Source organism: Shewanella carassii, from assembly GCF_002777975.1.
In the GTDB taxonomy this organism is placed as follows: Bacteria; Pseudomonadota; Gammaproteobacteria; order Enterobacterales; family Shewanellaceae; genus Shewanella; species Shewanella carassii.
Genome location: NZ_NGVS01000007.1, coordinates 173,014 through 230,684 on the forward strand (window position 1 = coordinate 173,014; position 57,671 = coordinate 230,684).

A 57,671-nucleotide genomic window follows, 5' to 3' on the forward strand; every position below is an offset into this window, starting at 1 on the left:
AAGGTGGTGAGGATGTTTTTGCGCACTATTCAACCATTGAAATGGAAGGCTATAGAACTCTAAAAGCAGGCCAACCTGTTGAATTTCAAGTTGAGAAGGGCCCAAAGGGTATGCATGCCTCGGCTATCTCTCCAGTTAAATGACCGGGTGAACAGAGATGAAAAAAGGCGGGGTCATCCCCGCCTTTTTAATGCTTACTTGGCAATTGAATGAGGGATAACTCCCTCATTCAACTTTTAACATCAAGCGCTCAGAAGGCGATTCAGGCTGGCACTTGGGCGCATAGCCTGCTCGGCTTTAACAGGATCCAGCTTATAGTAACCACCCAGTTCAACGGCGGCTCCCTGAGCACCATTGAGTTCAGCCACTATCTGCTCTTCTGCAGCCACCAGGCCTTCGGCCAGAGGCGCAAAATAAGCTTTCAGCTCGGCATCCTTGTCCTGCTTGGCCAACGCGCTGGCCCAGTATTGCGCCAGGAAGTAATGACTGCCGCGGTTATCCAACTGCCCCACTTTACGAGATGGTGACTTGTTGTTATCCAGGAACTGCCCTATTGCCTGATCCAGGCAATCAGCCATCACCTGAGCCTTGGCATTGGCCGTCGTCTGGCTTAGGTGCTCGAGTGAGGCTCCCAACGCCAGAAACTCGCCCAGAGAATCCCAACGCAGGTGGTTTTCCTCTTCAAACTGCTGTACATGCTTGGGTGCACTGCCGCCGGCACCTGTCTCGAACAGACCGCCACCATTCATCAGCGGGACGATTGACAGCATCTTGGCACTGGTACCCAGCTCAAGAATAGGGAACAAGTCGGTGAGGTAGTCACGCAGCACGTTACCTGTTACCGAAATCGTGTCCTTACCGGCTTTAATACGTTCAAGGGAGAAACGGGCCGCCTTTTCAGGTGACATGATGTGCAACTCAAGCCCATCGGTATCATGCTCAGGCAGGTAGGCATTCACCTTGGCGATCACCTGGGCATCGTGGGCACGATTTTCATCCAGCCAGAATACCGCCGGGGTGTTGCTCAGTCTGGCGCGGCGTACGGCCAGCTTGACCCAGTCGCGAATTGGTGCATCTTTTACTTGGCACATGCGCCAGATATCACCGGCTTCAACGGCGTGGGACATAAGCAGGTTGCCGTCCTTGTCCAGTACTTTGACGGTACCGGCCGCAGGGATTTCAAAGGTCTTGTCATGGCTACCGTACTCTTCGGCCTTCTGGGCCATCAGTCCCACGTTTGGCACACTACCCATGGTCGCAGGATCGAAGGCGCCATGTTCTTTACAGAAACTGATGGTTTCCTGGTAAACACCGGCATAGCAACGATCCGGGATCAGCGCCTTGGTATCTTTCAACTGACCATCCGGGCCCCACATCTGACCACTGGAGCGGATAGCAGCAGGCATGGAAGCATCGATAATCACATCGCTTGGCACGTGAAGGTTGGTGATGCCCTTGTCTGAGTTCACCATCGCCAGCTCAGGGCGGCTCTGGTAGACGGCGGCGATATCGGCTTCAATGGCCGCTTTCTGCTCGGCCGGCAACTTAGCTATCTTGGCATAGACATCACCCAGACCATTGTTGACGTCCACACCCAGCTCACGCAAAGTTTCACCGTGTTTGGCGAATACATCTTTGTAGAACACCTTCACCGCATGGCCGAACATAATCGGATCGGACACTTTCATCATGGTGGCTTTCAGATGCAGCGACAGCAGTACATCTTCTTGGCGGGCGGCTTCAATTTCGCGCTCGAAGAAGGCGGTCAGTTCGCGCTTGCTCATAACGGCCGCATCTATGATTTCACCTGCCAGCAACTCAAGCCCCTGCTTGAGCACCAGTTGGCCGCCATCGTTTTGTTCCAGCACTATGCTGACAGTATCGGCATCTTTGAGGGTAACGGACTGCTCGCTGCCGTAGAAATCCCCTTGTTGCATATGAGCCACATGAGACTTGGAGTCCTTGCTCCAGGCACCCATTGAATGCGGGTGCTTACGGGCATAGTTCTTGACCGAAGTTGGGGCGCGGCGGTCTGAGTTCCCTTCACGCAGCACAGGGTTTACCGCACTGCCCTTGATCTTGTCATAACGGGCCTTGATTTCCCGCTCTTCATCGCTTTTGGCTTCGGCCGGATAATCGGGCAGATCATAACCTTTGGCCTGCAACTCTTTGATACAAGCCTGCAGCTGAGGAATGGAGGCGCTGATATTGGGCAGTTTGATAATATTGGCTTCGGGCTGAGTCGCCAGTTCACCAAGCTCCGCCAGATGATCACCGATACGCTGCGCTTCGGTCAGACGCTCGGGGAAAGCGGCAATCACACGGCCGGAAAGAGAAATATCGCGGGTTTCGACATTGATGCCGGCTGCCTGGGTAAAAGTTTTGATGATAGGCAGTAGAGATAAGGTCGCCAAAGCCGGCGCTTCATCTGTCTGCGTATAGATGATAGTGGGGTTTTTATCAGTCATTTTCAGTCCTACGCTTTTTATAAAAATAAGTTGTTATAAGTGTTGTTATTTTTTGGGTTTTCCTAACCTTTTCTGGCCCAAGGTAGCACCTTTGCTCACCGTTGATATAGATCCGGTCGAGGGGCGCGAAAATTGGTTGTAGATCACAATTTGGCGAACATCATAGAGCATTCCGGCCAAGATTCAAATTCCACTATAGGCGAGTGCCGGGTACACTCTGTTAAAAGTTCCAAACCTGCGCTGCCGTCAGGCGGGGCATAGGTGTTACACTCTGGCATATCGCTTTTAAATGGTCAGAGCACATAGCTCAAGCAGCCAGGATATCTCAATGAATTCGCCAGTCTCTCACTCAAAATCCAAACGCCAGCCAAGCACAGATAAACCCCATGGTTGTAAAAAAGCTGGCAGCGAAAAGGAAGCGCATTCAAGCAGCGGGAATAAAAACAAACCAGCGTCATCTTCCAGGGGCCCACGAATGGATAAGACAACCAAGGGAGCGGGCCTTAGTCGTAACCGTAAAAGACAGAGTCCATATAACCAGAGCCAAGGTTCCAAACACCTGCGGCCAAAGACACAATCTCTCTCGATTGCAGAAACCCAGGTGGTACTGCTGAATAAACCCTTCGATGTGTTATGCCAGTTTACCGACGAAGGCGGACGGCGCACGCTCAAAGATCTGCTGCCCATTGCCGGTGTTTATGCCGCAGGCCGTCTGGACAGAGACAGCGAGGGCCTGCTACTGCTCACCAATAACGGTCAACTGCAGGCCAAGCTGACCCAACCCAATAAACACACTTACAAGACCTACTGGGTACAGGTGGAAGGCGATGTTGATGACACCGCGATTCAAGCCTTGCGTCAGGGCGTTGAGTTGAAAGATGGCCCCACCCTGCCTGCCAAGGTGCGCCGTTTGCAGTCACCCGAATCTTTGTGGCCACGCAATCCCCCTATACGTGAGCGGCGCAATATCCCCACCACTTGGCTGGAGATCTGTATCCGTGAGGGGCGCAATCGTCAGGTGCGACGGATGACAGCTCATGTCGGGTTTCCCACTTTAAGATTGATACGTTATGCCATAGGCGCTCTCAGCCTGGGTAGCGAGCAAGGGCAATGCCTGCAGCCCGGTGAATATCGTACTCTTTCCGACGTGGCGATTAAGGAGCTTCTCCATGACTAACCGTTATCGCCCCAATGTGACAGTAGCCTGTATTATTGAGGCCGAGAATCGTTTTCTGCTGGTCGAAGAGTTGATAGACGGCCAGCAAAAATTCAACCAACCGGCCGGTCACTTAGAAGCAAGCGAAAGCCTTATCGATGCCTGTCGCCGCGAGGTGCTCGAAGAAACCGGCCTGACAGTCACCCCTGAAGCTCTGGTGCGGATAGATCAGTTCAGCGTTTCCAAGGAGCTGGCCTTTTTACGTTTCACCTTCTGTGCCCGCTTGGCTGAGTGTCAGAGTACCAAGCCTTTGGACGTCGCCATCAAGGCCGCCCATTGGTTGAGTATGGATGAAATCACCGCTCTGGGCCCCAAGCTTCGTAGCCCCTTGGTCAGCGCCACGCTGGAGAGCTATTTGCAGGGACAACGGCTGCCGTTATCTTTGCTCAATAGCGAGCTGTTGTGATTAGCTCTGGGCACCAAGGCATGATAGAATACGCCCCCGCAGAAACTGGGCGCCTTATGGCTGTTTACCTGCCCTCGCTTCACGCCGATAACAGGCGGCAAGAACCGGGCTCAAACAGCAGTTTTCTTTTCGAGCGTCCATGAATGAATTCAACGGTTTTAGGATCTATGACAGCTAACACTCCCAATGCATCAGGAAAAAAAGTCATTGTCGGCATGTCCGGCGGTGTCGACTCATCTGTTTCAGCCTATCTGCTGCTCCAGCAGGGCTATCAGGTAGAAGGCCTGTTCATGAAGAACTGGGAAGAAGATGACACCGACGAATATTGCTCTGCCGCCGAAGATTTAAAAGATGCCCAGGCTGTCTGTGACAAGCTGGGGATCAAGTTGCACACGGTCAACTTTGCCGCCGAATACTGGGACAATGTATTCGAGTACTTTCTGGCCGAATACAAGGCGGGACGCACGCCTAACCCGGACATCATGTGCAACAAGGAGATTAAGTTCAAAGCCTTCCTTGAATTTGCCGATGACATTCTCGATGCCGACTATATCGCCATGGGGCACTATGTGCGCCGCCGTGATACCGACGGTAAGACCCAGTTACTTCGCGGCATAGATGGCAACAAGGATCAGAGCTACTTCCTCTATACCTTGAGTCATCAACAGGTGGCGCGTAGCCTGTTCCCGGTCGGAGAACTGGAAAAACCCGAAGTTCGCCGCATCGCTGAAGAGCAAGGACTGGTCACCTTCAACAAGAAAGACAGCACAGGTATCTGTTTTATCGGTGAGCGCAAGTTCACTGAATTCCTTGGCACTTACCTGCCCGCCCAACCGGGCAAAATCGAAAATGTCGACGGTGAAGTCATAGGCGAGCACCAAGGGCTGATGTACCACACTCTGGGCCAACGTAAGGGGCTTGGGATTGGCGGCATGAAAAACAGCAATGACAATCCCTGGTATGTGGTCGACAAAGATCTGAAACGTAATGTATTGGTTGTCGCCCAAGGCGGCCAGCATCCGAGACTCATGTCGGTTGGCCTCACCGCTAGACAGCTGCACTGGGTCGACAGACAGGGCCCGGCCGATGGCGCCAAGATCACGGTCAAGACCCGTTATCGCCAGCAGGATATCCCCTGCACTGTTTATATCCAGGGTGATGATGAGCTGAGAGTGATCTTCGATGAGCCGGTAGCGGCAGTCACGCCCGGGCAGTCGGCAGTATTCTACGACGGTGAAGTCTGCCTGGGTGGCGGTATCATAGAAACCCTGATTAGGGAGTAATCATTGAGCGAGCAATTGCATGACCGCACCATGGCATTTGCCGGCATTTTGCAGGCTATCGCCCAGGTGCAATATATCGCCCGCCACGGGGAAAGCGATCCGCAGCAGTTGGCGGCGGCACTCGATGGCATCATGGTGACAGATCCCGAGAATATCGATGAGATCTATCCCGATAAGTTAGTACTGGCCAACGGCTATAAGTGGATTATCAATCAACTGGGTGACAGTGCCCAGAAAGATGTGGAAATCACCCGTTATCTGGTCGGCATTCTGGCGCTTGAGCGTAAACTGAGTCGCAACCGGGCAGCGCTCGGAATGCTGTCTGAGCGCATCAATCAGGTGCATCGCCAACTGAGCCACTTTGCCATAACCGACGAGCAGGTTATCGCCAACCTAGCCAGTATCTATAGCGATATCATCAGTAGTTTGGGACCTAAGATCCAAATATCGGGCAACCCCAACATACTGCAGCGGCCACTGGTTCAACATAAAATACGCGCCTTGTTGCTGGCAGCAATGCGCAGTGCCGTACTCTGGCGTCAACTGGGCGGTAAACGCAGACATCTGGTGTTTGCTCGCAAGGCGATCGTCGATACAGCTAAGAAAAGCCTCACCCTATAATAAAGCCAAGTTCATCAAGGAGCTTATAATGGATCTTTCCGCACTGACTGCTATCTCACCGGTAGACGGGCGTTATGGTAGTAAAACCGCCGAACTTCGGGGGATATTCAGCGAGTACGGTCTTACCAAGTATCGTGTTCAGGTCGAAATCAACTGGCTGAAGCTGCTTTCCAGCTGCCCTGAAATCGAAGAAGTCCCCCCCTTCAGTGAAGAGGCTCTGGCATTACTGGACAATATTCGCGACAACTTCAGCGAAGCCGATGCCCTGAGAGTCAAAACCATCGAAGCCACCACCAACCATGACGTCAAGGCGGTGGAATACTTCATCAAGGAAAAAATCGCCGACAATGCCGAGCTGGCCGCCATAGGCGAGTTCGTGCACTTTGCCTGCACCAGTGAAGACATCAACAACCTGTCCCACGGCCTGATGCTGACCGAAGCCCGTGAACAGGTACTGCTGCCATACTGCCAGAAGCTGGTAGAGGCTGTTAAAGAGCTGGCCAGACGTTACAAGACTGTGCCTCTGATGTCCCGTACTCACGGCCAACCCGCCTCGCCTTCGACTCTGGGTAAAGAGATGGCCAACGTGGCCGTACGTCTCGAGCGCCAACTCAAGCAAATTGAAGCGGTTGAGATCATGGGTAAGATCAACGGCGCCGTGGGTAACTACAACGCCCACCTGTCGGCCTACCCAGAAGTTAACTGGCACGAACTGTCACAGCGCTTTGTCACCAGCCTGGGGCTGAACTGGAACCCCTACACCACTCAGATTGAACCGCACGACTATATTGCCGAGCTGTTCGATGCCGTGGCCCGTTTCAATACCGTGCTGATTGATTTTGACCGTGATATCTGGGGTTATATCGCCCTGGGTCACTTCAAGCAGAAGACAGTGGCCGGTGAAATCGGCTCATCCACCATGCCGCACAAGGTTAACCCTATCGACTTTGAAAACTCGGAAGGTAACCTGGGCATAGCCAACGCCCTGATGCAGCATCTGGCCAGCAAACTGCCGGTTTCTCGCTGGCAGCGCGATCTGACCGACTCCACAGTACTGCGTAACCTGGGTGTGGGTATAGCCCACTCGCTGATCGCCTACCAGGCCACACTCAAGGGTGTCAGTAAACTGGAAGTCAACGAGGCGCATCTGCGCGATGAACTGGATCACAACTGGGAAGTGCTGGCCGAGCCGGTACAGACAGTCATGCGCCGCTATGGCATCGAAAAGCCTTACGAGAAGCTCAAGGAGCTGACCCGTGGCAAGCGTATCGATGGTCAGCAGCTGGCGGCCTTTATCGACGGTTTGGAACTGCCAGAGCAAGTGAAACACGAACTCAAGCAAATGACACCGGCCAACTACATAGGCCGCGCCGAAGCCTTTGTCGATGATTTGAACTAATAGCCTCTTGACTGTCACGGGCGGTACTGGTTTCCAGTACCGCCTTTTTTCTCCCGGGGTTTATGCCATTGCAAGCGGGATAACTGACTGGCCATTGAAACGGTTTAAGGATTGGATAACAGACTGGCCATTGAAACGGTTTAAGGATTGGATAACAGATGACGAACACTTACCAGCTGACTCTAGACAGCGATGCCTTTGTTAAAGAGGTGTGGCAGCAACAACCCAAGGTGATCAGACAAGCCTTCAAGGACTTTGTCGATCCTATCGCCGCCGATGAGCTGGCGGGCCTCGCCTGTGAAGAGGAGATCTCCTCACGGGTAGTACTCACCAAGGGGCAGGACTGGGAAGTGATCTCAGGCCCATTTGAAGACTATGACAAGTTCGGTGAAGAAAACTGGCAACTGCTGGTGCAGTCCGTCAACCACTGGTATCCGGACTCACAGGCCCTGGTGGAAGCCTTCCGCTTCCTGCCGGACTGGCGCTTCGATGACCTGATGGTGTCCTTTGCCACGCCCGGTGGCGGTGTCGGCCCCCATATCGATAACTATGATGTCTTTATCATTCAAGGTGAGGGACGCAGACGCTGGACCGTCGGTGCCAAGGGCCAATACGCCAAGCGCGGCAATAACCCCAATACCCCTTTGATTGAAGACTTTGAGCCTATTATAGATACAGTGCTGGAACCCGGCGACATGCTGTATATTCCGCCCGGTTTTCCTCACAGGGGCGAGACCTTGACCCTGGCACTGTCTTACTCGGTAGGCTTCCGGGCACCGAGTCAGCAAGAACTTATCAGCGAAATGGCCGACTTTATGCTTGATCAGGATCTCGGCCACAAACGCTTCACTTCGGGTGAAGAAGCCGGGCAACCTGCGCTGATCGCCAAGAGCCAGCAACAGGGGATGATGGCGCTGCTGAAAGAGCTGACTGAAAACCCTGACTATTACCAGGGCATGCTGGGCAAGTTGCTGAGTCAGAACCGCTTTGAGCTGGATATTTGCCAGGGTGAGCCTATAAGTACCGAGGAGCTCAGAGAAGCCGCGGCCGAAGGCGCTGTATTCAAGCGCATCGGTGGGCTTAAAATTCTCATGCTGGAAGAGGACCCCAACTGCCGACTGTTTATCAATGGGGAAGCCTTTGAATTGCCGCAAGGCAGTGAAGAGCAGGCGCAATTTATTGCCCATCGCACCAGCATCAGCGGCGAAGATCTCAAATCATTGCTGCACTATGAGGCGATAGCTGCGCTGCTGTGCAACCTGCTTGAAAAAGGATACTTCTACCTCAGTGATGAAGAATAAATCCTTTCATTACTCCCTTATATAAGCCAGCAAGTAAGGATGGGGCGTTTAGCGTCAAGCCCCTTCTCTGCTTGCGTGGTTTCACGCCAGCCCGATACCAAGACAGCTTAAACTCGGAAAAATGACAAGGTCTAAACCGCGATAACCAGATGTTGGCGGTATGCCAACTCCAAACACTAGCCTTCTTTCTTCATTAAACATTGCCGTCTTGGCTGCACCTTCAACAAAATGGGCAAGGCGCTAACGACCAATGACAGAACCCAAAGGAGTTATCGCGGCAACAAACGGCTATGCTTAACTCCTGGGCTTAGAAATCATCAGCGGCTTATGGCCTCAGTTTGTGGGTTACCAAGCTTAAGGTTCTCGGAGAACAATCTTATCAGTTGCTCCCAAGGAGAAGGTATGAAGCACTATCGAGGCAGTTGCCTTTGCGGCAAAGTTCGTTTTGAAATCAGCGCTGAGCTGCAGCAATTCTTTTTGTGTCACTGCAGTCGCTGCCGCAAGGATTCAGGTTCGGCCCATAGTGCCAATCTGTTTTCAGACAGCGCCGAGTTAACCTGGCTCAGTGGCCAGGACGCCATTACTGCGTTTACCCTGCCCGGTACCCGCCACAGCCGCCACTTTTGCGCCGTTTGCGGCTCGGCGCTGCCCAAAGCGGTCGAAGGTGGCCACCTGCTGCAAATACCCGCAGGTAGCCTGGACGATGAGCCGGGGCTGACTCCCCAGGCGCACATTTTTTGTCAAACGCGCGCCGCTTGGGATCAGGCTTTGGAGCAAGTGCCCTGCCTGGAGCAGGGCCCGGTTTAAGAGTATAGGGCTCCGCCTGTGATGATGGCGCCTACTGTCAGTCCGCGTAGCGGTGCCTGACTCGGAAGCGGTTATCTCAGCAGCGATTACCTCGGAAGCTGAGACTTATGATCCCGGATTTACCGCCAACTCCACCATGGCGGCGGTGTACATCTTAAGGTTCAGCTGCAACTGCTCGCGGGTGATGAACTCATGTTCGCTGTGGCCTGTATACTCGACACCCGGCATGGCCGGACCAAAACTGAGGGCATTGGGAAACAGTTTACTGTTGGTGGAACCGCCAATAGCGACAGGTTTAGGGTCGGCAATACCAGTAAACTCGGCAAACACATTGAGCAGAGTTTGCAGATGCGGCGCCTTATCCATCACCTTGGGCTCGCCCCAATAACTGCTGACATCGACCAGAGTCACACCGTGGGATTGCTGCCAACCGCCCAGCGCCGCAGACAGCTGTTTATCCAAGGTTTTCGGGCTCTTGCCTATGGGGCGCCTTAGGTTAAGCGTAATGCTGGTACCCCCCTGCCCCCACTCCACCACAGTCGGCGCCAGCGACATAGGCCCCATAAAATCATCGCTATAGCCCAGCTCACCAAAGCGCTCGGCATAGAGGTCCAAGCCTATCATTTCATTGATAAATGCCAGGGTTAATGCCGACTGGCTCGGCGCGAATGCCTCAGACTCCAACAGCGCAGCCAGATGCGTTACTGCATTGACACCATCTTCAGGGGTTGAGGAATGGGCCGATTTGCCATTGGCGGCGATCTCCAGGCTGTCGAAATCCAGGGTAAAATCATAGCGCATCCCCTGCTGGGACTCTGCGGCGCGTTGCAAACGGCTGACCATGGCGCTGTCGGCTCCGCGGATCAGGGCCAAGGCCTGCTGAGGGATCTGACTGGCAAATGAGCCACCGCTGAAATGCTGCAGCTGCGGTTTATCGAAATTAGGCGCCTTTACTTTGGGTTCAGGTATGGTGAGTTTTATCTGACTCCAGCCCTTCTCGGCGGTGACTACAGGATATTCGGCGTCTATGGTGATATTCATATCGGCCGCTTGATAGTCCTTGAGAAACACTTTCAGCGGCTCCCAGTCCGACTCCTCGGCCAGATATACCATGAGTTCAATGCGGCGATTCAGTTTTACCGACTTGTCCTTGAGCGCCTTCATGGCGTACATGGCGGTGACTATCGGCCCCTTATCATCTTCGGTGCCGCGGCCTATCAGCTTGCCCGGTTGCGATTGAGTATCCAGTTGATAGGGACTCTGGTGCCAAAGGGTTGAATTGGCCGGCTGCACATCCCCGTGGGTAATGATGCCTAGCTTGTTAGCGCCGCCGCCCCTGTCTTCGCCAAGGCCTATCAAGATCACATAACCGTGATCGGCATAATCCAACCCCAACTGCTCAGCTTGGGCCTTGAGCGCCTGCTTGAAGCCGATGAATTCCGGATTGGTGTCGGGCGTCAACCCTGGGATAGCCTCGGTATTGAAGTACACCAACTCGGCGAGGCTCTGTTCCATCTCGCTGCCATAGCGGTCAAGGCTGTACTGGGCCAAGGTTTTCGACAGTGGCGAGACTTGACTCAATGCAGACTCTGTACCTTGGGCAGCACTTACGCTTGAAATATGGCTTGAAACCTGGCTCGAGGGCTGAGCCGTAAGGCCGCTCTCTGCACTTACAAAAGGAGCAAACAAGCACAGGGACAGCGACAGGGATAAACGGGAAACTGTTCTAATCATCATGGCAGGGTGGCTTTTGTTATCTTTTATTTTCAATGGCCTGAGAGTGTGCCACAGATACAGTTTCGATACTGCATTCGCTAAATTTTGTTACAAACTAAACAGGACAAAATTGGCCTTTTTCAATACGGCATGTTACTAAGGACGGCTTCGGCGCGGCCCGCCGCGCCATATGGGAGATAAACACCAGCATAGAGGAATAACAATGAAGGGAATGACCCTCTCTCCAGTGGCTCTGGCCCTGGGACTGGCGCTGACACTGAGCGCCTGCGACAACCAGCCTGTATCCCAGAGCGACACATCTGCCCAAACCCAAGCGCCTGCGCTGCAGAATGGCACAGGCACAAACCCAGCCTCTGCCAAGGCCGAACAAACCCGGGACAACCCTTTCTTCCAGCCCTGGAATACTTACCTTGAAATCCCCGCCTTTGATCGCATCAAGTCCGAGCATTACCTGCCGGCCTTCAAACAAGGGATTGCTGAGCGCAAGGCAGAGATTCAGGCCATCATAGATAATCCGGCCGCCGCTGACTTTGCCAACACCATAGAAGCCATGGAGCGCAGTGGCGCCTTGTTGACCAAGGTGTCAGGGGTATTTTATAACCTCACCAGCGCCGACACCTCTGCCGAGCTGCAGAAGATCTCCAAGGAAGTATCCCCGCTGTTGTCTTCCAGCCGCGATGATATTTACCTGAACAACGCCTTGTTTCAGCGGGTTAAGGCTGTCTATCAGCAAAAAGATCAGCTGGTACTGAACCCGGCGCAGCAGAAACTGCTCGAAGATACCTACAAACGCTTCAGCCGCGGCGGTGCCAACCTGGATGACGCCGGTAAGGCGGAGCTTAGAAAGCTCAATGAAGCGATTGGCAAGCTGAGCCTGGAGTTCGGCGATAATGTGCTGGCAGAAACCAACGACTTTGAACTTGTGATAGACAAACAGGCCGATCTGGCCGGTCTGCCGCAGGATGTGATTGACGTTGCCGCCCAGGCGGCCATCAAGCGCGGCCATCCCGGCAAGTGGGTATTTACCACCCAACGCCCCTCCGTCACCCCATTTTTGACCTATGCCGATAACCGAGAGCTGAGAGAAAAACTCTACAAGGGTTATATCGAGCGCGGTAACAACGACAACGCCCACGACAACAAGAAGGTGCTGGCAGAGCTGGCGGCTCTTAGAGCCAAACGAGCCCAGCTTCTGGGCTATCCGAGCCACGCCCACTATGTGCTGGAAGAGCGTACCGCCAAGACTCCGGAAAATGTCTACGCCCTGCTGGATAAAATTTGGCCCGCCGCCCTGGCCCAGGCAGAAGCCGAAAAGGCCGAGATGCAAAAGCTTATCGACAGCGAAGGCAAGGACTTCAAACTGGCCGCCTGGGACTGGTGGTACTATGCCGACAAGATACGTGTCGCCAAGTACAGCTTCAACGAACAGCAGACCAAGCCATACTTCTCGCTGGAAAACACCCTCAAGGGCGTGTTCTACACCGCCAACCGCCTCTATGGCATCAGTGTCACCGAGCGTGACGATCTGCCCAAGTATCACCCGGATGTACGCACCTTCGAGGTGAAAGACAAAGACGGCAGCGTTATCGGTATCTTCTTTGGCGATTACTATGTCCGTGACAGCAAACGCGGCGGCGCCTGGTCCAATGCCTATCGCCGTCAGGCGGTGGTCGATGGCGTCAACGAGCAGCCCATCATAGTCAACGTACTCAACTACCCTCGTCCCAGTGGCGATGAGCCGACGCTGCTGACCTTCGATGAAGCCGGTACCCTGTTCCATGAATTCGGCCATGCGCTGCACGCCTTGCTGTCCAAGGTGGAGTATCGTTCCCAGTCCGGCACTTCCGTGCCCCGCGACTATGTGGAGTTCCCGTCACAGGTGATGGAAAACTGGATGACTCAACCGGATGTGCTGGCGCATTTTGCCAAGCACTATCAAACCGGTGAGGTGATCCCCCAGAGTTTGGTAGACAAGATCCGCGCCGCCAGCAAGTTCAACCAGGGTTTCGCTACGGTGGAATACATGGCAGCCACCAAGCTGGATCTGGACTGGCACAGCAGCAGCGTTACCGAACCTCAGGATGCGGCCGCCTTCGAGCAGCAATCGCTGAGCAAGATGGGGCTGCTCCCCGAGATAGCGCCGCGCTATCGCTCCACCTACTTCAGCCACATCTTCTCCGGAGGATATTCGGCCGGTTATTACTCCTATATCTGGTCTGACATTCTCGGCGCCGATGCCTTTGAGGCCTTCAAGGAAAACGGTATTTTTGACCCGGCTACCGCCAAGGCGTTCCGCAGTAACATCCTTGAGCGCGGTGGCAGTGAAGATCCTATGGCTCTTTACAGGGCGTTCCGTGGTCAGGAAGCCGCCATTGAGCCACTACTGCGCAGTCGCGGCCTGCTGGCGGAATAAACGCTCGCCGGATTGGTAATGTCCAGCCACGCAAACAAAAAAGCCGTTCGCTGAGTGAACGGCTTTTTATTTCTTTCTCTGGGCTGGGCTTTCTCAAGGCTGGACTTTCTCAAGGCTGACTGGTGTATTGCTTGACTCCGGGCGGGATAACAAACCAGTCCTGCTTTTCACTGACCCAGGCATGGGCGCTCGGCTCAATGATACGGGTATCTTCCAGGTTGCTGGGCTTGAGCTTGATGCTCTGCGGCTCCGCCGGGTTATAGTGATAGATACGATTGCCGCAACGACCACAAAACTTGGCGGCGCTGATATTGCCGCTGGCCGAACCACGCTGCCAATGGCTCAGTTCGCCACTGAATTCTATATCTTCGGCTCTGACAATCGCCGTGATGCTGAAGGCACTGGTGGACAGCTTCTGGCATTCCTTACAGTGGCAGGCCACCACCATCTGCGGCGGCGCCAACAAGCGATAACTGACTGCGCCGCACTGGCAACTGCCCTTGATGGGATAACGAATAGCTTCCATAGCTTTTATCACCTTCTCTTAGAAAAACACCCGCCATTTGGCGGGTGTTATCAAAGGGTTCAGTCTACCAGACCTCGGCGCTTGAGCAGCGCATCCACTGTGGGTTTCTGGCCGCGGAACTGGATGTAGTCTTGCATCAGATCCTCACTGTTCCCCTTGGAGAGAATTGCCTGACGATACTTGTCACCATTGGCTCGTTTGAGGCCGCCTTCTGCCATGGTATGGGCAAAGGCGTCGGCTGCGAACACTTCGGTCCACAGGTAAGCGTAATATCCGGCCGAGTAACCGCCGCCGAATACATGACTGAAATAAGTCGACTGGTAACGCGGCAACACAGGCGCATAATCCAGGCCGTGCTTGGCGCGGGCCTTGGCTTCGAAGGATTTAACGTCCGCCACTGGTTCACCGGCCTTTAAGGAATGCCACTCCATATCAAGCAGCGCCGCGGCCAGGTACTCTACCGTGTCATAACCCTGGTTGAAGCTGGCCGCTGCACGCACCTTTTCCAGCAAGGCTTGCGGAATCGGCTCGCCGGTTTTGTAATGTTTGGCATAGTGAGCCAAAACATCCGGATCTGTGGCCCAATCCTCGTTGGCCTGGGAGGGGAACTCAACAAAGTCCCTCGGGGTAGCGGTACCAGCCAGGCTTGGGTATTTCACCTGCGAGAACAAACCGTGAATGCCGTGACCAAACTCATGGAACATGGTGGTCACTTCATCAAAGGTCATCAGCGTAGGCTGACCTTCGGCTGGTTTGGGAATATTGAGCGCGTTGTAGACCACAGGTTTGTTATCCAAAAGGAAACTCTGGGTCACCAACTCATCCATCCAGGCGCCACCGCTCTTGCCCACTCTGGCGTAAGGGTCCAGATAGAAAAGCCCGATGGAGCTGCCGTCTTCATTGAATACTTCCCAGGCGCGGACATCCTCCTGCCATACCGGCAGATCCTTGCGCTCTTTCATCGTGATGCCGTAGAACTTCTGCATGGCGTAGAACATGCCGTCATTCAGCACTGTATTGAATTCGAAGTAGGGCTTGATCTGGCTCTCATCCAGATCGTATTTGGCCTTGCGAACCTGCTCGGCATAGAAGGCCCAGTCCCATGGCTGCAGCTCAAAGTCGGCACCACTAGCCTTGATTTGCGCCTGGATATCCTTGCCTTCAGCCTTAGCCTTGGCAACGGCCTTGGGTGCCAGGTCATCCAAAATGGCAAATACCGCATCCGGATTAGCGGCCATCTGATCGGCCAGTACATAGTCAGCCCAGGTTTCATAACCCAGCAGTTTGGCCTTTTCGGCGCGCAACTGTGCCTGCTTGAGTACGATAGGACCATTGCTGGCCATGGCACGATTGGCCGAAGTCTGCCAAATTTTCTCTCTCAGGCCTCTGTCCTCCAGGCTCGACAGCAGTGGTTGGCGGGTAGTATTCACCAGGCTTATCAGGTAGCCCTCTTTACCCGCTTCCTTGGCAGCGTTGGCCAGGGCGCCTATCTCGTCCTCACTCAAGCCTTTGAGCTGCGCCTTATCGGTCACCAGGATCACATCATCCTTGAACGACTTGAGAATGTTTTGCGAAAACTCGGTCGACAATGTAGCCAGCTCACCGTTGAGCTCACGCATTTGGGTCTTGTCGGCTTCGCTCAATTTGGCGCCGGCACGAACGAATTGATTGTAATAGAAGTCCACCAGGCGTTGATCTTGCGCGCTCAGGCTATCTTTATGGTGGTAGACGGCTTCAACCCGGGCAAACAACTTGGGATTGAGGAAAATATTGTCGCTGTGCTCGGTAAGCTTGGGAACGATTTCCCCTTGAATGGCTTGAAGCTCATCATTGGAAAGCAAGCTCACCATACTGAAAAACACTCTTGTTGTGCGGTTGAGAAGAGCGCCGCTCTTTTCCATCGCCACTATAGTGTTATCAAACGAAGCGGCTTCGCTGTTGTTAATTATGCTGGCGATCTGCTGCTTGTGTTCCTTGAGCCCGACTTCAAAGGCCGGCAGATAGTCTGCTGTCTTTATCTTGTCGAACTGCGGGGCATGATACTGCAGCGGACTTGGGCTGAGCAGCACATTGCTTGCGGTTTGCTCGGCACTTTTTGCCTCTGGCATACTTTGACTCACTTGTTTTACCTGGGTATTGCTGACGGTTTCATTGGTTTGCTGTTCGGCACAGGCACTCAGCACCAGTGCAGCGCCTATGGCGGTGGCGATTAATGTCTTACGCATCTTGACTCCATTAACGGCAGGCTATTGCTTAGGGAGGGTACGAATCAGTCCTCATGGCATTCTGCATAGGACTTGTTCGCACCTTCCATTGTTATAATTTGCTACCCGGGACACCTGTCTCGGCGGGGCAACAGCCCTGTTGATTCCCGCCATTACCATAACAACTCTTCCGCTGTTTGGACAATGACTTAACTGTAAGAAATTCTGCCCTGGGCCTGATTGAACAAAGATCCTGCTTCAAGGCTGTGCAAACACACCGGAATAGACACTAATGCCACTATCCGACAAGGCATTAACTTGCTACGCGTCACAAATTGTCACCGAATCATGACGTCAGATGTCACACAAGTGTCTTCAGCTTTGGCTATACTGCGCCGCGTTAACCAGATTAATCACATGGTTAACAGTGATCTAACCAGATGATGGGCGGGATAATCTCCCGGGGTCAATAATAAAAACCAAGAGTAGTAAACAATGCAAACCAAGACATTAATCACACTGGCGATTGCCGCCGCACTGGGACTCAGTGCCTGTAACAGCGACGACAAGGATGAACCAACGGTGAGCGTAGATCTGCGGGTATTGGAAACCACAGATCTGCATACCAACATCATGGATTACAACTATTACAGCGGCAAGGAAGACCCCACTATAGGTCTGGCCCGTACCGCCAGCCTGATCCACGCCGCCCGCAAAGAAGTCACCAACACTGTATTGGTCGATAACGGCGATCTGCTGCAGGGCAGCCCCATGGGCGACTATATGGCCAAAGTGGGCATCGCCGATGGCGAAGTGCACCCCGCCTACAAGGCGATGAACCTGCTCGATTATGCCGTGGGTAACATAGGCAACCACGAATTCAACTACGGCCTGGATTTTCTGGAAAAATCCCTCGCCGGCGCCCAGTTCCCCTATGTCAACGCCAACGTCTATTGTGATGCCGATGATTGCTGGAACGGGGTCAAAAAAGGTGACAACCTGTTTACCCCTTACCTCATCAAGGAAACCGAGGTTAAGGACACTGACGGCAACAGCCACAAGCTCAAGATTGGCTATATAGGATTTGTGCCTCCGCAAATTATGCTGTGGGACAAGCAGAACCTCACCGGCAAGGTACGCGCCGAGAGCATAGTGGAGAGCGCCAAGAAATTTGTGCCGCAAATGAAGGCTGAAGGCGCCGATATCATTATCGCCATTCCACACTCAGGCATTGGCTCCACCGAAAACCCAGGCGATCCTGCTGCCGAAAACGCCACCTATGCCCTCACCTATGTCGACGGTATTGATGCCATCATGTTCGGCCACAGCCACTCCGTCTTCCCCGATGCCCGCTATGGCGACTTGCCCAACACAGATGTGGAAAAAGGCCTGCTTAACGGTGTCCCCGCCGTGATGCCGGGTCGCTGGGGCGACAACATGGGCCTGGTCGACTTCAAACTGCAACGTAAAGACGGCAAATGGACTGTGCTCTCGGCCCGCACCGAGGCACGCCCCATCTATGACGGCACCAACAAGACACCGCTGGTGGAAGCCGATAAGGACATTCACGACGCGGTTGAGCTGGAACACCAGGGCACTATGGCCTTTGTCGAGCAGCCAATCGGGGTCGCCGCCGCCGACATGTTCAGTTTCCTGACGCTGGTGCAGGACGACCCGACGGTGCAGATTGTCTCCGACGCCCAGATAACCAACGTCAAGGCCAAACTGCCGGAAGCACTCAAGTCATTGCCGGTGCTCTCTGCAGCCGCGCCGTTCAAGGCCGGTGGCCGTCACAGTACCACCAGTGATGCCGATCAGTATGTGATGGTGGACAAAGGGCCGCTGACCTTCAAGAACGCCGCCGATCTCTACCTCTACCCCAACACTATGGTGGCGGTTAAGCTAAACGGCGCTGAGCTGAAAGACTGGCTCGAGTGTTCGGCCAACCAGTTTAACCAAATAGATCCAGCCAGCACTGAGCCGCAAGAGCTGGTGAACTATAACCACCCCACCTATAACTTTGATGTTATCGATGGCGTGACCTACAAGATAGACGTGACTCAACCGAGCAAATTCGACGCCGATTGTGCTCTGGTCAATGCCGATGCCTCGCGAATTGTGGATCTGGCCTTCACCGACAGCGAAGGCACTGTCTATACAGGTGAAACCCTGGCGGCCAAGGAGTTTATCGTCGCCTCCAACAACTACCGCGCCTTTGGCGGAAAGTTTGCCGGCACCGGCAGCGAGCACGTGGTACTGGAACTGCCGGACACCAACCGTGAAGCTCTGGCGGCTTACATCACAGAGCAATCCAAGTACAATCCTGAAACCGACAAGTATGACGCCATGGTTAACCCCACGGCCGACTATAACTGGGACTTCAGGAATATAGATACGAATGTTGCTCTGGACATCCGCTTTGTCACCCAGGACAGTGACAAGGCCGCCAACTTCATCCAGGCCAACCAGCAAAGGACCATGACCAAGCTGAGTACCGATGAACTGGGCTTTGCCGTCTACCGCATAGATCTCAAGCCTGCCCAATAAGGCTGTCAGCTGAGACATAAAACGAACCAAGCGCCCTCAGGGGCGCTTTTTATGTTTCTTCACAGATTAAACTTGCCATGATTTAAGCCTTTGACAATGTTATAAAGTAAGTACAGTAAAACACCAGACTCACTCAGCCGTCACGACGGCAAGATTGCAGGAAATCTTTTATGTCTTCGATACCCGCGCCCTTCTCCCAAGCCTGTGAAAACAACCGCGAACCGATACTCAGGATTCTCAAACAGGCATTCTCAGGCTGCCGCAGGGTATTGGAGATAGGCAGTGGTACCGGTCAGCACTCGGTCTACTTTGCCCCAGAGTTACCGCACCTGGTGTGGCAATGCAGCGATCAACCCCAGTATCTGGATGGGATCCGCGCCTGGCATAGCAAACTCCCGGCGAGTAATCTGGCCGAGGTGATCACTCTGGAGGTGTGTTCCCCCTGGCCGCAGGCGGCAACTGAGCCGGCACCGGATGCCATCTATAGCGCCAATACTGCGCATATCATGAGCCAGCCCATGGTGGAAGCAATGTTTACCGGCATAGGCAAAGTATTGCAAAGCGGCGGCCGTTTCTGCCTCTATGGCCCTTTCAACTACCGAGGCGATTACAGCAGCGACTCCAACCGGGTGTTCGATGCCATGTTAAGGCAGCGCGATCCGCAAAGCGGCATTCGCGATCAGGAGTGGATCCTGATGCTGGCCGCAGCCCAGGGGCTTGAGCTTTGTCAGGATCATGCCATGCCCGCCAACAACCGCCTGCTGGAGTTTATTCGTAAAACGGTTCGCTAACGGAGGCAAAGTGATGGGCAAAACAAATGTTTTGCCTGAAAAGTCTAGGCGCTATCTGCCTCTGAAACGCCTTTGTTTTTACACGGCTTTGGCGTAGAGAAACAGATCTGTGGCCTTGACTTCACCCTGCTCCAGATAGGGTTTACGCAGACTATCGATGAGCTCAAACCCGGCCGCGGCCAACTCACTGACGAAAAACACTTCGGGATAATAGTGGATAAAGACCCTGTCTCCAGCGCTGGAGCTTTGATAGCCGGACGCTTGATAGTCGTCCTCCATCGAGGCCAGATACAGGAGCCCGCCGTCATTCAGTAGCGCACGGCAGTCTTGCAGTAAGGCCATCACATCCTGACGTTCAAGATAAGGCGTGACGAAGAGCAGAAGTATTGCATCAAAACCCTCTGGCGAGTCTAAGCCTTCTAGGGCATTAAAGCCATCAAGGGTATTAGAGCCATCAAAAGCCCCAAGGCTTACGGGCGTTGCTGCACTTTCAGACACATCGAGGGGAGCGATAGCCTGCACGGCATCAGTTTCAAGCAGCGACGTCAGACAACCAAGCTTGCGGCTATCCAGCCGATAAAAACGTCCCTCGGGTAACAATTCACCGGCAAGTGCCACCATGGCGGGCGCCGCATCTATACCCACTATCTCGAGCTCAGGCACCCTTTTTGCCAACATGCCGCTGACATGCCCAGGGCCACAGCCGATATCCAGTAACCGCAGGCGCCGCCCGGCACAGGCCTGATACTGCTTCAGCAAGGAGGCGAATCGGTTATGGGCCGAGTCATAACAATCGTTGCCGGCAAACTTATCCCGATAGGGAAGCGCCATTTTGTCAAAGGTGGCCACGGTTTCCCGGTACTTATCCATTGTGCTTCTCTCCCTGCACCATCAAGAGTCGAGGCTCAGCATACTGACTGGCACAGAAAAAAGCCAACCTCAAGGGTTGGCTTTATCAGAGAGGACTTATTCGCACCTTCCCTTATCAAGGATGGCAGACGTTATGCAGCTCCAGGTTGGTACCTATATCCTTGTTGCGGTTGGCCTTGGCATCGTCGTTACGCAGCTGGGTCAGATGATCCAGATAGGCCTGATCCACATCCTTGGTGATGTAGTGACCATCAAACACTGAGGTTTCGAAGCGCTTGATATCTGGGTTTTCCATTCGCACCGCTTCCACCAGATCGCTCAGATCCTGGAAGATGATGCCATCTGCGCCAATGATACGGGCGATTTCATCGGCATCACGGCCATGGGCAATCAGCTCATTGGAGGTTGGCATGTCTATGCCGTAAACGTTGGGGAAGCGGATTTCGGGCGCGGCCGAGGCGAAATACACCTTCTTGGCACCGGCTTCACGGGCCATCTCGATGATCTGCTCTGAAGTGGTACCACGCACTATGGAGTCGTCCACCAGCAGCACATTCTTGTCCTTGAACTCGGCGTTGATGGCATTGAGCTTGCGTCTGACCGACTTCTTGCGCTCCTGCTGCCCAGGCATGATAAAGGTACGGCCGATATAGCGGTTCTTCACGAATCCCTGACGGTAAGGCAGATCCATGCCACGGGCAATTTCCAGGGCGATATCACAGGAGGTTTCCGGAATAGGGATCACCACATCGATATCATGGTCATACCATTCCTTACGGATCTTCTCACCCAGCTTGGCGCCCATGTTGACCCGGCTGGCATAGACTGACACCTTGTCTATGGTGGAGTCCGGACGGGCAAAGTAAACGAATTCGAAGATACAGGGGGCATAACTTGGCGCTTCGGCGCACTGACGGGTAAACAACTCACCTTCCGTGGTGATATACACGGCTTCGCCGGGAGCCACATCGCGCATCACTTCGAAACCAACGGCATCCAGTGCCACGCTTTCTGAAGCCACCATATACTCGGTACCAGAGGCTGTCTCATGCTTGCCGAGCACCAGAGGGCGAATACCGAAAGGATCGCGAAATGCCACCAGGCCCTGACCAATAATCATGGCCACCACGGCGTAGGCACCGCGGGTATCGGCGTGCACCCGGGAGACGGCATCGAACACTTCATCCGGGCTCAAGGTCAGGCTGTCGGTCTTGTCCAGCTCATCGGCCAACAGGTTGAGCAGCACTTCAGAGTCGGACGTGGTGTTCACATGGCGGCGCTTGTTACGCAGTCCTTCGGCCAGTTGCAGTGTGTTAGTCAGGTTGCCGTTGTGCGCCAGAGAGATCCCGAAAGGAGAGTTCACATAAAACGGTTGGGCTTCAGAGGCACTGGAGCTGCCGGCTGTGGGATAACGCACATGGCCTAAGCCGGCGTTGCCCTGCAGCCGCTGCATATGCTTGGGTTCAAATACGTCCTTGACCAGACCATTGGCCTTACGCAGGCGAAAGGCATTCTGATCGATAGTCACTATGCCTGCAGCATCTTGGCCACGGTGTTGAAGCACTGTCAGTGCATCATAGATGGTCTGATTGACCGCCGAGCGGCCAACGATTCCGACGATACCACACATGGGTAAGCTTCCTCATTGTAAGATGTTCTGATAATTGTATTTTTTATATTTTGGGTACAAAGCTTGAGGTATTTTCCAAGTAGTCAAAAAACCACTGGATAACCACCCCGAATTCGGGCACCAGTTGCGAACCCTGCCACCAATCGGTTTTGGGCGCGCCGGTAAAGGCATCCATAAAAAAGAGTATGGCACTGACTATCAATGCGCCGCGCAGCGCACCGAAACACAGGCCAAGAATTCTGTCCGTTCCTGAGAGTCCTGTCTTGGAGACCAACTGGCCTATCAAATAGTTCACCAAGGCCCCCACTATCAGGGTGACAATAAACAGGATGGCGATGGCGACCCCGTTTCGCAGCACCTCATCATTAATTTGGGTGATATGAACGGCAAGGTCCTGATAAAACTGACTGGCGATGAAAAAGGCGGCGAACCAAACCACCAGCGACATGGCTTCTTTGGCAAAACCACGGATCAGACTGATAAGAGTCGATAATCCGATAACTATGATGATGGCGTAATCTATCCAAACCATGGGTAGAAGTATCCGGTGAAGATTTAAGTCGGCGGGATTCTACCAGAGAAGGCAAGCATTCTCACCCCCGGGGGCGTAAATAATTGCTTGCCGACTCGGGGCAAACTGTCATCTTTCCTGTGGGTTATAGCGAACCACTTTACCCTTGAGTTTGGTCAACTCTTCAACCTTCTTCTGTTGCTGTTTGATGCGATCACTGGAGACATCCGGACCGACAAACACCCGGGTCAGTTTGCCGTCCACAGGCTTGTCCGGCAAGGTATAGGCGCTGAATCCGGCCTTGCGCAATTTGGCTACCAGGGCTTTAACATTGGCCGCGTTACTGAAGGCGCCGAGCTGTAAAGTCCAGGCTGCATCACTGGGTTTAGCCTTGGGTTCGGGAGTCTTTTTGACCTCCTGTGGCTTGGATTGGGCGGTGTTGGAAACACTGTTTTCGATAGCCTTCACCTCGGGAGCGGGTTCGACTTCAACCTGAGGCTCGTCTGTCTCCTGTGCCAAGTCTAGGGTCTCGGCCAGATCTAGGGTTTCAAACTCTCCCGGCTCCGCCAATTGCGATTCGGTATCCGGCCGCAGCGGAATTTCGGTGAACTGCTCCTGCTGGCGCTCTTTCTTGCCATCGAGAATGTCCGGTAAAAAGATCACCCCCAAGGCGACCAACACTACGGTACCTACCAGACGGTTATGAAACTGAGTCGACAAAATATCTTCCTTCCAGTCTTAGATAAGCGCTTTAAAGCCCGAAACAGTGTAAAAGGAGCCAAAGACAATTACCACATCTTCGGCGCCGAGTTTGGGTTTGAGGTATTGCCAGCAATCTTGCATCTGTTCAAATTCCCGGGCGTCACAGCCATCCGGCAGGGCTTTTCGCAAACGGCCAGCATCGGCACCACGCTCATTATGCAAGGTCACCGCCAACCAGCTGTCTATGCTAGGTGCCAGCGCCTGCATCACGCCTTCGATATCCTTGTCCTTGAGCATACCGCAAACACCATAGACTCGTCCCTTGGCCTGCAGTTCATCCAGCCTTTGCGCCAGATAGCGGGCCGCGTGGGGATTGTGCGCCACATCCAAAATAATCAGCGGCGCCTCGCAGATATGCTCCATTCTGCCGCTGAGCCTGGCACTGGAGAGCCCTGAGCGAATCGCCGCTTCGGAGAGCTCAGGCCAGAGTTGTTCCAGCGCAGCCAAGCTAGTAGCGGCATTGGGCAGAGGTAGTTGCGGCTTGGGTAAGCCCTCAAACTGCCAGTGCTCACCGCAAAAATCCCAGCCTGTGCTGGTTTGCTTGTAGGAAAATGCCTGCCCTACCGCCTTGAGTAAGGCGCCCTTTTCATTGGCAACCTCAACTACGCTGGCAGGCATCTCGGCATCGCCCACTATCGCCGGGCGTTTCTGACGGAAAATGCCGGCCTTCTCACGGCCAACCAGTTCCCGGGTGTCACCAAGATACGCCTGATGATCAAGATCTATGGCGGTTACCACACTGACATCGGCATCTATGATATTGGTAGCATCCAGCCGGCCTCCCAGGCCCACTTCCAGAATAACCAGATCCAGCTTGGCCTGCTTGAACAGCAGTAACCCGGCCAGGGTGGCATATTCAAAGAAGGTCAGCGAGGTGTCGCCTCTGGCCGCCTCTATGATTTCAAAGGCCGAGATAAAGTCGCTATCCGGCGCATCGACACCGTCTATCCGCACCCGCTCATTGTAATTGAGGATATGGGGCGAACTGTAAACCCCGACCCGATAACCCGCCGCGCGCATGATCTGCTCCAGCATACGGCAGGTGCTGCCCTTGCCATTGGTACCGGCAACTGTGATCACCTTGGTGCTGCCCAGTGACAGCACCCCGAGCCTGGTCGCAACTTGGGTGACCCGCTCGAGCCCCATGTCGATTTCAGTCGGATGAATAGCCAGCAGGTAGTCCAGCCAAACTGACAAAGGAGCGTCGGCTCCAGGTAGTGGCGGCAGATGAGCGGATGATTGCGACATTTGATTCTTCCCTTAAATCTTGATGTTGCCGCAAGCAAAAGCGTGGCGGCAACAGCATGCTAACGGTTTCAGTCCGGCATAAACAGTGGGCCCATGGCCAACTTGGGCAGTTGATATTGCTCAGGATAGCTGACATGCACCAGATAGAGGCCATTAGGTTTAGCCGTGGGGGCAGCCTGGGTTCTGTCTTTAAGTTCCAGCAACTGACCCAGCCAATCCAGCGGCTGATTGCCAAGTCCTACTTCCAGCAGCGAGCCGACTATGTTGCGCACCATGTGATGCAAAAAGGCATTGGCTTCGATATCCACTATCACATACATGCCCTGGCGGGTCACACTGACCCTGTGCACATTGCGAAACGGGGTGCGCGACTGGCATTGGATCGCCCTGAAACTGGTGAAGTCGCGCTCACCCAGCAGATACTGGGCCGCCTGATGCATCTTCTGCTCGTCGAGGTCTCCGTGATAATGGCTGACGCCACCACGCAAAATGCCGGGACGGAAATTATGGTTGTAGATGATATACCGGTAGCGGCGAGCAGTTGCCGAAAAGCGGGCATGAAAACTGTCATCCACCTCTTTGGCCCAGCGCACCGCGATATTGTCCGGCAGATTGGCATTGACGCCCAGGGTCCAGGCGCCTTCGTTACGAATCGCAGAAGTATCAAAATGCACCACTTGCCCGGTGGCGTGTACCCCGGCATCGGTGCGACCGGCGCATTGCAGTGCTATCGGCTCATTGGCCACTTGGGACAAGGCCCGCTCCAACTGCCCCTGAACTGAATCCACTTCGGCCTGGCGTTGCCAACCATAATAGCCGCTACCATCATATTCGATACCCAACGCAATACGCATCTGTTTCTCCCCTGATCTCAAGGCGGCGAATTCTACCACAGAGCGGGCATTCGCCTCCAAGAAAAAGCCCGAACAAGCAACAGACTGCATAAAAAACGGCGCCCCTGGCGCCGTTTGAGTATCGATTGAGTCTAGCCCAAGGTTTTTATCAGGGCCGCGGCTTCCTCTTGTTGCTTGGCATTGCCGTCCAGCTCCACCTCTTTAAGCAGCGCCTTGGCGGCATCCTTATCATCGATTTCGATATAAGCCCGTGCTAAGTCCAACTTGGCATTGACCGAGTTTTCCTCATCATCGACATCTATCATAGTGGCGGCGCCTACGAGAGAGTCGAGCTCCCCCATATCCACATCCAGCTCCTTGTAAGGGTCGGTATCGCTGTTACCTTCATCGGCTTCATTCAACAGGCGCTCGATATCGATAAATCCGTTTTCCTTCTGGAAGGCGCTGAGGTCATGTTCAGTCACGGCGCTAGTGCCCGCCTTGCCCTTTTCTTTGGCATCAAGGGCCGCCAGCGCTTCATCCACTGTCAGTTTATGCTCTTCGAGATCCAGCGAGTCAGCATTATCCAGGTCGAGACTGAATTCTTCATCCGCCTCTGCGTCCTTGGCCACAGTTTCAGAAAAAGCTGCCAACAACTCGTCGTCACTCAGGTTCTTGTCATCGCTGCTGTCAATATCCAGAGCCAATTCAGACTCGGTCGCTATGGCGCTATCAACAGCATCAGGCTGCTCTTTCGCTGATGGCTCTTCCTTATCCTCAACGGAAGGCTCTTCTGGCGCGGCAGGATCCCATTCAAGAACATGCGGATCATGGCTCTTACTGCCAGCTTTGAGATCGTCGAAAAAGCCGGAATCCTTGTCGCTGCCTTGACCGCCTGGCTCGCTGTCAGTCTTTTGTGCCTCACTGGCCTCGGCTACATCGGAAAGCTGCGATGTGTCAGCTTCCTGAGATTGCGACAACTCCGCCAACATGGCATCCAATTCATCATCGCTGCGATCTATTACATCTTGCTTCTCAGCGGCGATTTCTTCGGCATCTTCACTAACTGCCGTTTCATCAGCCAGTCCAGTCAGCAAGGCATCAAGCGCTTCGCTGTCGTCAGCAACAGCATTGGCTGCACCAGTGGCTTGCTTGTCGGCATAAACAACCGACTCGTCCAGACCCGCCAGTAAAGCATCGATATCGGCTTCAGCATCCTCGGCCTCTATATCTATATCGCTGCCTTCCAACTCGGCTGCGATAGCTTCGCTGAGTTCGTCTTGATCATCGACTTCTGTCGGGGCATCAAAACCGGCCAGCAAGGCATCGATGTCAGCCTCTTCACCCTGTTCGGCATAGGTTGAGTCGTCTTCATCCAATTCGGCGGCAATGGCAGCACTGAGATCTTCATCAGCCTCTGGCACTGCACTCTGCGCATCTTCATCAAGTTGAGGCTTCTCTTCGACTGGGGTGTCAAACCCGGCCAATAGCGAATCCAGATCAACCTCCTGAAGATCTTCATCTTGGGTTTCATCAGCTAATTCAGCGGCAATGGCGGCACTGAGATCTTCATCGAGTTCATCAGTCGCTGTGTTGGTGTCCTCATGAGACACCTCCAGCTCTTGTGTTGGCTCAAGATTGAATTCTTGTTCAAACACAGGCTCTTGCTCAAGCTCTGTTTCAAACTCTTGCTCGAAGGCCGCAGTCACATCTTCAGGCAAGGTTTCGCTCAAATCGGGTTCTGAGGATACTTGCTCTTCTGTTTGCAACTCTTCCGGAATAGCATCCTCTTTATCGCTATCATCCAAGCCGACAAGTAGCGAGTCCAGATCGTCTTCAGCGGGCTCTTCGGGTTTCTCGTCCAAATCCTGTTCACCCATTGCCTCAGCCCAGAGATCATCCAGAGACTGACCTTCATCTTCGGCATCCTGACTATCATCTCTCTCGCCCGAGTCGATAAACATACCTTGAGCCATGTCCATCTGCTCACTATCGTCGCCTTCAACCTCAGGCTCGGGTTGCAATGCAGTACCACTCACATCCAACAAAGATTCAATCGAATCGTCCTGATCATCATCCAGATGTACGGCTAATTCATCGTTGGCGTTAGCCATCTCGGTCGCAGCCGCGCCGGCAACGGCTGCCGCGACCACTGGAGCGGCTTCGGTCTGTGGTGCTTGGGCATCGGCCTGTTTACGCCTGCGACGCAGCATGCTCCACAGCAACAATAACAGCAGTACCGCAGGGACGGCGGCAGCCAGCACCAACAATAATGGATTATCCATCAGGCTACGCCAGAGATCGTCCGGCGCTTCCGCTTTGGTCTTGGCTGCTTGAAGTTGTTGTTTGAGGTCAGCGTTTTCGGCCTTGAGTTGCTGCTCTTGCTTTTTGCTGGCCTGCAGCGATTCTTCCAATACCGACAGACGCTGATTCAGTTCATCGATTTGAGCCTGCAACCCCTTATTATCAGTGTTAGCCACCAAGAGCTGATCCTGAGCGCGACCCAGTTCATCGGTCAGGCTCAAGTTGCGGCTCTGCAACGCTTCAATGCTGTTGTCATCGGCCGCTTCTGCAGTAGTTTCCTGGACTGTTTTTTCGGTTGTGGTGGCTGGCGATTTGTCTGCAGCGACTTGAGCAGGCTCAGTCACTGGCTCGCTCTCTTTCGGCGGCGCGCTGTCTTCCTTGACACCTGTATCGACTTTAGATGGCTGCGCTACCGTTTGAGTTTGGGTGGCCGGAGATGATTTATCTGCTGCTTGGCTTACAGGCTCGGGGGCAGGCTCGGGGGCTTTAGCGGTTTCGACTCTACCATCATCGTCCTTTACCGACTTGCCGGAAGACCAGCGCTTGTCATCCTGCTCTGCGCGGGCTCGAGCCATACTCAAGGGGATGGCCTGCATCACCTCTTTAGAAGGGATCAGCAGTATCATGCCTCGTTCTAGGCTGTTGTAATTATTGGATGAAAAAGCGTGCGGGTTGGCTTCAAATATAGCGGCCATGACCTGATAGATACTGACGCTGGGATCCGGTCTGACTTTCTGGGCAATGCTCCAGAAGGTGTCCGATGGCGTTGTCGGACCATACTGACGCACCTGTTGGCGCACCTGACCGTCAGGACCGGTAATTTTCAGGCTTTCTGCATTAACGGGGGTAATCGTTGTGCCTGGATTCAGGGCAAAAAAAGCGGCCATCAGGCCAACAAGATATGAAGTGCGAAAGTTCATCCATTCTTCCCTTTCAAGCGCTGGTTTCGCCGACTGACGACTGGCTTTAGGCATTTGTATTTATTGAGATTACTATAAACCAGAAATCCCCGCCCTGCTACTGTTCACATTTGCAAAACAAAAAAAGCCTGCTGCTTGCAGGCTTTTTCAACAGAAACAAGGAGTTCTAGAGATAGTCGCGGATTAAGATTTCGCCTATCTGTACACTGTTAAGCGCCGCGCCCTTACGGATATTGTCAGAGACCACCCAAAGATCTATGCCCAGATCGTGGGAGATATCCTTGCGTACCCGGCCGACATACACAGGGTCGCTACCGGCGCCTTCGGTGACGGCCGTTGGATAATCGTCATCATCTTCAAACAACACCACGCCTTCTGCATCCCGCAACACCGCCTTGACTTCGGCGGCATCAACCGGCTGCAGTGTCTCGATGTGAATCGCTTCCGAGTGGCCGTAGAATACAGGGACTCGCACCGCAGTAGGGTTAACCAGAACATCGCTGTCGCCGAGGATCTTCTGAGTTTCCCAGACCATCTTCATCTCTTCTTTGGTGTAGCCGTTTTCCATAAACGTATCTATGTGCGGCAACACGTTGAAGGCTATCTGCTTGTCATAGACCTTGGGTTCTGATGGTAGGCCCTGCAACAGCTTGGCGGATTGCCCCGCCAGCTCTTCAATCGCCTTTTTACCGGTACCGGAAACCGACTGATAAGTGGCCACATTGATACGGCTGATCCCAAAGGCATCATAGATAGGCTTGAGCGCCACCAACATCTGAATGGTTGAACAGTTGGGGTTGGCAATAATATTACGGTTACGGAAGTCGGCAATCGCTTCTGGATTCACCTCAGGGATCACCAGTGGAATATCCAGATCATAGCGATAGTGAGAAGTGTTATCTATCACCACACAACCTGCATCGGCCGCAATCGGCGCCCATTTGGCCGAGACATCACCGCCAGCAGAGAAGAAGCCTATCTGCGCCTGAGTCCAGTCGAAGCTTTCTACATCGAGGATCTCCACCTGTTTGCCGTGAAAACTCACGGTTTCACCGGCGCTGCGGCTACTGGCCAGTGGATACAGATTCGCCACCGGGAAGTTACGCTCCTCGAGGATTTCAATCATGGTTTGACCCACAGCCCCTGAGGCACCCAATACGACAACGTTAAATTCCTGCGACATTTACAGACCGACTCCTGAAAAACCTAAATGAGACAACCAATCTACCCCAGAACCCCCGGCGTTTGAAAGGGTCAAAGCACTGAATTCTCGTCTATGGCGGTGATTTTTTCTCATGTCATCAAAACCTGCGGGGTTTTTCAGCATTTTCCGGAATTTTTCATCGTCATCACGTAGATCATAAATAAATCGGCACAAAGACAATAATGCCTTTTCATCGGGTGCACTGCTGATATCGAGCCGGGAGCTCCAACGCTCAGGCAATAACGCCACAAGCGACTTGTCCGCCGGACGATTGAGTATCGCCATCAAGGCCTGATATAACATGAAAGTGCCCCGGGCCTTGCCCTCCAGGCTGTAGCCGGCAATATGCGGAGTCGCAAACTCCACCAGAGGCACCAGCTCCATCATGGGGTTAGGCTCCCCTTGCCAGACATCCAGCACTAACTTGAGATCCGGCCGCTTGGCCTTAACCCGGATCAGCGCGCGATTGTCTATCACTTCACCGCGGCAGCAGTTAAGCAACCAGCAGCCGGGTTTCAGTGTCTCCAGTCGCTGCTCATCAAACAGATACCAAGTGGGATGTTCGCCGCCTCGGGTCAGAGGTACGTGCAGACTAACGATATCGGCGCCGGCAACCAGTTCATCCAGGCTGACAAAGCGGCGGCTGTCGCCAGCCTTGGCCAGCAAGGGATCGCAAAGCAAGGTATTAATTCCGTAGGCCTCAAGGCAGCGCGCCAGCGCAGAGCCTGTGTTACCCGCACCGACTATGCCAACGGTTTTGCCCTTGAGCCGAGTATCAAACCTGTTGGCCAGCTCCAACATAGCGATAAAAGCATATTCGCCAACCGCAGTGGCATTGCAACCGGGAGCATTGGAAAATGGGATATTGCGAGACGCCAGATAAGCCTTGTCCACATGATCTGTCCCTATGGTAGCACTGCCGACAAACTTAAGTTTATGTGCGCCTGCCAGCAGCGCCTCATTGACCTTGGTGACCGAGCGCACCAGCAAAACATCGGCATCGGCCACTGTGGCCGCATCCAGATGACGGCCATCGACGGTCACTATCTCCCCCAGCTCGGCAAACAAGGGCTGCACATAGGGCATATTTTCATCAACCACCAACTTCATCGACTTTCCTGCTCTGTTGTGGATTAAGCCGTTATTCTATCAGCGAGCTACAAGCTTGTCTGAGTCCGGCGCACATTTGAGGAAGGTACTCACAAGCCCCATGCATGTTTTGCGTGGGCTAATAAGCAAAGAAGGAAGCCATTTGGCTTCCTTCTTATTTCACTGACTCAGGTGTTTACTTGTACTTGCGCATCACCAGGGTAGCGTTGGTGCCACCGAAACCAAAGCTATTGCTCATAACAGTGTTGAGCTCGGCATCGCGGTATTCACGCACAATCGGCATACCTTCTGCGGCCGCGTCCAGCTTGTCGATATTGATGGAAGGCGCGATAAAACCTTGTTCAAGCATCAACAGGCTGTATATCGTTTCATGAACACCGGCTGCACCCAGCGCATGGCCTGTCAGCGACTTGGTTGAGGCAATCGCCGGCAGCTGGCCATCGAAGACTTCACGCAAAGCTTCCAGCTCACGCACATCACCGACAGGGGTAGAAGTACCGTGAGTGTTGATGTAATCGATAGGTGTATCTACGGACTCCAGCGCCATCTTCATGCAGCGCACCGCACCTTCGCCGCTTGGAGCAACCATATCATAACCATCGGATGAAGCGCCGTAGCCGATGACTTCGGCATAAATCTTGGCGCCACGGGCTAGCGCATGCTCCAGCTCTTCGACAATCACTATGCCGCCGCCACCAGAGATCACAAAGCCATCACGGTCGGCATCATAGGTGCGGGAGGCTTTTTCAGGTGTGTCGTTATACTTGGTGGATAAGGCGCCCATGGCGTCAAATCCCATGGTCAGGGTCCAATCGATCTCTTCGGCGCCACCGGCAAAGACCATATCCTGTTTACCCATCTGGATCAGTTCCACCGCATGGCCGATACAATGCGCACTGGTAGCACAGGCCGAGCTAATAGAGTAGCTCATCCCTTTGATTTTAAAAGGCGTGGCCAGACAGGCACTGGCTGTAGAAGACATAATCCGCGGTACAATATAAGGGCCTACGCGCTTAACACCCTTGGCACGCAGTGTGTCTGCCGCCTGAACCTGGTTGGAAGACGAAGCGCCGCCGGTACCGACAATAAGACCCACACGAGGATCTGAATACTGCTCTTCGGTCAGGTTGCTGTCTTCGATGGCTTGCTGCATGGCCAAATAGGCGTAGGCTGCGGCATCACCCATAAAACGCAGCGCCTTGCGATCGATAAGCTCAGCGGGATTGAGTTTAATGTCGCCCCAGACCTGACTGCGCAGTTGCATCTCCTCAAATTGAGCTGAATGGGTGATACCACTGCGGCCAGCCTTGAGAGATTCAGTCACTTCTTGTTTGTTATTACCGATACTTGAAACAACGCCAATTCCGGTGATCACGACTCTTTTCATGTTTAACTATCCATTCCGTACAATTCAGTACCTACTTTACGCTGACGCCATGTTAGCCGTTTTACAGCATTTAAGTGGTCAGCTTTCCGTAAACTTGGGTAAAATAATGCCGAATAAGGCCTCCAGAGTAAAAGATTGCCCGTGAAACAGGAACAACTTCGGCCATCCGGCAGTGAAAATACGCAAACTTGCAGCCAAAATCCCACATCTGCGGATACAACACAAGCCCCGGCGACAACTCTTGCGCCCTATCAACAATCCCAGTCCAATGACAAGCCCTTTGGGCGGCAAATCTGTCTGGCGGCGGTAGGCAGCGAAGCCCTATTGCCTCTATTGCAACTCTGGAGCCAACTAAGGCAGGATTATCCCAAGCTTGTGTTACAGTTCTTGCTGTTTGCCGCCGATAGAGACTCCCGGACAGAATCGCTTGAGGTTCTGCAAAGCAAACTGCCATTATGGCAGACAATGCAATACGCGGCATCCGAAGAGAGTATAACTATCGGGTTAAAGAGTTTGCTCGGCGAACTACAGGCAGCCACGCTTCTAGCTATCCCCGGCTGTCAACGTTTTGTGCTCGATGGTGGTCGCCTGAGATTGGATCTCTATCTCGAGTTTGACGCCACGCAGCTCAAAGCACTGCCAGGTTTAAGTAATGAGGGCTGGATAGACAACTGGCTATGGCTCGCAGAACCTTCGCCCTCGCAGGCGATAGTCTGGGAAATGGCGCGCTTGGCTAAAGACTACGCCGACTTACTGTGTCTGCCAAGTAAACGCGATGCACTTGCCCCTTTATTAACCGATAGCGGACTCAAGGCTACAGATTTTCATCATTTCACCTCATTGCTCGGCGGAGATAAGAGCAAGCTCGCGCCTATCGCCAAGGCTGAGCGCCTTGCCTTGCGACACCAAAGCTGCGCCGAACGGGCCCCCTGGCCACTCTATCGGGAACCCGCGCTTGCAGCCGATGAATCTATTGCCATTATCGGTGCCGGTGTGGCCGGTAGTCAGCTGGCGTTGTCACTGGCGGAGCGTAAGCAACACTGTCAGGTATTTTGCAGTGAGGACAATGCGGGAGAGAGCGCCAGCGGCAACCGTCAGGGCGCGCTCTACCCGCTGTTGACTCCGGAAACATCCGAGCTCAACACCCTGTTCCAACAAGGTTTTCTCTTTAGTCGGCGGCGGATAACCGCGCTGGCTGCCGCCGGTTTCGATATCGCCTATGACTTTTGCGGTGTGTTGCATACAGGTTTTGATGAGCGAAGCCGCGCCCGTCTGAATAAGATTGCCATGGGCCAAAACTGGCACCCGGATATTCTGCGCCGGGTCGACAGCACTGAGGCGACAGAGCTTGCGGGATTGGATATAAAAGAAGATGGTCTTTTTTACCCTCTGGGTGGCTGGGTCTGCCCCAGAGCCCTGTGTCAGGCCGCCATCCAATACGCTGTCGACTCGACCTATTGTGACTTTAAACCCCGAACCCATATCAGCAAGATTTCAAGAGAAGGTAGCCACTGGTGGCTGAGTGCCGCCGATGGTCGCCGCTTTGGACCATTCAAGAAATTGGTGCTGGCAAGCGGCGCTTCGCTGACGGCGCTGCCACAAACTTCGGCCCTGCCCGCCTCCTCCTTTCGCGGCCAGGTCAGTGAAGTTGCAACCCAAGGCGGTTTGGGAGCGCTTAAGGCAGTACTCTGCGCCAAGGGCTATCTCACCCCGGCCTGGGAGGGTATTCATTGCCTGGGAGCCAGTTATGTTAAGGATCCCGAGCAGTTGGCCTACAGCGCAGTCGAGCAGAGAGAAAATCTGCAAAAAATCGCCATGAGTTATCCGGATGCCGACTGGCACCAGGGGCTGGTGATGGGGCAAGGTGCCAGAGTGGGTGTGCGTATGGTCACCCGGGATCACTTTCCCATGCTGGGACAAGCGCCGGATATCGATGCGCTCATGCGGGGCTATCAGCAACATCAGCACACTCCCGAGAGTGCCCGCTACTGGCAACAGACGCAGGCGCCTGTGCATCCGGGTCTATATGTTCTTGGTGGTTTGGGCTCCCGCGGCCTCAGCACAGGTCCATTGGCGGCGGAAATTCTGGCATCAGAACTTTGCCATCAGCCTTTGCCTGTTGGAAGTACACTGCTGCAGCGCCTCAACCCCAACCGGATGTGGATGCGAAAGCTCATCAAAGGCAAGGCACTGTAAACTCTCTGCATTCGCTATCATTTCAAACACAAAAAGTCAGACACAAAAAAGCCCCGAACGGGGCTTTTTGTGTTCTTGCTCAAACCCGATCAGGCGGCGATCCGCTGTTTCAGTTCTGACCAAGCGTTATCCACCAGACGGTAGTCGGCATCTTCAAGCTCTTTGGCTGCCAGTTTCAGGCATTGCTGCATGCGCTCATTCAAGGCATCCAGCCCTTGCTCTGACTCGTTTTCCAGCTCGGCCAGCACCACGGCAAAATGGCCTTGAAGGTAACCGCTGGCAAACAGGGCATCATCGTCACCGCCGGCCACTATCTCGCCAATCCACTGCTCCAATGCCTGTTCGTACTTCTCTAACATGCTCTACTCCGCTAAGTCTGGGTTGGCCACCTGATACATCACGTAATCCCGATAACCTGTCACAATTCGATAATAGCCACTAAGTTCGCTATCCAATTTCTGGTCGCCACTATCCACGATAAGCGGCCTGCCTTCAAGTGCTTTTAGTTTGCTTTTGGTGGCAAGAATGATGATATTTTCCTTGCCAATGCGCCTGATAAGCTCGGGCGACAACTGCTGGTTGCCACGGCCAAGAATGTGCCCTTGGCCGCCTATCAGGGTAATGACCAACTTAACCTTTTGATTTTCAGTGGCACTCAATAACTGCGCCGCATTAAGATCCGAGGCCAGCAGGGTCTTGTTCCGCACCAGATCCACCCCGAGCAGGGTGTTATCGAGCCCCAGCTCCTCCATCACGGCCGCCACTGTACTGCCGGAGCCCATGATATAGAGCTCATCTTCCATATCGCCGACCACCTCGGCGGCAATATCCGCCAGCACCAGTTCATCCACCTCGCGGCCACCCATCTTCACCGCCTGGATATATCGCGGCTCGGCAGGTACTGTCATTTCACCATAACGCCGCGCCCTGACAATGCCTTGGCGGAAGGCCTCTTCATCTATGTCCATCACATCGGTGCTCATCAGACTCACCAAGGCGCCTTCCAGCAGCTGCTTCAATACCAGCCCGGATGCATGGGGAGTAATGCCGTAAACACCCGAATGAATTTTGACCCCGGCCGGTACACCGAGTACGGGGAAGTGCTCACCGACAACGCCGTAAATATCCCTTGCCGTGCCATCGCCGCCGGCAAACAGCAGCAAGTCCAGCTCCTGCGCCATCAAGGCCTTGGCGGCAGCTTGGGTATCACTGCGACTGGTATCCGTTGCCGCTTGGTAACACACCTCGGTGCGAAAACCCAACTTTTGCGCCAGGTCGGCACCCATATTCCCCGATGCGGTATAGATTTGCAGGCGCTCGGCAAAAGGCGTTATCACTGCCAAGGCCTGTTCCATTCGCAGACCGGCCTTGGGGGTGGCGCCAAGACTCAGCGCCTCTTTTGCCACACCGTCGCTGCCCTTGAGGGCCACACTGCCTCCAAGCCCGGCCAGCGGATTAATGATAAGGCCCAGTCGAAACATTTTACTCATAACTCTCTCCGGCAAATGATGCTCTGCTCTTGTAAGAAATCATCAGGCGTCAATGGGTTCCCCTTGTGATTGACGCCTGGAGTCGCTACCCGGAATAGCCAGCACGGCCAACATGGACAGCAAGGCGCACGCGGCGGCAAACACCCAACACCAGAAGGCGCCGCTGCCATCGCCCCAAATCAGGCCACAGATCCAGGTGCCCAAAGCACCGCCGACACCAAAGCTCAAACTGGCATAAAGTGCCTGGCCCTTGCTGCGGTGGCTGATATCAAAATTACGGTGCACAAACTGGATGGATGCCGCATGGGTCAAACCAAAGGTAAAGGCATGCAGCAGTTGGCTGAGTCCCAAAAGCAACATGCTTTCGGCGCCAAAAGCCACCAGCAGCCAACGCAGCGCCGTCATACCTATGCTCACCAGCAGCAGCGTCTTGACCCCATAGCGACCGAGTAACCTGGGCGCTATCATAAACATGAAGATTTCCGCCACGGCTCCTAGCGCCACAAAAATACCGGCGCTGGCCTCTGTGTAACCCACCTGTTTGAGATAAAGCACGAAAAAGCCGTAGAAAGGCCCGGCGCTGGCTTGAAGCAACATGGCAGACAGTAAAAACCACAGCAGCGGCCGCCCGAGTTTAAGTGCCGGCTTATCCTGCCCGGCCCCCGCCGAGGCGCGATTCGAAGGCAAAGGTAAAGCGCTGCCCAGTAACCCGAGAAACAGACTCAGCCCGACATAGAGCAGCACCTCGGGGCCAAACTCCTTGATGGCCCAGCCTGTACCCACCACCAGCACGATATAGCCGACACTGCCGAAACTGCGAATGAGGCCATACTTATTGGCTTCAGTACCCAGGGTCTCTAGGGTGATCACCTCAAGCTGCGCCAGAATCGCATTCCAGAAGAAGGTATAAAGGGCCAGACTCAGCGCCAGATAGAGAAAGCCGCCATGATAAAAGAAACTCAGATAGGTCAATGCGGCGGCAAAGGCGCCGAGCTTGATAAGCTCTGAGCGCATGCCGGTGCGATCCGCCACCAGCGCCCAGACATTGGGCGCGACTATGCGGGTTGCCATGAGTATGGCCAGCAGGAAGCCTATTTCGGCGGCATCGAAACCGCGGTTGTCAAAAAATACCCCCAGATAGGGCACCATGACACCGAGTATGCCAAAGAAGAAAAAATAGCAGGCAGAAAGCCAGGCGAGCTGTCCCCCTGCGGGAAACAGTCCGCGCATTTATCGCATTCCAAGTACAGGTGTAAGGCTGCTGACATCCTGGTTTTGGGCCCGATGACGCAGCAAGTGATCCATCAAGACTATCGCCAACATGGCTTCGGCAATGGGCACGGCGCGGATCCCGACACAGGGGTCGTGCCGCCCCTTAGTCACTACTTCGGCCTCTGTGCCCTGCACTGTCATGCTCTTGCCTGGCACGCTGATACTGGAAGTGGGTTTCAGCGCCATATGGGCCACTATGGGTTGCCCGGAAGAGATACCCCCGAGCACGCCGCCGGCATGGTTGCTGTCAAACCCGGCAGGCGACATCAGATCTCTGTGCTCTGAGCCCTTTTGGTTAACGACGGCAAAGCCATCACCGATTTCAACGCCCTTGACCGCATTGATCCCCATCAGTGCATGGGCAATATCGGCATCGAGACGGTCAAATACCGGCTCGCCAAGGCCGACCGGCACATTGGTGGCCACCACACTGACCTTGGCACCGATGGAATCACCGGACTTTTTCAGCTCGCGCATATAGTCATCCAACGCTTCCAACTTGGAAGCGTCGGGGAAGAAAAAGGGGTTCAGCTCTACCTGCGCCATATCCAGAGTGTCGGCGCAAATAGGCCCAAGCTGGGAGAGATAACCCTGGATCTCAATGCCGTGTACCGCCTTGAGGTATTTCTTCGCCACGGCCCCTGCCGCCACCCGCATGGCAGTTTCCCGCGCCGAGGAGCGCCCACCGCCGCGATAATCGCGCAGTCCATATTTTTGCTGATAGGTATAGTCGGCATGTCCGGGACGGAACAGATCTTTGATATTGGAGTAGTCCTGACTGCGCTGATCGGTATTTTCAATCAACAGGCCAATGGAGGTGCCTGTGGTCTTGCCCTCAAACACGCCGGAGAGAATACGCACCTGATCCGGCTCACGCCTGGCGGTAGTGTAACGGGAAGTCCCCGGACGACGACGGTCGAGATCCTGCTGCATATCGGCTTCGGTCAGCTCAAGCCCTGGCGGGCAGCCATCGATAATGCAGCCGAGTGCAAGCCCATGGCTTTCACCAAAAGTGGTGACGACAAAGTTCTGACCTATGCTGTTTCCCGACATCCGCTTAATTTCCCCCTAGAGATAAAGTGACCGGCCACTGAGGTTCGGCCATCCGAACCTCGGCTTTACTGGCCCATTGGCTAATGTGCCGCTTTATTATTCACTGTCTTTATAGATGGCGAACAGTGATTGATTTTCAACTAGCTGATCTTTTGTCAGCACAAACACCCCATCGCCGCCATGTTCAAAGCTAACCCAGGTGAAAGGCACATCGGGGAACTGCTCAATCAGGTGCACCATGGAGTTACCCACTTCCACCACCAGGATACCGTCATCTGTGAGGTAATCGGCGGCGTTGGCCAGAATGCGCTTGGTGATATCCAGGCCGTCTCGACCGGACGCCAAACCAATTTCCGGCTCATGGCGATACTCATCCGGCATCTCGGCAATATCTTCGGCATCGACATAAGGTGGGTTGGACACAATCAGATCGTACTGCGGCGCTCGTGGCACTGCGCTGAAGAGGTTGGACTGCATGGGAAACACCCTGTCCATCACACCGAGCGACTCAACGTTTATCTGCGCCACTTCCAGTGCATCCTCGCTGATATCCAGCGCATCGACCTCGGCCTCTTCAAATTGATAGGCACAGGCGATGGCGATACAGCCACTGCCAGTGCAGAGATCGAGGATCCGTCTTACCGGCTTGTTGTACAGCCAAGGACCGAATCCGTTTTGGATCATCTCGGCAATCGGTGAGCGAGGCACAAGCACCCTTTCGTCCACATAGAAGTCCAGCCCGGCAAAACGGGCGGTGTTGGTCAGATAAGGCACGGGTAAACGCTCGCGTACCCGGCGGATGATAAGCTCAACTATCTTGTGTTTTTCGCTGCTGGTGAGATTGGCGTGGATCACCTGCTGACCAATGTCATCGGGCAGATGCAGGGCGTGAAATACCAAGGAAACCGCTTCATCCCACGCGTTATCTGTACCATGACCATAATAAATATTGGCGTCATTGAAACGGCTGACGGCCCAGCGTAACATGTCGCCTACCGTCCGCAATTCGGTGACGGCTTCATCCACAAAGATCTTATCCAAAATCTGACTCCGGCTTTGTTCTTATTCCGCCTCCATTGTAACTGAAGTCTGTTCAGAAGAAACAGGATTCAATAAAATAGCCTGATGAACGAAGAAAACGACAAAGAAGGCCTGGCGGAATTTCAGGCACTGGTATCCGGGATCACCCCGCTCGACCAGGATAAACGCCATTTCCGCCCGCCGAGCAAAACCAAGAAGCAACTGGCTGAAAAAGAAGTTCAGATCCAGGCGGACAGTTATTTTTCAGACGTTTACCAGCCATTATTGCCAGTAAACGGCCCTATGCGTTGGTGTCGGGACGATGTGGACGCCATGGAAGTCAAACGTCTGCGTAGAGGCGATTATGTACCTGACTTTCTTTTGGATCTGCATGGTTACCGCCAAACCGAAGCCAAGCTGGAACTGGCGGCCTTGATCCAGGCCTGTATCCGTGAACACAGCCCTTGCTGTAGTGTCATGCACGGCTACGGCACCGGCATTCTCAAACAACAGTTGCCCATGTGGCTGGCGCAGCACCCCAAAGTCAAAGCCTTTCATCAGGCCCCCAAAGAATGGGGCGGCGATGCGGCGCTGCTGGTACTAATAGATATTGGCGAACATCCCCACAGACGCTAACCGCAGTTAAGCTGCGCCCTTTACAGACTTAGCACTATAAAATGCAAAGAACCCGGTCATGACCGGGTTGCTTGTTTTGCTGGTATTTTGCCCAAGAGTCACCTTTTTAATCAGTTAAGGCGCTTGAGTTTAGGTTAATCACCGCCCTGAAGGCTGCTTTAATCTGGAACCACTAGGCGATATTGTGCGGCCCTTGTTGCCACATCACACTAGCTTGCTGTCCATGCACATCGACAAGCACCACTGATGAAGTCGCAAATAACGGCGGCTCAATACCGGCCACCAATTCACTGACCATATAACCCAATAATGGCATGTGAGCTATCACCAACACCCTGTCTGCCTTGAATTGTTCGGCGTAAGCCTTCACCAGGCTGGCAGCCATTTCCGGGTCGGCCGATGGTACCAATTCATCCAATACCATCCATTTACGCGGTTCTGGAAAGTGTTTTCCCAGCTCCTGCCAGGTCTGCTGCGCTCTGAGGTAGGGACTCACCAACACCAGATCAAAGGCAGAAACAGAAGCATTCAGCCAGTTACTCATCTGTGTCGTATGGAGGCGTCCGGCGTCAGTCAGTATTCGCTCCCTATCTGAAGGGGCATCAAAGCTGGCCTCACCATGGCGCATTAGAAAAAGCTGCATACATCACTCACTACAGAAAAAAGTTCTTATGGTTCTAAGTCAATTGTAGCCCTTTATAGCGCGGCAACAAACCGCAGGGCTCTCAATCTTTAGTCGAAAAATCCAAGAGATATTTGCCAAAAAAGCATAAGGCTATCAATATATAACAATCTGTCTATACGGGAGTTATCCCTTGAGCACTTGCCAGTCTGTCATTTCCAGCCCCAATGATCACCGCAGCTATCGTCATCTGACTCTGACCAACGGCCTGCGGGTATTGCTGGTGCAAGATAGGCATTCTGCCCAGGCCGCCGCATCCATGGCGGTTAATGTCGGCCACTTCGATGATCCTCAATCCCGCCCCGGGATGGCACATTTTCTCGAGCATATGTTATTCCTGGGGACTGCCAAGTTTCCCGAGGCCGGAGGTTATCACAGTTTTATCAACCAACATGGTGGCAGCAATAATGCCTGGACGGGCACAGAGCACACCAACTTCTTCTTTGCCATAGATCCCCTGGTATTTGCCGAAGCGCTGGATAGATTCAGCCAGTTCTTTATTGCGCCCTTGTTCAATCAGGAGTTGGTGGACAGAGAAAGACACGCCATAGAATCTGAGTTCAGTCTCAAGCAGAAAGATGATATCCGCCGTATCTATCAGGTATTGAAAGAGACGGTCAACCCAGGGCACCCTTTCAGCAAGTTTTCCGTCGGCAACCTGCAAACCCTGGGCGGAGATGAGCAACAGCTCAGGGAAGAACTGCTTGCCTTCTACGACAGCCATTACAGCGCCAATCTGATGACCCTGTGTCTGGTGGCTCCGATGGCAATTGATGAGCTGGAGCAGTATGCCAGACGCTATTTCTCGTCAATAAAAAATCATGACCTGCAAAAATCCTATCCCGAACTGCCACTGTTCTCTAGTGACCAACTGCAAAAGCAGATCCATATAGTGCCACTTAAAGAGCAAAAACGCCTGACCCTGAGCTTTGCCCTGCCCGCTATCGATCGCTTCTATCGCAGTAAGCCACTGACCTTCATCAGTCACCTACTTGGGAGTGAGAGCCACGGCAGCCTGTTTTCCAAACTCAAGGAAGCCGGTCTGATCAACGGGCTTTCCGCCGGTGGTGGCATCAACGGCTACAACTTCAAGGAATACAACATCAGTATTCAACTGACCGACAAAGGTTTGAACCAAACCGACAAGGTGGTTGCGGCCTGCTTCGGTTATATCAAACTCATTGCCGATACTGGACTGGAAGACTGGCGCTATCAGGAAAGGGCCAATCTGCTCAAACTGGCATTTCGCTACCAGGAGCAGATAAAAGCCTTGGATCTGGCCAGTCATCTCAGCATCAATATGCAGCATTATCAGGTTGAAGATATTGTCTATGGCGACTATCGCATGGATGGCCTGGATGTCGCTGAAGCCAGAGCACTGATGAGCCTGATGACCCCGGATAATATGCGCCTGCAACTGGTGGCCCAGGATCTGGATACCGAACAACAGGCGGCCTGGTACCACACCCCGTATCAAATTAAGCCCATAGAAGACGCCAGGCTGGCACTGTGGCGCAGCGCCGAGGCTGAAACTGGGATGGAACTGCCAAGGCCCAATCCTTTCATCGTAGAAGACGCAATAGCCCGAAGTGAACCCAGTCGGCATCCTGAGCCGGTGATTGTCGCCGAAGGCGCCGGTTACCGTATCTGGCACAAGAAAGATGATGAATTCAATGTCCCCAAGGGACATCTTTATCTCTCGCTCGATTCGGATCAGGCCAGCCCCACGCCGAGACATGCCGCCTTGACCCGGCTGTATGTGGAAATGCTGCTCGATCATCTGACCGAACACACCTATCAGGCGGAAGTAGCCGGCCTCAGTTACAACATCTACCCCCATCAAGGCGGGCTGACCCTGCATTTAACCGGTTTTACCGGCAATCAGGAAACCCTGCTGGCGCTGCTGATACATAAAGCCCGGGAGCGCAGTTTTACCCAAGAGAGATTCAACCTTATCAAACGCCAGTTACTACGCAGTTGGTATAACCATGCCCAGGCGAAACCCATCTCCCAGCTGTTCACCAGCTTGACGGTAACCCTGCAAAAACGCAGTTATGAACCACTGCGGATGGCTGAGTTGTTGGAAGATATCACCCTGGACGATCTGCATGACCATGTGAGCGCCTTCTATGAAAAAATCTATCTGGAAGGTCTGGTCTATGGTGACTGGCTGGAGCAAGAAGCCCAGTCTCTGGGAAAACGACTCAGCCATATTCTGTCGCTGGTTTCCAAGCCCAGCCGTGAATCGGCAAGGGAGTTGGTCAACCTTCAGGGTAAAGGAACCGTACTCAGGGAGCTGAACATAGCTCACCCGGACAGCGCCATCATAGTCTATTACCAATCCGTGTTTGCCACTCCGGAGAAAATGGCGCTGTTCAGCCTGCTGAATCACACCATGTCATCGACCTTCTTCCACGAGCTGCGAACCCAAAGACAACTCGGTTATATGGTGGGCACAGGCTATCTGCCGCTGAACCGCCACCCGGGGATGATCTTCTATGTCCAATCTCCTACCGCCGGGCCACTGCAGTTACTGGAAGCCATAGATGAGTTTATCGCCGACTTCAATTACGCCGTGATGCAGATAACCAATGAGCAGTGGGAAAGCACCAAGCAGGGACTGATCAACCAGGTCATGGAGCATGATGCCAACCTCAAGACCCGCGGCCAACGTTATTGGGTCAGCATAGGCAATAAGGATTACCACTTTAATCAGCGCGAGCTGGTGGTGGCACAAATCAAGCGCCAAACCCGGGCCGGGCTGATTAAGTTTATGATGGATAAAATGCGCACCAAACACAGCGATCGTCTGGTGCTGTTCAGTACAGGAGAACAACACCGACATCTGGATCGCCTGCAAGCGGGCTCCCTGATCACAGACTTACGGGCTTTTAAACAGCAGGCTGAGCAGTTCAACCTTTAACCAATTGAGACAATATAAGCATTGTCGCAGCATTAAATGCATAACGAACATTCAGCCACTATACTCACCAATAGTAGACAGAAAAAGACACTTTACGGCACCAAGCAGCACAGAACGCTTAAAGGTCGCCCGATTACCAACAACCAACCAAGTGGCAACAACAAAGCAAAGACTTGTTATATGAGGTGTTGTTTTTGACAAATAAGCTACTTTCTGAAAGAGTTATCATTACACAATACTGGCATCACGCATTATAAAACTTATTAAATTTATGCCTAAATCATTGCTCGGTCTCATATTACTCTGGCCTCTGATTATTACCTTCTCCCAGGTTAAAGCTTCAGCATTTCCTCTGATTGATACTCCAGCCCCAATCCTTCTAAAAGCAGAAACATACGGCGTCCCAGAAGGACTTTCACAAAGTACGGTGACCTCGATAACCGAAGATGCTGACGGTTATATATGGGTAGGTACACTCAACGGCCTAAACCGCTTTGATGGAAAGGAGTTCAAGCAGTATTTCGCCAACGATGGAAGTGGACTCAAAAGTTCGTTTATTCAAAGTCTATACACGCACAAAGATCTTCTTTTGGTTGGCACCAACAACGGTCTCTACACCTACAATAAAGAAAAAAATATCTTTGTATCCATCAGTGGCGTGGACAGTGCGGTTTGGTCTCTCCAAATGATAGAGGATTCAATCTTGGTCGGTCTCAGTGACAAGATAGCCAAAATAGAACAGATCACAACCGTAACCCCAAAAATCAATCACCTACAGTCTGAGATTTTCCTCAATGTAAAACAAGTTATTACTGATAATAATGGCTACATAACTCGCAATCACGATGGTTCCATCTACCATACAGATGAAAATACAAATCAAAGTGAACTAATTTCAAAAGAATCAATATCCATCACCCATGATGGAAAATATATCTATATATTAAAAGATGATGGCATATATCGACTGAAGAATAATGAAACAAAAAAAATATCGATTGGGAACTATACTAGCATCTTCAGTTTAAACAATGAATTGTACGCGCTCAAAAATAATAAAATATTTCACATTCGCATTGATGGAGAAGAGAATCTATTAGGCTTAATCGATGGCATAGACCTTTCTACTTCTATGAGTTTTGTATACGCAGAAAAAGGCCGAATTTACATACCATTTTTAAACAAAGGTTTTTCTGTAATAGATATTGAACACCAACTCGCCTCAACTCTCTTAAGTAATACTAAAAATGTATGGAATACACAAAAGAACCAACAAAACGACATCCTCATTTCCGATGACACACAAATACTAACATTACTAAATGAAGATCTTGATGTTATATTATCTGTTGATACCGGACTCAAAGGCCCAAAAACAGCAGGTCTTGTTGCTGATTCTATATTTTATGGTTCACTTAATGGTTTATATGCCATAAACATCAATACAGGTACACGCTATCAAGTCTTAGATAGCCCAATAGTCGCTTTAGCCATCAATAGAGAAGAAACCAAAGTTGCGGTAAGCACAGAAAACTCTCAAGTAATTGAAGTTGAAGTTAAAAATCTAACAGTGATCAATCAGTATGACTTGAACAGTCAACCAGCAATATTCAATATGGCTTATGATGGTGATGAACTGTATGTCGCTACTCAGGCAGGTGTGTTTACTATCACTGATAATGCAGGAGTCAGTAACATTTTTGATGAAGAAATAACCTATAGTATTGCACCAACTGAGTTAGGCACATACTTGGGGACTGGAACTGGATTAAAATTTTACGACAAAGTCACCAAAAATATTGTGACCAAGTTCGTTATTAACAGTCCCATTTACTCGATAGCAACTGATTCTAATGGGAATTATGTTGCGACATCTATCAGAAAATTACTCATAGGGATTGCCGGAAAAACCTACGTTTTAAATGAAGACTTCGGCAGTCAATATGAATACAATACACAAAGCGCTGCAACTTGGAGAAATGGTTTTTTATTGGGAGGAATTTCAGGGTTAACCATTATTTCACCCAATGATATTGTCAACTTCAAGAATAGTCACAAGCCAAAAGCCAACCTCAATGAGTTATTAGTATTTAATATTCCTCAAATCGTCGACAACAGTAAACTTTCTGCTGCGCTTTCTCTCTCGAGCAAGATCAAACTAAAATATTCTGATTATCCCTTTACTATCAGATTCAATAGTCCTAAATATTCTCATATTAAACTCGAATATGAGTACAGACTTCAGGGACTTTCTGACGATTGGATCAGTTCCAAGGGTATAAACTCTGCAACTTATACTAATCTTTCTCCCGGAAGCTATACCTTTCAGGTCAGGGCGATAGATCCCATCACTGGTGAAAAAGGTCAAAATACTGAACTTCAGGTAGATATAACCCCTCCCTGGTGGCTTTCCACGCTTGCCAAAACCCTCTATGTATTGGCGATACTGCTGATACTGACGGCTATCACCAAAGCCGTGCTGCGCAAGAGAGAGATCCAGCGCCAAATAGCCTTGAGTGAGGAGCGGCTAAAACTCTCCCTCTGGGGCAGCGGCGATGAGATGTGGGACTGGGATATAGAAACGGGTCAGATATACCGATCTAATATCTGGGGCTCTCTCGAGTTTCCCCGCGACGGCCAGCGTTCCGGCCACCATGGCGAAGAGAGCAATATTCACCCTCAGGATAGAGAGCGGGTAAGAGAAGCACTCAACAAACACTTTTACGGTGAAACAGATCATTTTGAAGCGACCTATAGGGTAAAGAGCAAGAATGGTGAATGGCTGTGGATCCTCGACAGGGCCAAAATCGTTGAGCGGGATGAGCATGACAATGCCCTACGTATGACGGGAACCATCAAAAATATCAATAGCTTCAAGACAGCAGAAGAACAACTGCGCCTATTCGAGCGGGCGATAGAGAATATCTCAGAAGGCATGTTTATTCTGGATGCCGACTTCCATTATGTTGAGGTTAACGAAGCTTGCTGTGAACTAACCCAACACAGCCGCAACCAATTGTTGGGCACGACACTGCAATTCAGCCGCTACCCTGATAATTACAATCAACAGATAAAACAGTTATTGCAGCAATACGGTCGCTGGAGCAACGATATAGAAGCCATTAAGGGCGACGGTTCAGAGTTCCTGATGGAGCTCACCATAGATGCAATTTACGATGAACAAGGGGTCCTGACCCACTATGTTGGGGTGTTTTCCGATATCTCCCGTCGTAAACAACAAGAAGAAGAGCTGCGTAAGCTCACCAACAATGATCTCCTGACCGGTCTCCCCAACCGCTCCAACCTGCAAGTCACCCTAGGCAACCTGGTGAAAAAAGATCATCACCATACCCTGATGGTACTTGACCTGGATAACTTCAAAAAAATCAACGACTCACTGGGTCACCAGATAGGTGACGAGCTTTTAATCCTAGTTGCAGAAAGGCTGCAATTATCTATACCCGGACACACCAACCTCTATCGTCTCGGTGGGGATGAATTTGCCATTCTGGTGGATAAGAATCCCGACATTGGTTCCAGTGCTATGATAGCCAATCGCATCATCGATGCCTTCGGTCAAGCCTTTGAGCTGGCCGGTGAACAACTGGTTGTTGGCGTCAGTATAGGCATAGTGCTTTACCCTGAAGATGAACAAAATGAACAGGCGCTATTGAGAAAGGCCGATATTGCCATGTACCATGCCAAGTCTGCCGGTGGTAACCGCTATCAGTTCTACTCTGAATCCTTGAACCGCAATGCAATTAGGCAGTTGGAGGTAGAGAATCTCATCCGCGAAGGCCTGAAAGACAATCTGTTTGAAGTCTATTACCAGCCCAAAATAAATCTGCGTAGCGGTTTAGTGTCGGGTATGGAGGCCTTGGTCCGCTTGAATCATCCTCAGCATGGATTAATCCCACCCAATGATTTTATTCCGCTGGCAGAGGAAAATGGTCTAATTATTGAAATAGGCGACCTTGTTATGCGCAAGGCCTGCTTTGCCGCCCAGCAGTGGCGTGAACAGGGATTGTTTGATGGCCGTGTGGCTGTCAATTTGTCGTCGCGACAATTCGCCCTACCCGATCTGCAGCAAAGAATCGCGTCAATTTTACGTCTGACCCGCCTACCTGCTGCTAATCTGGAACTGGAAATCACTGAAGGGACTGTTATCAAGCATCCTGAAAAAGCCATTAAAGTCATGCAACAACTGGCAAAAATGGGAGTCTGTCTGGCGCTCGATGACTTTGGTACCGGCTATTCGTCTCTGTCGTATCTGAAGCGATTCCCCATTCACAGCTTGAAAATAGATAAAGCCTTTGTTGACGATATCGATAAATCGGACAGAGATTTAAAGATGGTCGACTCCATCATCACCATAGCCCACAATATGGGGCTTTCCGTTGTGGGCGAAGGCGTAGAAGAACCCTCACAACTGAGTATTTTAAAAGCATTAAATTGTGAAGAAATACAAGGATTTATTTATAGCAAGGCGGTTTCTGAGGCTGAATTTTCCGAGTATCTAAAACAAAATACCCCCGCATCTACAGGAAAGAAAAACACGATTTAAAAACCAAATTTAAACCAATTTAAAGACAAAGTAACATTTTGGCATAGCTCCTGCTTTGTCTCTCTCAGCGTCAAGAAGTTAACCGCTACTGTTACCACTACCCTGAGAGAGATAAAATAATGATTAAATCAATACTTGTTACCGCCGCCGTTGTTACCAGTTCACTGGCTTTTGCTGCTGCCCCCAATGTGAAGTTTAAGCCTGTCGAGCTGGCCGCTGCCCCAAACGTGAAGTTCAAGCCTGTCGAACTGGCCGCCGCGCCTAATGTGAAATTTACGCCTGTCGAGCTGGCTGCAGCACCTAATGTTAAGTTCAAACCTGTCGAGTTAGCCGCTGCCCCTAATGTGAAGTTTAAGCCTGTCGAGCTGGCCGCTGCCCCTAACGTGAAATTCAAGCCTGTCGAGCTGGCTGCCGCGCCTAATGTGAAATTCAAACCTGTTGAGCTGGCCGCTGCCCCTAACGTGAAGTTCAAGCCTGTCGAGCTAGCTGCCGCGCCTAATGTGAAGTTCAAACCTATCGAGCTAGCCGCTGCCCCCAACGTGAAGTTCAAACCTGTCGAGCTGGCCGCTGCCCCCAACGTGAAGTTCAAACCTGTCGAGCTGGCTGCCGCGCCTAACGTCAAATTTATATACGCCTGAGCCCGAGCCTTGGAGGACTAATTATGATCATATCAATCAAAAAGTTATTGGGTCTGACCAAACCAGAGCGTAAACGGGTGAAACTACCGGAGGGTCTGTGTCACCTGAAAGTGGTTCCTGCCAGAGGCTGGTGGAACTGATGAAACAGCGAAAAACAAGGGAGCATTTATGCTCCCTTTTGCTGTGATTTGGAATCAATAGAGGATTCTAGAAGGAATGCTTGATATCGCCGGGTCGAGTGGTTTTGCGGTGCGCCAATTGCCTATGTGCATTAAATAACAACATGGCGGCGGGTCCCAAAAACAACCCGGCAGCCACCCAACGTTTAACCCCCATTCCTGCCTTGAAGGCTGAATGTCCCAGAGTGTAAGCGGAGACGCCCATAGTCCCCGCCAAAGCCATAGCGCCTGCCAGTATCAGTGTCAACTCGCCTCACCTCACTTGTTGCAGCGCATCCCTTCACTGTCCAAAAGAAAGTCGGAATACTACCCCAGCAACGCTCAAAATAACAGCAAAAGATCAGTCATTCGCCACCCAAGCCTGGCAAAAAATGGTTCGACAAAATTGCCTGACAACCTATCCCCTGGCGCTACTCCAGCCTTAACAGCTCACCACAGGACTTTTGCAGCAGACTGCGACAACGCCACAGGCCAAGCAGTGCCACCAACAAGGCGCCACTGAGGGGAGCCAACAGCCACCATTGCCAGTGAGGACTGACTCTGAGTTCAAACACCTGAGTTTTCAAAAGCCAGAGCGCAAACTCCGCCACTGTGACCGCCAGAATGCCCGCCACGACACCTAGCAGTGCAAACTCCAACGCCGTGGCAAGCTTAAGCAAGCTTCCCGGCGCACCAAAGGTGCGTAGAACCGCCAGCTCTCGTTGGCGACTGGCCATGCCAGCTTCGGTCTGCGCTATCATCACCAGGGCACTGGCCAATACCACCAGCACCAACACCAGCGTCAGCGCCAAAGATACCTGGGCTACTATCTCTTTGAGCTGAGCCACCATGGCCCCCACATCTATGATAGAGACAGTGGGGAAATTACGGATAAGCTCAAGCACAACGGCCTTTTGACCATCATCCAGATGAAAACTGGCCATGGAGGTATAAGCAAAGGGGGCCAAGGCTTCCTGACTGAAAATCATAAAGAAGTTGGGTTGCAGAGTTTCCCACTGCACAGAACGAATACTGGCCACTTTGACAGTCAGCGTTTGGTTATCGATAACAAAACTCAGGCTGTCTCCGACAGTAATTCCCAAGCGCTCGGCCACCCCGGACTCCACTGACACGTCATCGGTTTGCCGATTAAAATGGCCCTCAAGGATCTCATTGTTGGGCGGCAAGGTATTTCGCCAGGTGAGATTCAGTTCCCTTGAAATCCCAAGGCGCCCTCTCTGCCCCTGTTCCTGCTCTTCGGCAGTGATCACCTCCTCACCATTGATAGCGCTGAGCCGACCGCGGATGACAGGATAGATATCTGTGGCAGCAATCTGGCGCTGAGCCATAAAGTCCGCCAGCGGCTCTACTTCGTCCGGGGCTATGTTAACCAGGAAATAGTTCGGTGCATCCTCAGGTAACTGCTTCTGCCATTCGCTAAGCAAGTCCTGACGCAACGCCATTATGGTCAGCAATAACACCAGGGCGCTGGAAAAGCCCACCAGTTGTACAGCGTTTTGTCTGGCGCGGCGCCTAAGGCCCGCCAGTGCCAGCGACAAGGGGTTGGTCGTGCGCATGCCAACACTCTGCCCCAGGCGGATTAACAAAAACCCCATCAGGCTGAGCAGCCCCCCAAGCAACACCACGCTGGCCACCACGGTCAGGGTCAAAGGCAAAGAGCGCGAGTAGAGCCAGCCGAGTAATCCCATGGCCGCCAAACTCAGCAGCAGATGCAACCACATGCCCAGACGTATTCCTTCTAGCTGGCGTTGCAACACCCTGAGCGGCGGAATAGCCAGCAGCCGCATCAACGGATAGGCACTGAACATAAAGGCGCTGATAAACCCTGTAGCCAGCCCCAAGAGAAGCGGCCTGATCATAGGCGGAGAATAGGCGGCAATTTCCGCGGGCAAGGCTCGGCTGATGAGATAATCCAGCACCAGGCCACCGAAGATCCCCAAGATCACTCCAAGAAAGGTCACCAGCAGCAGGTGCAGACCAAACAATAAACGGATTTGTCTTGCACTGGCGCCAAAGGTTTTCAGCATGGCAACCACATCATAGTGACGCTGACAATAACGCTGGGCGGCAATGCCGATGGCGGCGCACGCAAGGGCTATCCCCAGCAAGCTCGCCAGCAGCAAGAATCGCTCCGCCCGCTGCACCGCCCCGGCAATCGGCGAATCGCCGGATTGTACATCAACCCAACGTTGGCTACTGGTCAGCAGTGGCTTGGCGTATTCCTCAAAACGGCTCAGCGCCTGGCTGTCCCCGACAAACTGATAAAGATATGTCACCCGGCTGCCGGGTTGAATGACCCCGGTTGCCGCCACATCATCAAGGCGCATCAACACCAAGGGGGAAGAAGCAAATGGATTGAAACCGGCATCGGGCAGCCTGTCTATCTCCTTGGCCAGCGCCATCTGGGCGTTACCCAGCTCAACACTCTTGGGATACCCCAGCAATCCCCCAAGACGCATTTCAAACCACAGTTCACCTGGCTGCGGCAAGGTACTGGTTTCTCCTTGACGCAAGACAATTTTGCCCTTGAGCGGATAGGCATTATCAACCGCTCTGACAGTGACTAACTGAAAGGCATCACCGCTGTAAACCATAGAGTTAAACTGCAAACTCTGCGACTGCTTAAGCCCCAACGCGTTGGCCTGCTGCAGTATGCCTGCATCTATGGGGACGGGTGAATTAATGATTCGGTCGGCGGCAATAAACTTGGCCGCCTGGCCATTGATGGCGAGCTGCAATCTCTCACTGACCCGGGCCAGACCGGTGACAGACAACACCGCCAGGGTCAAGGCCAGCACAATCAATACCAACTGCCCTTGCTTGAGTTCGCGGCGAAACAGGCGCCATGCCAGCGTCCATTCCATCAGCGCCCCTCCTCTGCCGTTACCGATGCCGCCGACACCTGGCTCTCTGTCTTGGCCTCATGCAAACCGGCCTCTTCCGGCGGGGTTTGCTGCCCCTGTTCATATAATCGCCCTTCGTGCATCTCTAACTGGCGCTCACAGCGACTGGCCAATTGCATATCGTGGGTCACCAGAATCAAGGTGGTCGAACTCTCGCGATTGAGCTCAAACAGCATGTCGGCAACCTTGTCGGCGTTGTGTTTATCCAGGTTGCCCGTGGGTTCATCGGCAAACAGCACCTTGGGTTCGCTGATAAAGGCTCTGGCGATAGCAACCCGCTGCTGCTCACCGCCGGAAAGCTGTTTCGGGTAATGATTCAGCCTGTGCCCGAGGCCAACTCGCTCCAGCATGGCTTTGGCTCGCTCTCTGGCATCCTTGATACCCGCAAGTTCAGCCGGCAGCATGACATTTTCCAGGGCGTTGAGGGTATCAACCAACATAAAAGACTGAAAAATAAAGCTGACTTTCTGCTTACGCAGCGCAGCCTTCTGTTCTTCATTCAGCCCCGCCAGGGCACTGCCATCGAGCCAAATCTCACCGGACGAGGGGGTATCCAATGCCGCCAACAGGCCCAGCAGAGTTGATTTGCCTGAACCTGATGGCCCAAGAATGGCCACACTCTGGCCCGGCTTGACATCCAAATTGATGCCACTCAGGATAGTCAGGTCACCTTCCTGAGTAGTGACAGTTTTTACGAGATGGGAAACCTTAATGGCACTGTTCTTCAAAATTGCTTCCTTATGCTTGCGTCCGCTGGCATTGATACCAGTCATATTCTTGTTCTCTGCGCTGCCCGTCAAGGCCGCTGATGTACTGATCCTGGGGGACAGCCTGGGAGCCAGTTACGGCATGGCCGAGAAACAGGGTTGGGTCGAAGGGCTGAGACAAGCCTTACCCGAGCATAACATTGTTAATGCCTCTGTCAGCGGCGAAACCACGGCCGGTGGCCTCAGAAGATTGCCTCAGTTGCTGGAGTCGGTAAAACCCTCGCTGCTGTTGGTGGAGCTTGGCGGTAATGATGGTCTGAGAGGCTTTCTGCCAACGGAGCTGAAAAACAATCTTACAAAAATCATTGCGCTGGCTCATCAATCCGGCGCCAAGGTGCTGCTTTCCGAAGTCATGGTGCCGCCAAACTACGGCCCCAGATATGCCAACGCCTTCAGCGCCGTTTACAGTGACCTGGCCAAACAGCCCAACGTCACCCTGATGCCCTTCTTTATGACAGAGATCGCACCCTTCCCCGAGTTGATGCAGGCCGATGGGCTGCACCCGAACGAAAAGGCCCAGCCCAAGATCACCGCCTTTGTGCTGCCCTGGGTTGAATCGGCAATCGAAGCCATCAAAGCCCCTGCCACAGACGCATCTGCGCCGGCAACAGGCGGATAAGACTATCGCCGGACATAATAGCCGCAGGACGACATAGCGAAAAACGACTAAAGGCTGCGGCTGAATACCCTCAACTTGTGCCCCATCAGTTCACTTTCTTCCTGCGGCAGCATACCCAACTTGAGGGCTATCGCTTCCGAGCCCAGGTTGCCATCCATGATCAGGGCTATCAACTCATCCACGGCGCAAATCGCTTTTATTTTGGGCAATGCATGGCTGGCGGCTTCATAACCCAGTCCCTGGCCCCAGTATTCAGGCAGATACCTGTATCCCAACTCAACCTTGCCGAACTCCGGCAGGAACTTGGGACCGCAAAAACCTATCACCTTGCCATCGGCCTTATGCTCAACCGCCCAGCGACCATAGCCATACTTGCGGTAGTCGGCCAAAATGACCTTTTCAAGCACCTGACCGGCCTCTTCAATATCCTTCAATGGCTCGCCGGGGATATACCTCAGCACTTCGGGAATACTATTCATGGCAAACAAGGCCTGCTGATCACCATCACGGAACTGTCTCAAAATTAATCTGGGGCTTTCGGTAATCAAGATTAACGACTCCTTGTTATTCAGTTTGTTGCCTTAAGGTTGGCTAAAGTTTATTAATGTTTAATAAATCATAACCATAGATTACACTAGGGCGAGTGCGATAAGTCCATACCCGATCGGATTGAAAGTTGTTTTGTCGCAATAAGATTGCAGTGCAACCCGGCTAGTATGCCCATACCGGCCTGATAACATAAAACAAGGAAAGCGTATGTCCCAGCAAAAAGTCTATATTCCCCTAGCCACCCGTACCAGCCAGTACATCATGGCTGAAATACTGATGACAGATGCGCTGCTCAGCCACTATGCCAGTTACGAAAACTGCTACCGCGAGATCAGCAAGTTGGTATTCCAGTTGGCAGAAAAGGAAGATCTGCACAACATTCATGTGATCGCCAATGACAAACTACCTGTGGTGCGTTTTCACACCGAGGCCTACTGCTTCCAAACCGCCGAACAGATCCTGTTCTTTTACAACCCGGCCTACCATGAAGCCCAGAACCTTTTCTTCCAGCCGGACTACAAGGCCCGCAAGTTAAGACTGTTGTTTTTGGCTACAGGTAAGGAAATTCGTGCCAACGCCGCCAATTTCCACAGCCGGGTCAATGCCGTATTGAATGGGGTGTTGGACAACCTGCCGGAGCAGGAATTAAGGGTCAAAGTCCGCGATCACCAGCACATGGCCTACGATCTCTTCGCCCGTGCCAAGGGGGAGAAAAAGACCTATGGCTACAAGCTCAGGGATATTTATCAGCGCTACAAGTCGCGCAAGTGCAAACTGCCGGAAGATCACAGCTCATTGGCCTATGTCACCGTCAGCCTGCCGCTGAGCCGCCGCCTGAAGCAGAGCGTGCTGGAAGAAGAGCATACCGAAGACTTCAGCCCGCTGTACCAGTTTCTTGAGGACAAGTTCCGCAGCGCGGCGGCCGGCAAGCAATTACACCGCATCGCCATAGTGGCCAACGGCCTGATGCCTTTGGTTCGCAACAGTAAGTTCGAGAAGGTGGAAAGTACTGCCGAAGCCCAGATGATAGGCTTTGATCCTGCGGCAACCGACACTCAGTTTGTCAGCCATTGGGATGGGCGCAACCTGGTAGAATCGGTGCACTTTTTGCTGGTTGCCGGTAAAGAGGACTACACAGAGCCAGGTTATGGCCGCTATATGAACCAGGTGGAAGCAGCCTTGAAAGACTTTGCCGAAGCCATAGGTTTGGATCCGGAGCGCCGTGAACTGGTGTTGAGATTCCATCAGCACATCAGTTACAAGCGTTAAGACTCAAAAAAACCGGGCTAGCCTGCACAATGCAGCTCAGCCCGGCTTTTTATCTTGTTATTATGAGTGTGCTATGAGTGAGTCCCCGGGGCTCGGTTATTTCCGCCCTGTGACCACATTGATTCTGGCAATGTCCACCAGATCGCTCACCTGATACTTGTCGAACAGATCCAACAAGGCATCGCTGCCCTGCTCCAGTTTCAACATCATCTCTTCTTCATAAAGCGGCACCAGGCTATAAAAATTGATGCACTTGTCCTGGTCAATTTCCAGGGTGTGAAAAGCGTCATCAAGTAGCAACGACGGCAGAACTATCATGCCGTTTTGACGGGTATTTTCGGCAAAGGCTTCGGCAGGATCACCATTGGGTATTGTGTGTCCCCAGCCCAGCCAGCTGTCGTATTTATGCGGAAAGCGCGCTAAAAACTTAAGCTGCCTTACAGGCCAGTACCACTTTTCATCGCTGAAGGCTTCCTGACTTATCTGCCAATGCGCCGGCAAGGTGATCATCAGCTCCATAAACCTGGGGATATCCGCCTCTTCGGGGGTACTCATAGGCAAGTCACTCATGCCGGAAGTCACCAGAGTATGGAACGGTCGCTCGTCTGTCGGTGCCACATAATGCACATCAATATGCACAGTATCCGAGATAACTTCATGAAAGACCCAGGTGACTTCACCAATATGGCGCTCAATATGTTCGCTTATCTGGACGATACACTCTTCACCCATAGGCGATTGCCATTCCTTTTCACCATCCGTGTATCTGAAAATGGGATCACCGGAAAGGCTGTATTCTTGTTCATCCTTACTCATGCCAACTCCTTTTGATTCTGACGCATGAGGTTTTATCACTGCCGGCGAACTAAATCCAGAATAAATGATGAAAAACAAACTGTTGTTAAAATAGTGTTTACATATGGCGATAACATCTCAATCTGTTATTTGCCGCTACTTGCATTATTTGGCACTAATTTGGCCGGATTTCACATTGTCAGTCGGGAAATGAATCGGGATCTTGTTAACGGAATAATAACAATAATCAGGAGAGATTATGTTCAACAAGAAAAACCCCTGACTTTGGCGTTGCTGGCAGCCGGGTTAACCGTGGGACTCATTGCCTGCTCGGATGACGACAATACGTCTCAAACCACTGAACCGCCGGTCGTGACGCCACCGCCGGCACGGTTTTACCGGAAGAATAGTGGCATAAAAAACCCCGGCGTGCCGGGGTTAGATTAGCGAATGGATTAAACAGCAGGAGTTACATTGGCCGATTCTTCTCGGCCAACTTGTTGTAGCAGGCGTTGAGCATCAAAGAAGCGCTGTGGGCCAACTTGTCGGCCAGTTTCTTGCGTAGCTGATATTTTACCTTGATCACAGTGCGATCCGCGGCCAACTTCAGCAAGAGATCATCACTGGTGCCGACTTCATCTATGAGCCCCAGCTCTATGGCCTGCTGACCATACCAATGTTCACCTGTTGCCACCTTGTCCAGCTCCAGTTGCGGCCGATAACGCCCGACAAAGTCTTTGAACAGCTGATGGGTTTCTTCCAGTTCCTGTTGGAACTTGGCTCTACCCTCATCTGTGTTCTCACCGAACAGCGTCAGGGTGCGCTTGAAATCACCGGCGGTATGCTGCTCATAATCAATGTCATGCTTCTTCAGCAACTTGTTAAAGTTCGGCAATTGGGCAACAACACCTATGGAGCCTATGATAGCGAACGGCGCGGCAATAATGCGGTCGGCGACGCAGGCCATCATATAACCGCCACTGGCAGCCACCTTATCGACACATATGGTCAGCGGCAGCCCGGCATTGCGGATCCTGTCCAGTTGGCTGGCCGCAAGGCCATAACCATGAACCATGCCGCCGCCACTCTCAACGCTGGCGACGACCTCATCACCTTCCTCGGCAATTGCCAAAATGGCGCTGATCTCTTCCCGCAGTGACGCCACCTCGGCCGCTTCTATGCCACCTTTGAACTCGATGACATACACCTTGGGATCTTTGACTTCCCCGGCATCAAGCGCCTTGTCGTGGGCCTTTTGCTCGGCCTTGAGCTGTTTCTCATAGGCCTTGAACGCCTTTTTGCCCAAAAGCTCTGCCTTGAGGTGATGCTTGAGCGATTTAAGCTCATCGCTGAGATGCGTCAGTTTCAGCTCGCCCCTGTCACTCTTTTGTTTTACCGCCGATGCCACCACAATTACCACTATGGCACCCACTGCCACCACCAAAGTAATCGCCTTGGCCAGAAATAATCCGTACTCGTATAAAAATTCCACTACAGGGTTCCTTTCACCGCGAGAAAGCACACAAAATCGCGCTATTCTAGCAGCCCTTGCATAGATAAAAAAACCCGGCATTTCGCCGGGTTTGTTACAAAAAACATATGAGTAACCGCTTAGCCA

General features: G+C 52.7%; 45 protein-coding genes (2 of these 45 only partly in view). 18 read left to right on the forward strand and 27 right to left on the reverse strand.

Features of this window, described 5'->3' with window-relative positions; genetic code table 11:
• Positions 1–143, forward strand: partial view of a cold shock domain-containing protein CspD gene (gene cspD, locus CBE72_RS06150; protein ID WP_025011178.1) — the 3' portion only. It extends 64 nt beyond the left edge of the window; only the last 143 of its 207 coding nucleotides appear in the window; its start codon lies off the left edge, out of view; the stop codon is at positions 141–143.
• A 99-nt stretch (positions 144–242) separates the two neighbouring features.
• Here cspD and CBE72_RS06155 read toward each other — a convergent pair whose 3' ends face one another.
• A complete protein-coding gene (locus CBE72_RS06155; RefSeq protein WP_100142767.1) occupies positions 243–2,468 on the reverse strand; it encodes an NADP-dependent isocitrate dehydrogenase in 2,226 nt (741 codons plus the stop codon).
• 475 nt (positions 2,469–2,943) lie between these two features.
• Here CBE72_RS06155 and CBE72_RS06160 point away from each other — a divergent pair, with 475 nt between their 5' ends.
• The 7 genes from CBE72_RS06160 (at position 2,944) to CBE72_RS06190 (ending at position 9,501) form a co-directional block, all read left to right on the forward strand.
• The gene (locus tag CBE72_RS06160; RefSeq protein ID WP_100142768.1) at positions 2,944–3,645 is read left to right on the forward strand and encodes a pseudouridine synthase; all 702 of its coding nucleotides are present in this window, start codon (positions 2,944–2,946) and stop codon (positions 3,643–3,645) included.
• Positions 3,638–4,090: an NUDIX hydrolase gene (locus CBE72_RS06165; protein ID WP_100142769.1), complete on the forward strand. Its 453-nt coding sequence runs from the start codon at positions 3,638–3,640 to the stop codon at positions 4,088–4,090. The genes CBE72_RS06160 and CBE72_RS06165 overlap by 8 nt, the downstream gene beginning before the upstream one ends.
• Positions 4,091–4,257: 167 nt before the next feature.
• Positions 4,258–5,373 carry a tRNA 2-thiouridine(34) synthase MnmA gene (gene mnmA / locus CBE72_RS06170; RefSeq protein ID WP_100142770.1) on the forward strand — a complete coding sequence of 372 codons (1,116 nt, stop codon included), beginning with the start codon at positions 4,258–4,260 and terminating at the stop codon, positions 5,371–5,373.
• A 3-nt stretch (positions 5,374–5,376) separates the two neighbouring features.
• Entirely contained in the window at positions 5,377–5,994 is a 618-nt protein-coding gene (gene hflD / locus CBE72_RS06175) for a high frequency lysogenization protein HflD (RefSeq protein WP_100142771.1), read from the forward strand.
• Between the two features lie 28 nt (positions 5,995–6,022).
• Positions 6,023–7,393: an adenylosuccinate lyase gene (gene purB / locus CBE72_RS06180; RefSeq protein ID WP_100142772.1), complete on the forward strand. Its 1,371-nt coding sequence runs from the start codon at positions 6,023–6,025 to the stop codon at positions 7,391–7,393.
• A 158-nt stretch (positions 7,394–7,551) separates the two neighbouring features.
• Positions 7,552–8,694 (forward strand): ribosomal protein uL16 3-hydroxylase, encoded by a 1,143-nt coding sequence (locus tag CBE72_RS06185; protein WP_100142773.1) that lies wholly within the window; start codon positions 7,552–7,554, stop codon positions 8,692–8,694.
• Between the two features lie 402 nt (positions 8,695–9,096).
• Complete coding sequence (locus tag CBE72_RS06190; RefSeq protein WP_054743826.1) at positions 9,097–9,501, forward strand: GFA family protein; 405 nt, start codon at positions 9,097–9,099, stop codon at positions 9,499–9,501.
• A gap of 105 nt (positions 9,502–9,606) precedes the next feature.
• On the opposite strand, the gene CBE72_RS06195 is transcribed toward CBE72_RS06190, so the two are convergent.
• Positions 9,607–11,238 (reverse strand): dipeptidase, encoded by a 1,632-nt coding sequence (locus CBE72_RS06195; protein ID WP_373289216.1) that lies wholly within the window; start codon positions 11,236–11,238, stop codon positions 9,607–9,609.
• A 202-nt stretch (positions 11,239–11,440) separates the two neighbouring features.
• Here CBE72_RS06195 and CBE72_RS06200 point away from each other — a divergent pair, with 202 nt between their 5' ends.
• A complete protein-coding gene (locus tag CBE72_RS06200) occupies positions 11,441–13,651 on the forward strand; it encodes a M3 family metallopeptidase (protein ID WP_100142774.1) in 2,211 nt (736 codons plus the stop codon).
• 109 nt (positions 13,652–13,760) lie between these two features.
• Here the strand turns inward: CBE72_RS06200 and CBE72_RS06205 are convergent, their stop codons facing one another.
• Together CBE72_RS06205 and CBE72_RS06210 are read right to left on the reverse strand one after the other, a co-directional pair.
• Complete coding sequence (locus CBE72_RS06205; RefSeq protein ID WP_039033435.1) at positions 13,761–14,177, reverse strand: GFA family protein; 417 nt, start codon at positions 14,175–14,177, stop codon at positions 13,761–13,763.
• A 59-nt stretch (positions 14,178–14,236) separates the two neighbouring features.
• On the reverse strand, positions 14,237–16,402 hold the full coding sequence (locus tag CBE72_RS06210; RefSeq protein ID WP_100142775.1) for a M3 family metallopeptidase: 2,166 nt from the start codon (positions 16,400–16,402) through the stop codon (positions 14,237–14,239).
• Between the two features lie 474 nt (positions 16,403–16,876).
• Here CBE72_RS06210 and CBE72_RS06215 point away from each other — a divergent pair, with 474 nt between their 5' ends.
• Positions 16,877–18,928, forward strand: a complete 2,052-nt coding sequence (locus tag CBE72_RS06215) for a bifunctional 2',3'-cyclic-nucleotide 2'-phosphodiesterase/3'-nucleotidase (RefSeq protein ID WP_100142776.1) — start codon at positions 16,877–16,879, stop codon at positions 18,926–18,928.
• Between the two features lie 170 nt (positions 18,929–19,098).
• Positions 19,099–19,719, forward strand: a complete 621-nt coding sequence (locus CBE72_RS06220; protein WP_100142777.1) for a DUF938 domain-containing protein — start codon at positions 19,099–19,101, stop codon at positions 19,717–19,719.
• A gap of 78 nt (positions 19,720–19,797) precedes the next feature.
• Here CBE72_RS06220 and CBE72_RS06225 read toward each other — a convergent pair whose 3' ends face one another.
• The 10 genes from CBE72_RS06225 to fabB all read right to left on the reverse strand — a co-directional run bounded on the left by CBE72_RS06225 (position 19,798) and on the right by fabB (position 32,498).
• Positions 19,798–20,589 carry a class I SAM-dependent methyltransferase gene (locus CBE72_RS06225; RefSeq protein ID WP_100142778.1) on the reverse strand — a complete coding sequence of 264 codons (792 nt, stop codon included), beginning with the start codon at positions 20,587–20,589 and terminating at the stop codon, positions 19,798–19,800.
• Positions 20,590–20,704: 115 nt separating this feature from the next.
• Positions 20,705–22,219, reverse strand: coding sequence for an amidophosphoribosyltransferase (gene purF / locus CBE72_RS06230; RefSeq protein WP_100142779.1), 1,515 nt, complete (start codon positions 22,217–22,219; stop codon positions 20,705–20,707).
• Positions 22,220–22,262: 43 nt separating this feature from the next.
• The gene (locus CBE72_RS06235) at positions 22,263–22,751 is read right to left on the reverse strand and encodes a CvpA family protein (RefSeq protein ID WP_025889046.1); all 489 of its coding nucleotides are present in this window, start codon (positions 22,749–22,751) and stop codon (positions 22,263–22,265) included.
• 108 nt (positions 22,752–22,859) lie between these two features.
• Positions 22,860–23,450, reverse strand: a complete 591-nt coding sequence (locus CBE72_RS06240) for an SPOR domain-containing protein (protein ID WP_100142780.1) — start codon at positions 23,448–23,450, stop codon at positions 22,860–22,862.
• Positions 23,451–23,468: 18 nt separating this feature from the next.
• The gene (folC, locus tag CBE72_RS06245; RefSeq protein ID WP_100142781.1) at positions 23,469–24,740 is read right to left on the reverse strand and encodes a bifunctional tetrahydrofolate synthase/dihydrofolate synthase; all 1,272 of its coding nucleotides are present in this window, start codon (positions 24,738–24,740) and stop codon (positions 23,469–23,471) included.
• 68 nt (positions 24,741–24,808) lie between these two features.
• Positions 24,809–25,594, reverse strand: a complete 786-nt coding sequence (gene truA, locus CBE72_RS06250) for a tRNA pseudouridine(38-40) synthase TruA (RefSeq protein WP_100142821.1) — start codon at positions 25,592–25,594, stop codon at positions 24,809–24,811.
• Between the two features lie 131 nt (positions 25,595–25,725).
• On the reverse strand, positions 25,726–28,797 hold the full coding sequence (locus CBE72_RS06255; protein ID WP_100142782.1) for a FimV/HubP family polar landmark protein: 3,072 nt from the start codon (positions 28,795–28,797) through the stop codon (positions 25,726–25,728).
• 166 nt (positions 28,798–28,963) lie between these two features.
• The gene (locus CBE72_RS06260; RefSeq protein ID WP_100142783.1) at positions 28,964–29,980 is read right to left on the reverse strand and encodes an aspartate-semialdehyde dehydrogenase; all 1,017 of its coding nucleotides are present in this window, start codon (positions 29,978–29,980) and stop codon (positions 28,964–28,966) included.
• Positions 29,981–31,111, reverse strand: a complete 1,131-nt coding sequence (locus CBE72_RS06265) for a 4-phosphoerythronate dehydrogenase (protein WP_100142784.1) — start codon at positions 31,109–31,111, stop codon at positions 29,981–29,983. It lies immediately after the preceding gene.
• A 175-nt stretch (positions 31,112–31,286) separates the two neighbouring features.
• Positions 31,287–32,498: a beta-ketoacyl-ACP synthase I gene (gene fabB / locus CBE72_RS06270; RefSeq protein WP_100142785.1), complete on the reverse strand. Its 1,212-nt coding sequence runs from the start codon at positions 32,496–32,498 to the stop codon at positions 31,287–31,289.
• Between the two features lie 141 nt (positions 32,499–32,639).
• On the opposite strand from fabB, the gene mnmC1 reads away from it, so the two are divergent.
• Positions 32,640–34,694, forward strand: coding sequence for an FAD-dependent 5-carboxymethylaminomethyl-2-thiouridine(34) oxidoreductase MnmC1 (gene mnmC1, locus CBE72_RS06275; protein WP_100142786.1), 2,055 nt, complete (start codon positions 32,640–32,642; stop codon positions 34,692–34,694).
• 89 nt (positions 34,695–34,783) lie between these two features.
• Here the strand turns inward: mnmC1 and CBE72_RS06280 are convergent, their stop codons facing one another.
• The 5 genes from CBE72_RS06280 to prmB all read right to left on the reverse strand — a co-directional run bounded on the left by CBE72_RS06280 (position 34,784) and on the right by prmB (position 39,550).
• On the reverse strand, positions 34,784–35,053 hold the full coding sequence (locus CBE72_RS06280; protein WP_100142787.1) for a YfcL family protein: 270 nt from the start codon (positions 35,051–35,053) through the stop codon (positions 34,784–34,786).
• A gap of 3 nt (positions 35,054–35,056) precedes the next feature.
• Positions 35,057–36,184: an ATP-NAD kinase family protein gene (locus CBE72_RS06285; protein WP_100142788.1), complete on the reverse strand. Its 1,128-nt coding sequence runs from the start codon at positions 36,182–36,184 to the stop codon at positions 35,057–35,059.
• A gap of 42 nt (positions 36,185–36,226) precedes the next feature.
• A complete protein-coding gene (locus CBE72_RS06290; protein WP_100142789.1) occupies positions 36,227–37,414 on the reverse strand; it encodes an MFS transporter in 1,188 nt (395 codons plus the stop codon).
• Positions 37,415–38,509, reverse strand: a complete 1,095-nt coding sequence (gene aroC / locus CBE72_RS06295; protein ID WP_100142790.1) for a chorismate synthase — start codon at positions 38,507–38,509, stop codon at positions 37,415–37,417.
• Between the two features lie 96 nt (positions 38,510–38,605).
• Positions 38,606–39,550: a 50S ribosomal protein L3 N(5)-glutamine methyltransferase gene (gene prmB, locus CBE72_RS06300; RefSeq protein ID WP_100142791.1), complete on the reverse strand. Its 945-nt coding sequence runs from the start codon at positions 39,548–39,550 to the stop codon at positions 38,606–38,608.
• An 84-nt stretch (positions 39,551–39,634) separates the two neighbouring features.
• Here prmB and smrB point away from each other — a divergent pair, with 84 nt between their 5' ends.
• Positions 39,635–40,165: an endonuclease SmrB gene (gene smrB, locus CBE72_RS06305; RefSeq protein ID WP_025010455.1), complete on the forward strand. Its 531-nt coding sequence runs from the start codon at positions 39,635–39,637 to the stop codon at positions 40,163–40,165.
• A gap of 172 nt (positions 40,166–40,337) precedes the next feature.
• Here the strand turns inward: smrB and sixA are convergent, their stop codons facing one another.
• A complete protein-coding gene (gene sixA / locus CBE72_RS06310; RefSeq protein ID WP_100142792.1) occupies positions 40,338–40,808 on the reverse strand; it encodes a phosphohistidine phosphatase SixA in 471 nt (156 codons plus the stop codon).
• Positions 40,809–40,980: 172 nt separating this feature from the next.
• Here sixA and CBE72_RS06315 point away from each other — a divergent pair, with 172 nt between their 5' ends.
• From CBE72_RS06315 to CBE72_RS06325, 3 genes are all read left to right on the forward strand, one after another.
• Positions 40,981–43,770: an insulinase family protein gene (locus CBE72_RS06315; RefSeq protein ID WP_100142793.1), complete on the forward strand. Its 2,790-nt coding sequence runs from the start codon at positions 40,981–40,983 to the stop codon at positions 43,768–43,770.
• 271 nt (positions 43,771–44,041) lie between these two features.
• The gene (locus tag CBE72_RS06320; protein WP_100142794.1) at positions 44,042–48,334 is read left to right on the forward strand and encodes an EAL domain-containing protein; all 4,293 of its coding nucleotides are present in this window, start codon (positions 44,042–44,044) and stop codon (positions 48,332–48,334) included.
• A gap of 119 nt (positions 48,335–48,453) precedes the next feature.
• Positions 48,454–48,972, forward strand: coding sequence for a hypothetical protein (locus tag CBE72_RS06325; RefSeq protein ID WP_100142795.1), 519 nt, complete (start codon positions 48,454–48,456; stop codon positions 48,970–48,972).
• A gap of 207 nt (positions 48,973–49,179) precedes the next feature.
• Here CBE72_RS06325 and CBE72_RS06335 read toward each other — a convergent pair whose 3' ends face one another.
• The 3 genes from CBE72_RS06335 to CBE72_RS06345 form a co-directional block, all read right to left on the reverse strand.
• Positions 49,180–49,398, reverse strand: coding sequence for a hypothetical protein (locus tag CBE72_RS06335; RefSeq protein ID WP_229671804.1), 219 nt, complete (start codon positions 49,396–49,398; stop codon positions 49,180–49,182).
• Between the two features lie 163 nt (positions 49,399–49,561).
• Positions 49,562–52,015 (reverse strand): ABC transporter permease, encoded by a 2,454-nt coding sequence (locus CBE72_RS06340; RefSeq protein ID WP_100142798.1) that lies wholly within the window; start codon positions 52,013–52,015, stop codon positions 49,562–49,564.
• A complete protein-coding gene (locus tag CBE72_RS06345; RefSeq protein WP_100142799.1) occupies positions 52,015–52,827 on the reverse strand; it encodes an ABC transporter ATP-binding protein in 813 nt (270 codons plus the stop codon). The genes CBE72_RS06340 and CBE72_RS06345 overlap by 1 nt, the downstream gene beginning before the upstream one ends.
• Here CBE72_RS06345 and CBE72_RS06350 point away from each other — a divergent pair.
• Positions 52,766–53,440 carry an arylesterase gene (locus tag CBE72_RS06350; protein ID WP_100142822.1) on the forward strand — a complete coding sequence of 225 codons (675 nt, stop codon included), beginning with the start codon at positions 52,766–52,768 and terminating at the stop codon, positions 53,438–53,440. The genes CBE72_RS06345 and CBE72_RS06350 overlap by 62 nt on opposite strands.
• Before the next feature lie 47 nt (positions 53,441–53,487).
• On the opposite strand, the gene CBE72_RS06355 is transcribed toward CBE72_RS06350, so the two are convergent.
• The gene (locus CBE72_RS06355; protein WP_167387643.1) at positions 53,488–53,988 is read right to left on the reverse strand and encodes a GNAT family N-acetyltransferase; all 501 of its coding nucleotides are present in this window, start codon (positions 53,986–53,988) and stop codon (positions 53,488–53,490) included.
• A gap of 208 nt (positions 53,989–54,196) precedes the next feature.
• Between CBE72_RS06355 and CBE72_RS06360 the strand changes: the two genes are divergently transcribed.
• Positions 54,197–55,258, forward strand: a complete 1,062-nt coding sequence (locus CBE72_RS06360; RefSeq protein ID WP_100142801.1) for a DUF3083 family protein — start codon at positions 54,197–54,199, stop codon at positions 55,256–55,258.
• Between the two features lie 96 nt (positions 55,259–55,354).
• Here the strand turns inward: CBE72_RS06360 and CBE72_RS06365 are convergent, their stop codons facing one another.
• From CBE72_RS06365 to CBE72_RS06375, 3 genes are all read right to left on the reverse strand, one after another.
• On the reverse strand, positions 55,355–56,074 hold the full coding sequence (locus CBE72_RS06365) for a suppressor of fused domain protein (RefSeq protein WP_100142802.1): 720 nt from the start codon (positions 56,072–56,074) through the stop codon (positions 55,355–55,357).
• A 448-nt stretch (positions 56,075–56,522) separates the two neighbouring features.
• Positions 56,523–57,545: a protease SohB gene (sohB, locus tag CBE72_RS06370; RefSeq protein ID WP_167387644.1), complete on the reverse strand. Its 1,023-nt coding sequence runs from the start codon at positions 57,543–57,545 to the stop codon at positions 56,523–56,525.
• Positions 57,546–57,664: 119 nt separating this feature from the next.
• On the reverse strand, positions 57,665–57,671 hold the end of the coding sequence (locus CBE72_RS06375) for a VolA/Pla-1 family phospholipase (protein ID WP_100142804.1). Its footprint extends 2,462 nt past the window's final position; the window shows 7 of its 2,469 coding nt (coding positions 2,463–2,469); the start codon falls outside the window, past its right edge; it ends in the stop codon at positions 57,665–57,667.

Excerpts from the sequence above, each read along its gene's own strand:
- CBE72_RS06155 (WP_100142767.1), bottom strand. The coding sequence starts at position 2,468 with ATGACTGATAAAAACCCCACTATCATCTATACGCAGACAGATGAAGCG.
- CBE72_RS06160 (WP_100142768.1), top strand. The coding sequence starts at position 2,944 with ATGGATAAGACAACCAAGGGAGCGGGCCTTAGTCGTAACCGTAAAAGA.
- CBE72_RS06165 (WP_100142769.1), top strand. The coding sequence starts at position 3,638 with ATGACTAACCGTTATCGCCCCAATGTGACAGTAGCCTGTATTATTGAG.
- mnmA (WP_100142770.1), top strand. The coding sequence starts at position 4,258 with ATGACAGCTAACACTCCCAATGCATCAGGAAAAAAAGTCATTGTCGGC.
- purB (WP_100142772.1), top strand. The coding sequence starts at position 6,023 with ATGGATCTTTCCGCACTGACTGCTATCTCACCGGTAGACGGGCGTTAT.
- CBE72_RS06185 (WP_100142773.1), top strand. The coding sequence starts at position 7,552 with ATGACGAACACTTACCAGCTGACTCTAGACAGCGATGCCTTTGTTAAA.
- CBE72_RS06190 (WP_054743826.1), top strand. The coding sequence starts at position 9,097 with ATGAAGCACTATCGAGGCAGTTGCCTTTGCGGCAAAGTTCGTTTTGAA.
- CBE72_RS06195 (WP_373289216.1), bottom strand. The coding sequence starts at position 11,238 with ATGATGATTAGAACAGTTTCCCGTTTATCCCTGTCGCTGTCCCTGTGC.
- CBE72_RS06200 (WP_100142774.1), top strand. The coding sequence starts at position 11,441 with ATGAAGGGAATGACCCTCTCTCCAGTGGCTCTGGCCCTGGGACTGGCG.
- CBE72_RS06205 (WP_039033435.1), bottom strand. The coding sequence starts at position 14,177 with ATGGAAGCTATTCGTTATCCCATCAAGGGCAGTTGCCAGTGCGGCGCA.
- CBE72_RS06210 (WP_100142775.1), bottom strand. The coding sequence starts at position 16,402 with ATGCGTAAGACATTAATCGCCACCGCCATAGGCGCTGCACTGGTGCTG.
- CBE72_RS06215 (WP_100142776.1), top strand. The coding sequence starts at position 16,877 with ATGCAAACCAAGACATTAATCACACTGGCGATTGCCGCCGCACTGGGA.
- CBE72_RS06220 (WP_100142777.1), top strand. The coding sequence starts at position 19,099 with ATGTCTTCGATACCCGCGCCCTTCTCCCAAGCCTGTGAAAACAACCGC.
- CBE72_RS06225 (WP_100142778.1), bottom strand. The coding sequence starts at position 20,589 with ATGGATAAGTACCGGGAAACCGTGGCCACCTTTGACAAAATGGCGCTT.
- purF (WP_100142779.1), bottom strand. The coding sequence starts at position 22,219 with ATGTGTGGTATCGTCGGAATCGTTGGCCGCTCGGCGGTCAATCAGACC.
- CBE72_RS06235 (WP_025889046.1), bottom strand. The coding sequence starts at position 22,751 with ATGGTTTGGATAGATTACGCCATCATCATAGTTATCGGATTATCGACT.
- folC (WP_100142781.1), bottom strand. The coding sequence starts at position 24,740 with ATGTCGCAATCATCCGCTCATCTGCCGCCACTACCTGGAGCCGACGCT.
- truA (WP_100142821.1), bottom strand. The coding sequence starts at position 25,594 with ATGCGTATTGCGTTGGGTATCGAATATGATGGTAGCGGCTATTATGGT.
- CBE72_RS06255 (WP_100142782.1), bottom strand. The coding sequence starts at position 28,797 with ATGAACTTTCGCACTTCATATCTTGTTGGCCTGATGGCCGCTTTTTTT.
- CBE72_RS06260 (WP_100142783.1), bottom strand. The coding sequence starts at position 29,980 with ATGTCGCAGGAATTTAACGTTGTCGTATTGGGTGCCTCAGGGGCTGTG.
- CBE72_RS06265 (WP_100142784.1), bottom strand. The coding sequence starts at position 31,111 with ATGAAGTTGGTGGTTGATGAAAATATGCCCTATGTGCAGCCCTTGTTT.
- fabB (WP_100142785.1), bottom strand. The coding sequence starts at position 32,498 with ATGAAAAGAGTCGTGATCACCGGAATTGGCGTTGTTTCAAGTATCGGT.
- CBE72_RS06280 (WP_100142787.1), bottom strand. The coding sequence starts at position 35,053 with ATGTTAGAGAAGTACGAACAGGCATTGGAGCAGTGGATTGGCGAGATA.
- CBE72_RS06285 (WP_100142788.1), bottom strand. The coding sequence starts at position 36,184 with ATGAGTAAAATGTTTCGACTGGGCCTTATCATTAATCCGCTGGCCGGG.
- CBE72_RS06290 (WP_100142789.1), bottom strand. The coding sequence starts at position 37,414 with ATGCGCGGACTGTTTCCCGCAGGGGGACAGCTCGCCTGGCTTTCTGCC.
- aroC (WP_100142790.1), bottom strand. The coding sequence starts at position 38,509 with ATGTCGGGAAACAGCATAGGTCAGAACTTTGTCGTCACCACTTTTGGT.
- smrB (WP_025010455.1), top strand. The coding sequence starts at position 39,635 with ATGAACGAAGAAAACGACAAAGAAGGCCTGGCGGAATTTCAGGCACTG.
- sixA (WP_100142792.1), bottom strand. The coding sequence starts at position 40,808 with ATGCAGCTTTTTCTAATGCGCCATGGTGAGGCCAGCTTTGATGCCCCT.
- CBE72_RS06320 (WP_100142794.1), top strand. The coding sequence starts at position 44,042 with ATGCCTAAATCATTGCTCGGTCTCATATTACTCTGGCCTCTGATTATT.
- CBE72_RS06325 (WP_100142795.1), top strand. The coding sequence starts at position 48,454 with ATGATTAAATCAATACTTGTTACCGCCGCCGTTGTTACCAGTTCACTG.
- CBE72_RS06340 (WP_100142798.1), bottom strand. The coding sequence starts at position 52,015 with ATGGAATGGACGCTGGCATGGCGCCTGTTTCGCCGCGAACTCAAGCAA.
- CBE72_RS06350 (WP_100142822.1), top strand. The coding sequence starts at position 52,766 with ATGGCACTGTTCTTCAAAATTGCTTCCTTATGCTTGCGTCCGCTGGCA.
- CBE72_RS06345 (WP_100142799.1), bottom strand. The coding sequence starts at position 52,827 with ATGACTGGTATCAATGCCAGCGGACGCAAGCATAAGGAAGCAATTTTG.
- CBE72_RS06360 (WP_100142801.1), top strand. The coding sequence starts at position 54,197 with ATGTCCCAGCAAAAAGTCTATATTCCCCTAGCCACCCGTACCAGCCAG.
- CBE72_RS06365 (WP_100142802.1), bottom strand. The coding sequence starts at position 56,074 with ATGAGTAAGGATGAACAAGAATACAGCCTTTCCGGTGATCCCATTTTC.